Here is a 55,524-nt window from a genome sequence, read left to right as displayed (position 1 = left end):
CGTCGAAGGGCTCCTCCCCGCGCTCGACGATGGCGGCGAGGTAGGCGGCGGCGCACTTGGAGGCGGAGTTGGAGCCCTGGCCGGTGATCGGGTCGTTGGCGACGACCACGTCCGCGACGCCGAGGACCAGGCCGCCGGAGGGCAGCTTGCCGATCGGGTTGCGTACGGTCGGGGCGTAGCGGCCGGCCAGCGTGCCGTTGGCGTCGGTCAGCTCGGCCTCGGTGCAGCGTGCGTACTCCCAGGGCAGGAACGTCTTCATCAGTTCCAGCGTCGTGGCCAGGTGCTCGCCCGGGTCCTTGACGGACTGGAAGGCGTCCAGCGGGCCGCCGGGGATGCCCTCCCAGAAGAGGATGTCGGCGCGGCCTGAGGTGGTGAGGGTCGGCATGACGAACAGTTCGCCGACGCCGGGTACGAGGTTGCAGCGGACCGCATCGAACTCGGGGTGCTCGGGGCGCGGGCCCATGCCGTGGACGTAGGCGACGGCCAGCGCACGCTGCGGGGCGTCGTAGGGCGAACGGGAGGCGTCCCGGCCGAACATGGACACCAGCTCGCCCTTGCCGGCCGAGACCAGCGTCAGGTCGTAGCGGCTCGCGAAGAAGTCCAGGTCGGAGACGGCCGCGCCGTGGATGACGAGCTGGCCGCCGCGCTGCGCGAAGGTCTCCATCCAGCCGGCCATCTTCACCCGCTGGTCGACGGACTGGGCGTAGCCGTCGAGCGTGCCGACCCAGTCGATGGCGCGCTGCGAGCCGTCGGGCCCCTCGTGGCTGCCGGGCGCGGCGACGGAGACGCCGAGGCCCTCGATGCGCGGGGCCTGGTTCTCCCAGAAGTTGATCTGGAGGTCGCGCTCGTGCTGAAGGGCGGTGTCGAACATGCACTGCGTCGACATGACCCGGCCGGAGCGGATCTCGTCGGCGGTGCGGTTGGACATGAGGGTGACCTCGTAGCCCTGGGACTGGAGGCCGAGGGCGAGTTGGAGACCGGACTGGCCGGCTCCGACGATGAGTATCTTCCGCATGACGGTGCTCTTCTCTGCTGCTGCTGTTCAGGGGAGGGGTGTCGGGGGGACGCGGCGCGGCGGCCTACTCGGGGCTGGTCTCCAGCGCGTGGCCGACCAGCGCCAGCAGCGACTGGACCACGGTGGTCCGCTCCCGCGCATCCATGATCACGACGGGTACGTGCGCCGGCACGGTCAGCGCCTCGCGGACATCGTCCTCGGCGTACGACTCGGTGCCCTCGAAGTGGTTGACGGCCACGACGTACGGCAGACCGCAGCTCTCGAAGTAGTCCAGCGCCGGGAAGCAGTCCTCCAGCCGCCGGGTGTCGGCCATCACGATCGCACCGATCGCCCCGCGCACCAGGTCGTCCCACATGAACCAGAAACGCTGCTGTCCGGGCGTGCCGAACAGATAGAGCACCAGGTCCTGGTCGAGGGTGATCCGCCCGAAGTCCATCGCGACCGTGGTCGTGGTCTTCTCCGGGGTCGACGTCAGATCGTCGGTGTCCTCGCTGGCCTGCGTCATCACCGCCTCGGTCTGCAGCGGGGTGATCTCCGAGACCGAGCCGACGAAGGTGGTCTTGCCGACGCCGAAGCCGCCGGCCACCACGATCTTGGTGGCGATCGGCGCCCGCGTACGGTCGGTCTGCCAGCTCTGCAGCCCCGCATCGGCGGCCGGTGCCGCAGCGTCGGACCGGCCCGCCGAACCGGCGGTCATCGTCGGCCCGGCCGCTCTTGTGTCAGAGCCTGTGAAGTCCACCGAGCACCCTTTCGAGCAGCGCGCGGTCGGGCCGGCCGGTGCCGTGCCCGGTGCCGTAGACGCGGATCTTTCCCTGGTCGGCGAGATCGCTGAGCAGGACGCGGACCACGCCCAGCGGCATCTTGAGCAGCGCGGAGATCTCGGCGACGGAGCGCATCCGGCGGCACAGCTCGACGATCGCCCGCATCTCCGGCATCACCCGCTCGCCCCAGCCGCCGGAGGTCAGCTCGCGGCGCTCCTCGGGGGCCTCCAGCGCGGCCACGAACGTCTCGACGAGCAGCACATGGCCAAAGCGCGTCCGGCCGCCGGTGAGCGAGTACGGCCGCACCCGCGCGGGTTTCCTGTTTCCGCCGCGTATCGGGAGTTTGGGGGTATTACTCACTGGGCGCTCTCCATCGACTGACGCAGTTCGGTGCGGAGTTCGGGGGTCAGGACATGGCCGGCCCGGCCGACGAAGAGCGCCATGTGGTAGGCGATGACGCTCATGTCGCAGTCGGGGGTGGCATGCACGCCGAGCAGCGAACCGTCGCTGATCGACATGACGAAGAGGCTGCCCTCCTCCATCGCGACCATCGTCTGCTTGACGTCGCCGCCGTCCATCAGCTTCGCCGCACCGTTGGTGAGGCTGCCGAGCCCGGACACGATGGTGGCCAGGTCGGCGCTGGACCCCTTGGGGCCCTCGGTGCCGGGCCGGTCCTCGTCCGCCAGGGCCGGGTCGGAGGAGAGCAGCAGCAGCCCGTCGGAGGAGACCACCGCCACCGAGCGGATGCCCGGCACCTCATCGACCAGATTGGTCAACAGCCAGTGCAGATTTCTCGCTTGGCTGCTCAGTCCGCGTCCGTAACTGGTGGGCGCTTGCGCATTCAATCGCGTGCCTCCTCGACAACGTGGCTCTGTCCCGGGGCCCCCGCTCCGTCGGTGTCCGTCTGTGGGATGGTCTGCTCCGCTGTACGTTCCGCGATCTCGGCCTCGACCTCAAGGCGGCCGTCTCGCGCCCCCTGCTGGAAGCCGCCCAGCCGGCGCCGCAGCGCGTCGGCGCCGGCCGCCTTGCTCTTGCGCGGTGCGGCGGGCGCCTGCTGCTGCGCCACGACCTTGGGTGTGCGCTTGGGCAGGCCGGTGGCGGTCCGCCGCTTCCCGAGGGGCGGGGCGGCGGCGGTGTCGTCGGCGGTCTCCTCGGCCGGGCTCGTGTGCTCGTCCGGGCCGATGGCGTACGGGCCGTCGGCGGCGGGCGGGGCGGCGGGCGCGGCCGGCTCGGGCTCCGGGGCCCGTGCCTCGTCCGCGGGCCGGGCGTGCTCGGCGGCGTCGACCGTCGCCGGCCCGGCCGCGTCGACGGCCCGCTCGGCGGCGGCCACCAGCGGATCGGCCTCCGCTTCGGTGCGCTGCGGGTCGGCCTGCGCTTCGGTGCTCTGCGGGCCCGCCGCTTGCGCCGCCGGCGCCGCCGGATCGGTCCGCGCCACCCGCGTCGGCAGGGCGTTGGAGTTCGCCTCGGCTACCGAGCCGGGCAGGCTCGGGGTGTGCGCCAGGTCCTGCGGCACGGTCGAGGGCAGCGGCCCGTTCGGCGCCGGGCGGGTGGGCAGGATCGACTTGGGCAGGACGACGACGGCGGTGACCCCGCCCTGCTTCTGGTCGCGCAGCTGGACCCGTACGCCGTGCCGGGCGGCCAGCCGCACCACGACATACAGACCGAGGCCCATCGCCTCGTCGATGGACTCGGAGATCGAGGCCGCCTCGACGTCGGCGAGCCGCTCGTTGAGCTCCGCCATCCGGGCGGCGGTCATCCCTATGCCCTCGTCCTGGACCGAGAGCATGACCTCGCCGCTCTCCAGGAGCCAGCCCGACAGCTCGACATGGGCGTCCGGCGGCGAGAAGGCGGTGGCGTTCTCCAGGAGTTCGGCGACCAGGTGGCTGAGGTCGTCCGCGGCGAACCCGGCGACCTGGGAGTGCGGCGGCAGCGACTGGATGCGCACCCGCTCGTACCGCTCGATCTCGCTGATGGCGGCGCGCAGCACGTCCAGCAGCGGTACGGGACCGGGGTGGCTGTTGCCGTGCTGTTCGGCGCCCGCCAGGACGATGAGGTTCTCGCTGTTGCGGCGCATCCGCGCGGCGAAGTGGTCCAGCTTGAAGAGGGTGTCCAGCCGCTCCGGGTCCTGCTCGCTCTCCTCCAGCGACTCGATGACGCCGAGCTGACGCTCCACCAGTCCCAGGGTGCGCAGCGAGAGGCTGACGAACCGCCCGTGCACGCCGGACCTCAGGGCGGCCAGCCGCTCGTTGAGGTCGGCGATCTCCTGCTTGAGGGCTGCGGCCTGGTCCTGGAGTACCTCGCGCTCGGCGACCAGCCGCTGGCGTCCGCCGACCAGCCGCTTGCGCTCGCCCGCCAGTTCCTCGTTCTTCTTGGCCAGCTCGCTGACCTGGGCGTGCAGCGCGTTGACGGACCGTACGGCGGCGGCGAATTCGTCGTCGCGGCCCGTGTACGTGAGGGGTTCCTCGTGGGCGGGGTCGTCGGCGAGGCGCTTGGCCCCGAGCCGCAGCACGGCCAGCGGCTGGGTCATGGTGCGCGCGGCCCAGACACCGGCGCCGACGGCCACCAGCAGGCAGAGCCCTTCCAGCCCGATACGGATCTCCAGCGCCGTCACATCGTCGTCGCGGAGCGCGCCGAGCCGCTCGATGTCGGCGGTGGCCATCGCGGACTCGACGCCGCGCATCAGCCCGATCCGGGTGGTGAGCGTGGCCTGCACCCGTTGACGGCTGAGCCGGAGATCGGCGGCGTCCAGGCGGGGCTGGTCGGTGAGCCGGGTCAGATAGCGCTCGGCGGTGGTGACATCGCCGCCGGTGACGGTGCGGTCGTAGTGCCCGCGGGCACCGTCGCTCGCCGCCTGCGCGAAGTCGCCCATCGCGCTCTGCTCACGCAGATGCGCCACCTGGGCGGCGGCGGTCAGCCGGGGCTGCGATCCGCCCGCGCCCAGTGCGGCGAGCAGCAGGCCGCGGGTGCCGGCGGCCTGGTCGCCGGCGCGGCCGAGGGCGGGCAGCGCGCGGGTGTCGGCGTCCGCGGCGTCCGCACGGGCGGGCAGCCCGCGGGCGATGTCGTCGCTGATCGCGCCGAGCGCCTGGACGACCTCGGTGTACGCGGCGTAGGTCTCCTCCGGCGTGCCGGGTCCGGTCAGCGCCTGATGGCGGGTCTGCTGCAGCCCGCCCAGGAGCTTGTCGGCGGCGGCGAAGACCTTGGTGTCCCCGGAGGCGCCGTTGGCCTCCTGGCGCAGGTCCTTGATCTGGCGGTCCACCCGGTCGCGCTGGGACGCCGGATCCGGGTTCCCGGTGTCACTGCGGACGCCGGTGCGGTTGACGCCGGCGGCGCCGCGCCCGGTGGCCACGTACGCGGTCATGGCATCGCGCTCGTCGGCCAGCGAGTGCGCGACCGCGATGGCGCGCGCGTTCAACTTCGCCAGGTCGACCAGCTGCTGGGAGGTCTGCGCGTTGTCGGCCGCGGTGGCGACGGCGGGGGCACCGGCCCCCAGAACGGCGGCGGCCACCACCGCCACGGCCCCGACAAGCCGGTTACGTACCCGCGCGGGACGCCGTCCCGTACGGTCCACACCGCTGCCCGTCGCACCCGGACCCGAGCCCGTGCCCGGTCCCGAGACCGAACCGGCCGGTGATCCCGGCTTCCCTGCGCCGCCCCGAAGCCGCTTCATCCGCACCGCTGCTCGCATTCTTGTCTCGCCTGCGCACGCCGTGTGGCGACGCCGACCCGGCTCGCTCTCCGCCCGCGGACGAACCTGCGCGAAAACCGCAGCAGCGCACACTTCCGTGAAGGGAAAACAGCCCGGCTCTGCGCGTCGCGACGAACGTCCTGGCCCGCCCCGATGATCCGGGCAACGACCATTCCACCGGCGCCGCGCAGTGGCTCGGCAACACCTGCCCGGCCACCTGAAGGAGTGAACATCACTCGGAGTTTGGCCATCAACTTCCGTGCCCCGGCGGTTGCGGCTGCAACCCGGGGCAATCCTGAGACGGGTTTGGAGATGCGACCCGGTCCTGCAAAGATGCCCGCCCGCATCCGCCGGGCCCCGCGGTCCGCGCCCTCCGTACGGCGCTGACCTGCCCGTACGCCGTCGCACCCGCGACCGCCCGGTCACCGCGCCGAATCGGTGGCCTCCGGCAGACTTTCCCGTATGCGCATCGAACTCGCCACCGAGCCCGGCGATCCCCAACACCCAAACGAGGACTACGCGTCGGTCGCCCTCCCGGCCACTGGCCAGGGCGGAGTCCTGGTCCTGCTGGACGGGGTGACGCCGCCGGAGCGGGATGACGGCTGCGTCCATTCGGTGCCGTGGTTCACCGCACGGCTCGGGGGTGCAATGCTCGAACTGTCGGGTTCACACCGGGATATGACGCTCACTGAGGCGCTCGCCGCGGCCATCTCCCGGACGGCCGATGTTCACCGGGCCTCCTGTGACCTTTCTCACGTCCGCACTCCGCAGGCAACTGTGGTCGCCGCGCGGTGGTCCGGGCACACCGTCGAGCACCTGGTGCTGTCCGATTCCGTACTGCTCCTGGAGCACCCGGACGGATCGGTACATCCGGTGCTGGACTCCCGGCTGGACGAACTGCCCCCGGCCGTCCGCGACCGGCGGGACGCCGTACGGGCGCTGCCCCGCGGCTCGGCCGAACGCGCCGCCGCGGGCCGGGAGTACGGCCGGGCCGTCGAGGCGCTGCGCAACGCCGAGGGCGGCTTCTTCACCGCGGCCGCCGATCCGGCCGTGGCCGCACGCGCGGTGACGGGCAGCACGCCACGCGCCGATGTCCGCTCGCTGACCGCGCTGAGCGACGGGGCGGGCCGCTGGGTCGAGGTCTTCCGCAAGGGCTCCTGGGACCGGTGCGCGGCACTGGTCGCCGCGCAGGGGCCGCAGGCGCTGATCGACCAGGTGCGGGCGGCGGAGACGGCGGACCCGGCGGGCGCGGCATATCCGCGGGGGAAGGCGCAGGATGACGCCTCGGTGATTTTTGTGGCGCCGTGACAAAAAGCGGCGCCATGGCCAAAAGTGACGCAGTGACCGAAAACGGCGCGGTGACAAAAGGGGGGCACCGGCGGGGGCGCCCGAATGGCTAGCCTTCGTCCCCTTCCTGTTCCGCGTTGAGGCGGTTCAGAAGGCGGGCCAGTTCGGCGACCTCGGCGCGGTCCCAGGAGGCGAGGCGGCGGGCGTAACGGGCGCGGCGGGCGGTGCGGACGCGGGTGAAGCGCTCGCGGCCCTCGTCGGTGATCCGCACCAGGACGGCCCGGCCGTCGGCGGGGTCCGGCTCGCGGGCGACGAGACCCAGTTTCTCCAGGGCGTGCAGCTGGCGGCTCATGGTGGCCTTGCCGACGCCGAAGAAGGCGGCGAGTTCGGTGGCGCGCTGGGCGCCCGCGTCGGCCAGCCGGACGAGCAGTCCGTAGGCGGCCGGCTCCAGATCGGGGTGGACCTCGCGCGCCAGTTCCCCGGAGGAGGCGCGGGCGCGGCGGAGAAATACCGCCAACTCGCGTTCCAAGGACAGGAATACGTGGTCCACACCAGTTTGTTCGCCGTCCGCCGTCATTCCGTCGGCTCCGGTGTTGTGCACGTCAGCGCCCTTTCCCGCTTTCCCGGTCCTGAAAGTTTCCTTCACCGGCGGCCGAAGCCGCAGCTGGGCCAGTATTTCGCAGGATTAGACCAACGGCAGCCCCGTCCCCCTCTTTTGTCCCGCCGGTCTACGCGCGTATCGTCATTTACGGCATGACCACACCCCCCCTGATATCCGTGTCATGCCGTCAGGTCCGCCTTGGCCAACCCCCTCAGAGCACCCCCTCAGAGCACCCCTCAGGTCCCCGGACCGTCCCCCCTCAGGTCACTCACCGAGATCCTCGAGATCTACGGAGGCACGTATGTCCGTGCTCAGATCCGGCTCCCCCCACCGCTCCTCCTCCCCCCGCCCCTCCTTCCCACCCCGCCGCACTCGCTCCCTGGCGACCACGGCCGGGATCCTCGCCGCGGCCGGCTCCCTCCTTCTCGGCCTGTCCGGTACCGCGGATGCCACGACGCCCACCCCGCAGCGCGCGGCGGAGCCCACCCATCCCGGCCAGGACTGGGCCGGCTCCCAGATCGCCAAGCACGAGGGGACCGCGGCGGGTATCGCACCGCCGCCCTCCGCCCTGGCGGCGTCCGTCGAGGGCGTGGACGTCAGCAGCCACAACGGCAGTGTCGCCTGGGCGACCCTCTGGAGCAGCGGCGTCCGGTTCGCCTACGTCAAGGCGACCGAGTCGACGAGCTACACCAACCCGTCCTTCGCGCAGCAGTACAACGGCTCCTACAACTCGGGGATGATCCGCGGCGCGTACCACTTCGCCACGCCGAACACCTCCAGCGGCGCCGCCCAGGCCAACTACTTCGTCGACCACGGCGGCGGCTGGTCCAAGGACGGCAAGACCCTGCCCGGGGCGCTCGACATGGAGTACAACCCCTACGGGTCGACCTGTTACGGCCTGAGCGCGGCCGGGCTGGTGAACTGGATGAAGGACTGGTTCGCGACGTACAAGGCGCGCACCGGCCGGGACGCCGTCATCTACACCTCCACCAGCTGGTGGCAGCAGTGCACCGGCAACTCCCCGGCCTTCGGCAGCGTCAACCCGCTGTGGGTGCCGCGCTACGGCTCCTCGGTCGGCGAACTCCCGGCCGGCTGGGGTTTCCACACCATCTGGCAGTACACCTCCAGCGGTGCGACGGTCGGTGACCACAACCGGTTCAACGGCGCGATGGACCGGCTCCAGGCCCTCGCCAACGGCTGAGCGCCCCCTGGCGGCCGGCCCGTCCCCGGTGGGAGGGACGGGCCGGCTTCCGCCGTCATGACGTCGCGGTCATGCCGCCGCCGTCATGCCGCCGCCGTCATACCGCCGGCCTCATGCCGCGACCGGAACCTGCGGCGCGGCGCCGTTGGACGCCGGGGTCAGCGCCAGCTCCAGGACCTGGCGGACATCCGAGACCGGATGCACCTCGAGGTCCTCGAGGATCTCGGCCGGTACGTCGTCCAGGTCCGGCTCATTGCGCTTGGGAATGACCACGGTGGTGATCCCCGCCCGGTGCGCGGCGAGCAGCTTCTGCTTGACGCCGCCGATCGGCAGCACCCGGCCGGTCAGTGAGACCTCACCCGTCATCGCCACATCCGGCCGGACCTGGCGGCCCGACAGCAGCGAGGCCAGGGCCGTCGTCATCGTCACGCCCGCGCTCGGCCCGTCCTTGGGGACGGCACCGGCCGGTACGTGCAGATGCACCCCGCGCTCCTTCAGGTCGCCGACCGGCAGCTCCAGCTCCGCGCCGTGCGAGCGCAGGAACGACAGCGCGATGTGCGCCGACTCCTTCATCACCTCGCCGAGCTGGCCGGTCAGCTGGAGCCCGGACGCACCGGTCTCCGGATCGGCGAGCGACGCCTCGACATAGAGGACGTCACCGCCCGCGCCGGTGACCGCGAGGCCGGTGACCACACCGGGCACCGCCGTACGCCGCTCGGCCGGGTCCTGCGCCGACTCGGGGGTGTGGTGCGGCCGCCCGATCAGCGGACGCAGCTGGTCCTCCCCGACGGTGAACGGCAACTCCCGCTCACCCAGTTCGTGCTGGGCGGCGACCTTGCGCAGCAGTCTGGCGACCGCCCGCTCCAGATTCCGTACGCCCGCTTCCCGGGTGTATTCGCCCGCCAGCTTGCGCAGCGCGCCCTGTTCCAGGGTCACCTCGCCGGGCTCCAGGCCCGCCCGCTCCAGCTGACGCGGCAGCAGATGGTCCCGGGCGATGACGACCTTCTCGTCCTCGGTGTAGCCGTCGAGCCGGACCAGCTCCATCCGGTCGAGCAGCGGCTCGGGGATGGCTTCCAGGACGTTGGCGGTGGCCAGGAAGACCACATCGCTGAGGTCCAGTTCGACCTCCAGGTAGTGGTCGCGGAAGGTGTGGTTCTGCGCCGGGTCCAGGACCTCCAGGAGGGCGGCGGCCGGGTCGCCCCGGAAGTCGGAGCCCACCTTGTCGATCTCGTCGAGGAGGATGACCGGGTTCATCGAGCCGGCTTCCTTGATCGCCCGGACGATACGCCCCGGCAGCGCGCCGACGTAGGTGCGGCGGTGGCCGCGGATCTCCGCCTCGTCACGGATGCCGCCGAGCGCGACCCGGACGAACTTGCGGCCCATGGCCCGCGCGACGGACTCGCCGAGCGAGGTCTTGCCGACACCGGGCGGGCCGACCAGCGCCAGCACGGCGCCCCCGCCCGCCCGTCGCCCACCACCCGTGCCGGAATCTCCCCCGGACTCCGTCCGGGGGGACCCCCGTCGCGTTGCCCCCTTCGATGGCCCGCCGACCAGCCCCAGGCCGCGCTCCGACCGGCGCTTGCGCACCGCCAGATACTCGGTGATCCGTTCCTTGACGTCCTCGAGGCCCGAATGGTCGGCGTCCAGGACCCCCTTGGCGCCGGCGATGTCGTAGGCGTCCTCGGTCCGTTCGTTCCACGGCAGTTCCAGGACGGTGTCCAGCCAGGTGCGGATCCATGAGCCCTCGGGGCTCTGGTCGCTCGCCCGCTCCAGCTTGTCGACCTCCTTGAGGGCGGCCTTGCGGACGTCGTCGGGCAGATCGGCGGCCTCCACCCGGGCGCGGTAGTCATCGCCCTCGTCCTCGGGGTCGCCGTTGAGCTCGGCGAGCTCCTTGCGCACCGCTTCCATCTGCCGGCGCAGCAGGAACTCCCGCTGCTGCTTGTCGACGCCCTCTTGAACGTCCTTGGCGATGGACTCGGCGACGTCCTGCTCGGCGAGATGCCCGCGCAGGATGTCGGTGGCGGCCTTGAGCCGGGCGACCGGGTCGACCGTCTCCAGCAGCTGCACCTTCTGTTCGGCGGTCAGAAACGGCAGGTATCCGGAGTTGTCGGCGAGCGTCGAGACGTCCTCGATGCCCTGCACACGGTCCACGACCTGCCAGGCGCCGCGCTTCTTCAGCCAGCTGGTGGCCAGTGCCTTGTATTCGGTGACGAGTTCACCGACCGTCCCGGGCAGAGGGGAGGGCACCTCTTCCACGACGGTGGTCCCCTCCACCCACAGCGCGGCACCGGGTCCGGTCGTGCCGGAACCGATCCGCACCCGGCCGAGCCCCCGGATCAGCGCCCCGGGGTCACCGTCGGACAGCCGCCCGACCTGCTCGATGCGGCCGAGTGTGCCGATCCCCGCGTACGTGCCGTCAACCCGGGGCACAAGCAGCACCTTCGGCTTGTTACCCGATGTGGCGGCGGCCTGTGCGGCCTCCACCGCCGCCCGGACCTCCGCGTCAGACAGGTCCAGGGGCACCACCATGCCGGGCAGTACGACCTCGTCATCGAGGGGCAGCACGGGCAGAGTGAGCGATGTGGACGTCGATGCCATGATCTCCCCTTCGGCAATCAAGTTGAGCTTTACTCACTCAATGCGGAGGGGGTGGGAGATGTTCCCCGGCGTCCGTTCGCTGTCAGCGATCAGCGATCAGCCGTCCGCCCGCTGCCAGTGCGCGGGACGGCTCAGGGTCTTCGGCAGCCTGGTGGCGGCGTCGCCCCTGGCCGCGTTGAGCTGGGCCTGAGTCAGAAAGATGCTGCCGGTGAGGTCGGCGCCGGTGAGGTCGGCGTCCCGCAGGTCGGCGCCGATCAGGTCGGCACCGCGCAGATCGGCGCCCTTGAGATCGGCGGCGATCAGATAGGCCCCGCGGAGATTGGCGCCCCGCAGATCGGCCCCCTTGAGCCGGGCCCCGATGAGGTCGGCGCCCCGCCGGTCCTTCTTGCCGCCCGGGACCTCGGCCCGTACGAGCTCACTCGCGCGCAGCAGCAGGGCGTTGACCTCGCCCCGGTGCGCGGGCACATCCAGCGCGATCAGCTCCTGGGCGGTGCCGCGGGTGAGGCGCTCGGTGGTGTTCAGGGCGCGGCGCAGATCGGCGTGGGCCGGCCTGGCGGCGGGCAGGGCCAGCGCCTCGGCCAGGTACCACAGGAGCTCGTGCAGCTGCCGCATGACGGGGAACACATCGAACATCTCCCGCGCGGTCCCCGGCGCCTGCCGCCAGTCCTGGCCGCCGAAGGTGACCTGGGAGACCTTCTGTCCGGCCCCGAAGCAGTCGAAGACGGTGCACCCGTTGAAGCCGCGCTGCCGCAGATCGGTGTGTATCCCGCACCGGAAATCCGTCTGCAGATTCGGGCAGGGCCGCCCGGCCTCCTTGTCGAGCGCGAAATCGGCCGAGGCCGCGAACGGCAGCGCGACACAGCACAGCCCGAAGCAGCTGCCGCAGTCGGACTGCAGGGCGAGCGCGGCGGTGTCGGGACGGGGGTGTTGGTGGTCGTGGGACAAGGCGGGTCGGCTCCTGGTGAGGGGGCGGGCGCGGGGCATCCGAGGGCCGGGCGCGGCGTTCGGGGTGGCCATTGTCCCAGGAGGGGCGAGGGGCTGCGGGGCCGAATCCGGCCCCTGACACGGCCCTGCGGCGCACCACGCCCCCGCCGTTGTCAGTGCCCGGTCCTAGCATCTGGATCATGAGCATGATCGGAGAGTACGCACGGGTCACGGCCGCCGAACTCGACCGGGCGACCGGTGATCCGGAGTGGGCGCTGAAGCTGGTCGGCGAGCGGATGGACGCGGAGGCCCAGGCGGAGAGCGGGCCCGGCGAGGCGCGGTGCCTGGATGTCGACAAGGCCTGGGACGCCCTGGGGTTTCTGCTGCGCCGTACGGGATTCCCGGTGGACGTCGTCCACGGCGAGGAGGCCATAGCGGGCGCGGAGGACTGGGGGTACGGCCCGCCCCGCTACCTCACCCCCGAGCGGGTGCGGGCCGCCGCCGAGGCCATGGCGCAGACGTCCGGCGAAAGCCTGACGTCCGGCGTCGCGCCGGCCGAGCTCGCCGAGGCGGAGGTCTACCCGGCCATCGTCTGGGAGCGCGGCGAGACCCTGGAGTATGTGAGCGGGCACTACGACCGGCTGCGGCTGTTCTTCCGTGCGGCGGCGGACGGCGGGGAGGGGATGCTGATCTGGCTGGGCTGAGCCACCGGGCGGCCGTACCGCCACGGGGCGTGCACGAGGGCGCGGCGGGGCGGCGAGCGGCGGGGCAGGGCGGGGGCGCGGCAGCTACAACTGCCGCTGGAAGAAGCGGAGCGGGGACCGCAGCGGGGTTTCCCGGAGGCTTCCGCCGGCTCCCGGCGCACCGCACGGCGCGTCCGCCCGCGCCCGGGTGCGGGCGTCCCGCCACCGGCGCAGCAGGGGCCCGCTCGCCAGACCCAGGCTGAGCGAGAGCAGATGGCCCCAGTCGGTCATCGGGTCGGCGTAGGCGAGCAGGCTGCTGACCGTCAGATAGCCGACGCCGGCCAGCAACGGCCAGCGGGACCAGGCCGGCAGCAGCCCGGCGAGGGCTCCGATGCAGGTCATCACGCCGAAGCTGATGCCGTAGTCGAGGCGTTGGAGGGAGCTGTCCGGCAAGTGTCCGGCGGCGACCGACAGTCCGACGGGAAGTTCGGTCGCGAGAGTGGCCAGCGCATGGCCGCCGAAGAAGACGGCGGCGGTGCGCAGTGCGCCGATCCGTCGTTCCAGGGCGGTGAGGACGAAGAGGAAGGCGATGGCGTAGCCGGACGTCAGACCGCCCGCGACCCACAGGGCGGAGGCGACGAGCACCAGGAGCGGGGCCTGCGCCAGGTGGACGACGTCGGTGCTGGAGCCGCGCAGCAGCTCGGAGACCAGGGCGGGGTCGGCGTGTTCGGCGAAGAGCGAGGTGGCGGTGAGGAGCGCGGCGTAGCCGAAGGTGAAGGGGGTGCCGGTGGGGGTGGGCAGCAGCCGCCGGAGCCGCGGCCGCGGCAACGGCACCCGCGGGCGGGCGGACGGCCCGCTCGCGGGAGCCGTGGCAGCCGGCGGGACGCCCCGCTGGCGGGGAATTCCCGCGAGGGCGCCGGCGCGCCCGGTATCGGCCGACGCGCCGCCGGCGGTGCCCGCCCGGCTCTCCACCCAGCTCACTGTCCGCGGCCCCTTCCGTCGGTGTCCCCGTCGGTGTCCGTCCGATGCCGTCGGTGGTCCACGCGGGCCCCCGGCCGCGCTCCCTCCGCCTTGCACAACGTCCGCGACCACCCTGCACGCTCAACCCATGAGTGAGCTGTGTACGTGAGATGCCTCACATGACTCAACCTTCATGAGATATGCCACGTCCGGGCCGGACGATCCGCCCTGATGGCTGGACCCGTGCGTCCACAGTTGACCAAGATGGCCCGCATGGCTCCCGTTCCTCCTCCGCACCAGACGGCCGGCGCCCCGTTCGATCAGGAGGCACCGCGCACCCTCGACCGCCGCGAGGGCCCCTACGGCGAGGTGGTGCTGCGGCAGCGGGGCGGAACCCCCGGGCTCACCGGGACCCGCGAGGCGCCCGCGGTCTACGAGATCATCGCCAACGGCTGCTTCCTGATGGACACTTCCGACGGCCGCTCCGAGCGGCTGCTGATGGACGCCGCCCTGGACGAGCTCCCGGCCACCCGCCGGCGGCCCGCCGTCCTGATCGGCGGCCTGGGCGTCGGCTTCTCGCTGGCGCGGGCGGCGGCCGAGCCGCGCTGGGGCCGGATCGCCGTCGTCGAGCGGGAGCCGGCGGTGATCGACTGGCACCGCAGCGGCCCCCTGTCGGCCCTCTCGGCGGACGCGCTGACCGACCCCCGTACCGAGATCCTGCACACCGACCTCGTCGGGTACCTCCACGAGGACGGAGCCCCCTTCGACGCCCTCTGCCTGGACATCGACAACGGCCCCGACTGGACCGTCACCGACGGCAATTGCGGCCTCTACTCCCCCGCCGGCCTCACCGCCTGCCGGGACCGGCTGACGCCGGGCGGAGTGCTCGCCGTATGGTCCGCGCAGCCGTCGTCCGTGTTCGAGGAAGCCCTGCGGAATGCCGGTTTCGATGGGGTGCGTACGGAAGAAATCCCCGTTGTCCGAGGTGTCCCCGACGTGGTGCATCTTGCGCGCAAGGGCGCGTAGCCGACAGTCACAGCATGGCTTTACGCTGCTGCCCAGCAAGACGCGACCACGCAGGGGCAATGCAGGGGCGGGCGATGGACCAGACTCAGACAACCCAGGGCGGCACCGCCGCGGCCACGCCAGGCGCCCAGCGCCGGGTGCTGGTCGTGGAGGACGACCCGACGATCGTCGATGCCATCGCGGCCCGGCTCCGTGCCGAGGGCTTCCAGGTGCAGACGGCCACCGACGGCCCGGCCGCGGTGGACATCGCCGAGGCATGGCAGCCCGATCTGCTGGTGCTCGATGTGATGCTGCCGGGCTTCGACGGCCTGGAGGTGTGCCGCCGGGTCCAGGCCCAGCGGCCGGTGCCGGTGATGATGCTCACCGCCCGGGACGACGAGACCGACATGCTGGTCGGCCTCGGGGTCGGCGCCGACGACTACATGACCAAGCCGTTCTCGATGCGGGAGCTGGCGGCGCGGGTGCATGTCCTGCTGCGGCGGGTGGAGCGGGCCGCGCTGGCCGCCCATACGCCGCGCAGCGGGATCCTGCGGCTGGGCGAGCTGGAGATCGACCATGCGCAGCGGCGGGTACGGGTGCGCGGCACGGACGTCCATCTGACGCCGACCGAGTTCGATCTGCTGGTCTGCCTGGCGAACACCCCGCGTGCTGTGCTCTCCCGGGAGCAGCTGCTGGCCGAGGTGTGGGACTGGGCGGACGCCTCCGGGACCCGTACGGTCGACAGTCACATCAAGGCCCTGCGCCGCAAGATCGGCGCGGAGCGCATCCGTACGGTCCACGGCGTCGGCTACGCCCTGGAGACCCCGGCCGCATGATGCGGCGCCGGCAGGGACAGACATCCGCCCGGGGCCTGTGGGAGCGGGTCTGGGAGGGGCTGCGGCCGCTGGATCCGTACCGCTCCGTCAAGGCGGCGCTCGGTGCGCTGGTCATCGTCTCGGTGATCATCACGACGCTGCTGGTGTTCGTGGCGATCGCCTCGGCGACCGAGCTGCGGGTGATCACGGTCTTCTCGATCATCGCCTCCCTGCTGATCACCCAGTTCGTGGCGAACAGCCTGACGGCGCCGCTCGGCGAGATGACGGATGTCACCCGGGCGATGGCGCACGGTGACTACTCGCGCCGGGTGCGCTCCGAGCGCCGGGACGAGTTCGGGGACCTCGCGGAGGCGTTCAACCGGATGGCGGCCGACCTGGAGGCGGTGGACACCCACCGCAAGGAGCTGGTCGCCAATGTGTCGCACGAGCTGCGGACGCCCATCGCGGCGCTGCGGGCGGTGCTGGAGAACGTGGTCGACGGGGTCTGCGAGCCGGATCCGGAGACGATGCGTACGGCGCTCAAGCAGACCGAGCGGCTGGGGCGGCTGGTCGAGCATCTGCTGGACCTGTCGCGGCTGGACAACGGCGTGGTCCCGCTGCACGCCCGGCGCTTCGAGGTGTGGCCGTATCTGTCCGGGGTGCTCAAGGAGGCCAATATGAGCCGGGGCGCCTCGACGCTGTCCGGGCTCGCCGGAACCGGCACGCACACCCGTACGGACGTCCATCTCCACCTGGATGTCTCGCCGCCGGAGCTGACCGCGTACGCCGACGCCGAGCGGCTGCACCAGGTCGTCGCCAATCTCATCGACAACGCGATCAAGCACAGCCCGCGGCACGGCCGGGTCACGGTGCACGCACGGCGCGGCGAGGGACCGGAGAGCCTGGAGCTGGAGGTGCAGGACGAGGGCCCCGGGATCCCCGCGTCCGAGCGCTACCGGGTCTTCGAGCGGTTCAACCGCGGCGGCCCGGCGCCGTCCGGCCCGGGGTCCGACGGCGGTACGGGGCTGGGCCTGGCGATCGCGCGGTGGGCGGTGGATCTGCACGGCGGACGGATCGGAGTGGCCGAATCCCCACGTGGCTGCCGGATCCGCGTCACCCTTCCGGGGCTGGAGTCGGCTCGGAGCTGACGGCCTTCGGCGGCCGCTGACGTAGGGTCGGTGGTGGACGCAGTCATTCCGGTGGGTGCGACGGCCATCAGGTGTACCCGCACGCGGGCAAACCTCGTGTGTTTCCCGCCAAGTCATGCCCTGAAACCCGTCGGGGAATGTGACGTACACGACGAGTGGCCCTCCCGGACTGCATCAATGGTCACAAGAGGCGTAGCCTTTATTCCCGCTGTCCACCACCTTAGGAAGCGGAAGAGGGCGGTTGCCGCCGTGTCGCTACAGTCCCCCAACAGTGCGAGCATCTCGAGTGACCAAGAGGGGCAGGGCAAGAACCCTGCTGCCGCTTTCGGTCCGAACGAGTGGCTCGTCGACGAGATCTACCAGCAGTACCTCCAGGACCCGAACTCGGTAGACCGAGCCTGGTGGGACTTCTTCGCCGATTACAAGCCGGGCGGCGCGACCGCGCCGAGCCAGCCGGCGGAGGGCTCTCCCCCCGCTGCGGCCGCCCCGGCCCCGTCGGTCCAGGCCGCGCCGGCGGCTCCTGCCGAGAAGCCGGCCACCCCGGCCCCGGCGACGCCCGCCGCCAAGGCCCCCGCGGCACCCGCCGCCGCCCCGGCCAAGCCGGCCACGAAGCCCGCCGCGAAGCCCGCGGCGAAGCCCGCCGCCGAGGCGGGCCAGGCCCCCGGCGGTCCCGAGTTCGTCACCCTGCGCGGCCCGTCCGCCGCCGTTGCGAAGAACATGAACGCCTCCCTGGAGCTGCCGACGGCCACGTCCGTCCGCGCCGTCCCGGTGAAGCTGCTGTTCGACAACCGCATCGTCATCAACAACCACCTCAAGCGCGCCCGGGGCGGGAAGGTCTCCTTCACGCATCTGATCGGGTACGCGATGGTGCAGGCCCTCAAGGCCATGCCGTCGATGAACTACTCCTTCGCCCAGAAGGACGGCAAGCCGACGCTGGTCAAGCCCGAGCACGTCAACCTCGGTCTGGCCATCGACCTGGTGAAGCCGAACGGCGACCGCCAGCTGGTCGTCGCGGCCATCAAGAAGGCCGAGACGCTCTCCTTCTTCGAGTTCTGGCAGGCCTACGAGGACATCGTCCGCCGGGCCCGCGACAACAAGCTGACGATGGAGGACTTCACCGGAGTCACCGCGTCGCTGACGAACCCGGGCGGCATCGGCACCGTCCACTCCGTGCCCCGTCTGATGCCCGGTCAGGGCCTCATCCTCGGCGTCGGCGCGATGGACTACCCCGCCGAGTTCCAGGGCACCTCCCAGGATGCCCTGAACAAGATGGGCATCTCCAAGGTCATGACGATGACCAGCACGTACGACCACCGGGTGATCCAGGGCGCCGCCTCCGGCGAGTTCCTGCGCATCATGAGCCAGCTGCTGCTCGGTGAGAACGATTTCTTCGACGACATCTTCAAGTCGCTGCGGATCCCCTACGAGCCGGTCCGCTGGCTGCGCGACATCGACGTCTCCCACGACGACGACGTCACCAAGGCCGCCCGGGTCTTCGACCTGATCCACTCCTACCGGGTCCGCGGCCACGTCATGGCCGACACCGACCCGCTGGAGTACCACCAGCGCAAGCACCCCGACCTCGACATCATCGAGCACGGCCTCACCCTGTGGGACCTGGAGCGCGAGTTCGCGGTCGGCGGCTTCTCCGGCAAGTCCATGATGAAGCTGCGCGACATCCTGGGCGTCCTGCGGGACTCGTACTGCCGCACCACCGGCATCGAGTTCATGCACATCCAGGACCCCAAGCAGCGCAAGTGGATCCAGGACCGCGTCGAGCGCACCCACAAGTCGCCCGAGCGCGACGAGCAGCTGCGCATCCTGCGCCGGCTGAACTCCGCCGAGGCGTTCGAGACGTTCCTGCAGACGAAGTACGTCGGCCAGAAGCGCTTCTCGCTGGAGGGCGGCGAGTCCGTCATCCCGCTGCTGGACGCGGTCATCGACTCCGCGGCCGAGTCGCGGCTCGACGAGGTCGTCATCGGCATGGCCCACCGCGGCCGCCTCAACGTCCTGGCGAACATCGTCGGCAAGTCGTACGCGCAGATCTTCCGCGAGTTCGAGGGCAACCTCGACCCGAAGTCGATGCACGGCTCCGGCGACGTGAAGTACCACCTGGGCGCCGAGGGCACGTTCACCGGCCTGGACGGCGAGCAGATCACCGTCTCACTGGCCGCGAACCCCTCCCACCTGGAGGCCGTCGACCCGATCGTCGAGGGCATCTCGCGCGCCAAGCAGGACATCATCAACAAGGGCGGCACGGACTTCACCGTCCTGCCGATCCAGCTGCACGGTGACGCGGCGTTCGCCGGCCAGGGCGTGGTCGCCGAGACGCTGAACATGTCGCAGCTGCGCGGCTACCGCACCGGCGGCACGGTGCACGTCGTCATCAACAACCAGGTCGGCTTCACCGCCGCCCCGGAGTCGTCGCGCTCGTCCATGTACGCCACCGACGTGGCCCGCATGATCGAGGCGCCGATCTTCCACGTGAACGGCGACGACCCCGAGGCCGTCGTCCGCGTTGCCCGTCTGGCCTTCGAGTTCCGCCAGGCGTTCAACAAGGACGTCGTCATCGACCTGATCTGCTACCGCCGCCGCGGCCACAACGAGTCGGACAACCCGGCCTTCACCCAGCCGCTGATGTACGACCTGATCGACAAGAAGCGCTCGGTGCGCAAGCTCTACACCGAATCGCTGATCGGCCGTGGCGACATCACCCTCGAAGAGGCGGAGCAGGCGCTCCAGGACTTCCAGGGCCAGCTGGAGAAGGTCTTCACCGAGGTCCGCGACGCCACGACGGCCCCGGCCGTCCCCGAGGTGCCGCAGCCCAAGGCCGAGTTCCCGGTCTTCGTGGACACCGCGATCTCCCAGGAGGTCGTCAAGCGGATCGCCGAGTCCCAGGTCAACATCCCCGAGCGGGTCACCGTCCACCCCCGCCTGCTGCCCCAGCTGCAGCGCCGCGCGGCCCAGGTGGAGGACGACACGATCGACTGGGGCATGGGCGAGACCCTGGCCATCGGTTCGCTGCTGATGGAGGGCACCCCGGTCCGGCTCGCCGGCCAGGACTCCCGCCGCGGCACGTTCGGCCAGCGCCACGCGGTGCTCATCGACCGCGAGACCGGCGAGGACTTCACCCCGCTGCTCTACCTCTCCGAGGACCAGGCCCGCTACAACGTCTACGACTCGCTGCTGAGCGAGTACGCGGCGATGGGCTTCGAGTACGGCTACTCCCTGGCCCGCCCCGAGGCGCTGGTCATGTGGGAGGCGCAGTTCGGTGACTTCGTCAACGGCGCGCAGACCATCGTGGATGAGTTCATCTCCTCCGCCGAGCAGAAGTGGGGCCAGACCTCCGGCGTCACCCTGCTGCTGCCGCACGGTTACGAGGGCCAGGGCCCGGACCACTCCTCGGCCCGGATCGAGCGCTTCCTCCAGCTGTGCGCGCAGAACAACATGACGGTCGCGATGCCGACGCTCCCGTCGAACTACTTCCACCTGCTGCGCTGGCAGGTCCACAACCCGCACCACAAGCCGCTGATCGTCTTCACCCCGAAGTCGATGCTGCGTCTGAAGGCCGCGGCGTCGAAGACGGAAGAGTTCACCACGGGCGGCTTCCGTCCCGTCATCGGCGACTCCGTGGTCAAGCCCGAGGACGTCCGCAAGGTCGTCTTCACCTCCGGCAAGGTCTACTACGACCTGGAGGCGGAGCGTGAGAAGCGCGGTGCGTACGACACCGCGATCGTGCGTCTCGAGCGGCTCTACCCGCTGCCCGGCAAGGAGCTCCAGGCGGAGATCGCCAAGTTCCCGAACGCCGAGAAGTACCTGTGGGCCCAGGAAGAGCCGGCGAACCAGGGTGCCTGGCCGTTCCTCGGCCTCAACCTGATCGACCACCTGGACCTGGCCGTCGGCGCGGATGTCCCGCACGGTGAGCGCCTGCGCCGCATCTCGCGGCCGCACGGCTCCTCCCCGGCGGTCGGCTCCGCCAAGCGGCACCAGGCCGAGCAGGCGCAGCTGTTGGCGGAGGTCTTCGACGCGTAAGCGACGAGGCCGTCCGTAGCACGCGAAGGGCCCGTTCCCACCACGGTGGGGGCGGGCCCTTCGGGCTGTCCTTCAGGCTGTCGGCGCGCAGCGCCGTCTTCCGGGGGCGGAGGTCGGGCGACGGGCGGGACTATACGGGCTGCGGTTCGAAGTCCCAGTAGGGGCGGCGGCGGCGCCGGGCGGAGAGGGTGTGCGGATGCTCGGCGCCCAGCGTCTCGCTCAGCTGCCCGATGGCCTCCTGCTCCAGCTTCGCCGCCTCCTGGCCACGGCGCAGCGCCCGCAGGTCCTCGGCGAGCGCCGTCTTGGCGGAGAGGGTCATCGGATGGGTGTCACCCAGCATGATCTTGGCCCGCTCCAGGGTGTCGCGGCCCAGCTCCACCGCGCCGTCCTCGTCGTCGACGCGGTTACGCGCCGCGGTGGCGTTCAGCGCACAGCCCAGCGTCCAGGGGTGGTCGGCGCCCATCACCTCCGTCATCCCGCTCAGCGCCCGCTCGGCGATCTCCAGCGACTCCGCCAGGTCCCCGAACTCGCCGCGCACCAGACCGGTGTTGCCCAGCGTGCCGACGGTGTACGGGTGGCTGTCGCCGGCCAGCGCGCGGTACCGCTCGGCGACCTCCTCGGCCAGGTCACGGGCGTGCCCGAGGTCGCCGTGCTCGCGCAGGAAGGTGGCGTAGTCGGCGCGCACCATCAGCGTCTCGGGGTGGCGGGGGCCCTGCACCTGGCGGGCGCGCTCGACGAGGTCGGCCATCAGCTCACCGGCCCGCGCGGTCTCGCCGGAGCGGCGCAGGCACAGCGCCAGATCGTGTTCGGAGCGCAGGGTCTGCGGGGTGTGCGGGCCCATCACCTGCAGATGCAGCCGGGCGTTGAGCTCCTGGCTGGAGGTGGCGTCGCGGTAGCGGCCGAGCAGCCGCAGCATCCTGGCGTAGGCGTTGCCGGCGTTGAGGGTGAGGTGATGCCGGGCGCGCAGCTCGCGCTCCCGGAAGGCGAGCACCTCGCGGTGCGTGACCAGCGCCTCTTCGTAGCGGCCGAGCAGCGCGAAGACGCAGCCGAGGTTGTGGCGTGAGGACAGGGTGCGCGGGGCCTCGGGGCCGAGCAGGGCGGCGTAGGCCCGCCAGACGGCGTCGAAGAGCCGGTGGGCCTCCTCGTACGAGCCGAGCGCCATCAGGGTGCCCGCCAGGCCGTCCTGGGCGCGCAGCAGATCGGCGTCGGAGGCGTCGCGCTCGGCGGAGAGCTGGTCGACGACGGCGCTGCCGACCGCCTCGGCCTCGCGGTAGCGGCCGAGCCGGCGCAGCATGTTGGCGTGCTGGTGGGTGAGCACGAGCATGGTGCGCTGGGTGGGGTCGATACGGGTGCGCCAGCGGGACATGAACTGTTCGCACAGCCGCAGGCCCATCCGGTGTTCGCCGCGTACCCGCAGATATTCGATGCAGTTGAGCAGCAGCCCCTGGACGGCCGGGTCGGGGCTGTCGAGGACGCCGGCCGACTCCAGATGCGGGATGAGCTCGGCGTAGCGCTCCCAGTAGCGGGTGTCGGAGGGGTTCTGCGGATCGGCGGTGACCAGCACCCGGCAGGCCGTCGCGGACATCTGGTCCCGCTCGTCCTCGGTCATGTCGCCGCGCAGGAAGCGGTGGTAGAGCCGGTGCATCTGGGCGATGTCGACGGCCGGGTCGGAGTCCTGGGAGACCTGGTAGTCCAGGCGTACGGCGGTGGACTCGGTCAGCCGGCGCAGCGCGGTGTTCCAGCTGATCGGCTCGGCGGCGAGGTCCGCGAGGTGTTCGGGGAGGTCGCCGCGGCGGGCCTTGGCGAGCATGGGCACGGGGATGGCGTCGGGGGCGAAGAACGCGAAGAGTTTGAGGAGTTCGACGGCCGCCGGGCTGCGTTCGCGCAGCGTGTTGAGGGTTATGGCCCAGCTGGTCTGGAAGGCCATCGGGTAGTCCGAGGAGATCCGGATGCCGACGAGACTGGGCTCGCCGCGGCGGATCAGCTCGATGTAGTCCCGGGGCGGCATGGGGTTGGCGTCGAGCCAGGCGGCGGTCTGGGCGAGCAGCAGCGGCAGGTCCTGGACGGCGTCGGCCAGGAGGTTGGCCTCGATGGGGGTCAGCCGGGAGGCGCGGCGCCGGGCGTAGGCGACGGACTCGACGCGGGTGAAGGGCAGCACCTCGATCTCCTGGGCGCTGCCGGACCCGGACCAGTCCCGGGTGAGGGTGGTGATCAGGACATGGCCGCGGCCGTCGGGGACGAGGTCCTCGATCTGCTCCATGTCGTCGGCGCTGTCGAAGATCAGCAGCCAGCGGCGGTAGGGGCGGCCGATGCGCAGCGCTTCGTGGACGGCGCGGATACGGTCGCCGAGCTCCTGGCCGACCGGCAGGCCGAGGCGGCCCGCGAGCTCGGCGAGCTGTTCGCGGGCGGCGCCGCGGTTGGTGGCGCTGATCCACCAGACCACGTCGTAGTCGTTGCCGAAGCGGTGCGCGTACTCGGCGGCGATCTGGCTCTTGCCGACGCCGGAGGTGCCGTAGAGGGCGATCCGGGTCTCCAGCGGCGGGGCCGAGCCCACGCCGGAGCCCGCCAGCTTGTCGTGCAGTTCCTCCAGCACGTCGTCGCGGCCGGTGAAGCGGTTGTTGCGGCGTGGGATGTTCCACACCTCGGGAGGGTTGTTGGGGAAGCGGGGCGCGCCGGGTGCGTTCTCGTCCACGGCGCGGCCGGTGCCCTTGATGCCGAGCCGGTGCAGCACCCGGCGCTGGGCCTCGCGGGAGTCCAGGTCGCGCAGGTCGGCGGGCCGCAGCAGGGCCGCGGTGGCGGGCAGGCTCTGGGTCCCGACGCTGACGGCCGCGAAGCGGTCGGCGTGCGGCGGCACCGCTTCCCGTAGCGCGGCCGTCCATTCCTCCTGGGTCTTGGGGCCCAGCCGGAAGTACCAGTCGTCGAGGACGATCAGCAGCCGGCCCTCGGCCTCGAGCAGTCCCGACAGCTCCTCGGCCAGTGCGGTGTCCGCCTGCGGGTCCCAGCGCAGCATGGTCGTGCCGTGGCCGAGCTGTTCCAGCTGGTGGGAGATCCATGCGGCCCATGGCCGGGCGAAGCCCGCATAGCTGATGGTGATGTGCTCGATGGAGCCGGTAGGACCAGAAGAAGCGGACTGACCGACCATGCGACCGTCTCCCTGAGATGCGGTGTGCGCGCGTGCAGAGGCTGATTCTTGGGACACGCCTGGCTGATTTGCACGATAGCCCACGCGCCCCCCTGTCCGGCGACAGTGCGTCAGGTCATGTCGGTGGAGGGTGAGTTGAGGACACCGCCGCGTCCAGGCGGGCCGCGATGTGCCGGATGAGGCGTTCCAGGTCGGCGCAGTACACGGACGGGTTGGCGAATGCGCTGGGGTCCGCGCGGTAGCGGTGCGCGTAATTCCCGCCGCCGCACACCGCCATCAGGGAGCAGCGGCGGCACTGGGCGCCGAGCCCGTCCCGGCCGCGCTGGCGGGCGGCGATGCCGGGGTGCGCCAGGGCCTGGTCGAACGTGTGCCGGAAGACGTCGAGGCCGGTGGCGGCGGCGCCCTCGTAGGTGGATTTGAGGGAGTCCACCTGCTCGATGGCGCCGTCCGTGTCGACCACCAGCGCGACGACCGGTGAGAGGCCGACCGCCTCGCTGGAGCTGGGGCGGCCCAGGAGCAGGCCGAGGATCTCGGTGAAGATCCGCACCCGGGGCCCGGGGCCGCCCTCCCACCAGAGGTCGAAGACGGTGCACAGCCAGTCGCCGTAGGGCGAGCCGAGCGAGGCGGGGGTCTCCCCGGCCGAAGGCTGGGGGAAGCTCGCGGGGCCCAGGGAGGCGGGCCGGGGGCCCTCCCTGGGGGCACTCGCCCGGCTGCCGCCGGGGGTACCCCCACGCGGACGGAGCCTGGGGGAGGCGGCGGGGGGAGGGCTGGACCAGTTGGCGTGCGGGAGGAGGAAGTCGAGCATCGGCGGGTCCAGGGCGCGCAGCGAGCCGTAGACCTCGGCGGGGTCGGCGGTGACGTCGAGGGTGCACAGGATGCCGGCGAAGACGTCGGGTCGGTCCCGCAGGAGACGTACGGCGCGGGCGGCCGCGGGCCAGGAGGGACGGCCGGCGTGATCGAGGCGGCGGCGGTTGAGGCCGGGGGTGCCGCCGTCGAGGCTGAGGCCGACCCGGAATCCGGCGGCGCCCAGGGTGTCGATCACCTGCGGGGTGAGCAGGGTGCCGTTGGTCTGGACGCCGATGGCGGCCGTGCAGTCACCGGGGAGCGCGGCGCGGATGGCGGCGGCCTGTTCGAGGAGCGGGCCGGGGCCGGTCAGCAGCGGTTCGCCGCCGTGCAGATCGATGCGCACCTCGCGCAGCCGGTGGGTGCGGGCGTGTTCGGCGATGCGCAGGGCGGTGCGGTGCATGGTGTCCGCCGGGACGAGCGGCGGGCGGTCGCGCCAGCTGCGGTCCGGGCCGGTGTAGATGTAGCAGTAGGTGCAGGCGAGGTTGCAGCGAGAGTGGATCTTGATGACGAACTGCCGGAACGGTACGGCACCTGTCCGGCCGCTCTGTCCGCCCACGGCGCCGCCCCCCGCCCTCGCCGACTCCGGGGTCCGGGATCGTCAACTCCCGCCCGCTGCTAGGTACATGGCTCCACCATCGGCCCCAGAACCGAACTCATTCAACAACTGGCCGGTTCCCGAGCCCGATTGCCCAAAAACACACGCTCCCGGCCGCCGTCCGGCGCCGTCATTCATCGGGGCCGCGCGGACTGTCCTCGTAGTAGGCCACCGCCTCGGCCTCGGACGGCCAGTTGCGCAGCAGCAGCGCCGCTACTTCTCCCAGCACCGTATGACCCGTCCCCGCGGCCAGCGCGCTCACGTCCACACCCGTGAAATCCGGCAGCGGCTCGGCCGACGGGGCCCATGGGGCGGCCACAGCCGGTTCGGTGCGGTCAGTCCTCGCCACACTGCTCTCCTCTGGGCCGGCTGGACGGGTGTGTTCCCTCACTCCCGGCCACGGAAACACGTTCGACAACGGAGGGACAGGCACTCGGCCAGGGCGCGCGGGGGCGGTCAGCCGGCGGTTTCGAGGGCGCGCATACGGGCACGGGTGCGCTGTGCCTCGGCGCCGGTGTCCTCGGCCGCCCGCTGCCACTGCTCCCAGCTCTCGCGGTAGGCGTGCAGCGCGGACTGGGGACCGGCGGCGTCCTCCAGGACCTCGCCGCGGCGGTGGTGGGCGCGGGCGGCCAGCACGGCGCTGCCGGCCTCCAGGGCGGCGGTGGCGGCGCGGCGGTAGCAGGCGGCGGCCCGGTCGTGCCGCTCCCGGGAGCCGAAGCGGCGGTCCAGGAGCAGCTGGACATCGCCCACCTCGAGCCATGCCTCGGCCGCCACGGACGGCACGTCGGTGCCGCGGGCGGCCAGTTCCAGGATCCAGTCGGCCTCGTGCAGATCGGCGAGCGAGGGCTGGCGTTCGTGGCGCAGCCGCAGGGCGCGGCCGAAGAGCAGACGGCGGTGGCCCAGGCCGGGGTCCTGCGGCGCGACCCGGGCCAGCGCCTCACGCAGGACGTGCACCGCCTCGTTGGCCAGCCGCTTGCCCGTCTCGGAGGGAACGGTGCTCCCGCCGGGGGGCTCCAGCCGGGCTCTGAGCAGCAGCGCCGCGCCGCGTTCGGCGAGCAGCGCGCTGTGTTCGGGCGAGTCCGGGATGGTGAGCCGCAGCGCGGCGGCCAGCGCGGCGATGGCTTCGTCGAGGTCGGCCAAGGAGCCCGTACGGGTGTGGGCCGCGCTCCGGGCGGCCGCGATCCGGCGCAGGCTGTCGGCCTCCAGGGCCGGGTCGGCGAGCTCCCGGGCCATCGCGCGGGCGCGCTCCAGGGTGGGCAGTACGGACGGCAGTCCCGCGCCGCCGGTCAGCGAGCGGGCCGCCGCCAGCTCCAGCAGCGTCTCGCAGACCAGCCGGTCGGCGGCGCTGCCGCGGCGGCGCAGCAGGACGATGGCGGTGTCGAGGTCGTCCGCGGCGCGCACCGCGAGCGCGTGGGCCGGCTGCGGCCGGGTGGCGATTGGGGTCTCCCCTGCCAATGGGGGTCCCCCCTGCTCGAGCCGAGTCGAGAGCTCGGGGGAGGAGTTGAGAGCTTGGGGAAGGGCCTGGTCGAGGAGGACGCCGCCGCGGGCGGCGTAGACCTCGCCGGGAACCTCGCGGCCGCTGGGCCACCGGTCGAGGAGCATGGTGAGGGAGCGTTCCGCCTCGTCGAGGGGATCGGCATCCGGAGGACCGGGGTCCGGTGGGCCGGAGCCCGGTGGGCCGGAGCCCGGCGTGGCGTCGGCCGCAGGGCCGGGGCCCGGCGCGGGCAGGGCCGCCAGGCGGCGCAGTATCTCGGTGCGCAGCACCATGCTCTCCAGGACACGGGGGTCGAGCAGGCTCATCAGCCCGCAGGCGGTGTGCAGTTGGCGGGCGGCGTCCTCCAGGGCGGCGCGCTCCTCGGCCGGGGCACCCGCGGCGCGGCGCTCCCGGGCGCGGGCGTGCCGGACCCGGCCGAGCACGATCAGCGCCCGGGTCCGCTCGTTCTCGGCGCCGCCGTCGGCCGCCGTGGCGTCCGCCGCCGCCCGGACCGCCCGCTCGGCCTCCTCCAGGGCGTCGGGCTGACGCCAGGTGGCCCAGGCGTGCAGCAGGGCGCGGGCGAGGTCGGTGCCCGCGACCGGCAGCCGGGCGGTGGCGGCCCGCAGCAGCCGGACGGCCTCGATCAGATCGCGGACGGCCCGGTCGTGCTCGTAGCGCTCCAGGAGGGCGGCGCCCTCGGCGGCCGGGCCGTCGGATGCGTAGGGCCGCTGGTCGGGCGGGCGCAGGGCCGGTTCGAAGCGCCGCAGGACCCGCTCGGAGACTCGGGCGAACGGCTCCGGGACGGCGCGCCGGCCGGTCTCCGGCTCGCGGCCGCTGCCGGAGAGCATGGCGACCGCGACGGCCGGGAAGTTGCGGGCGCTGCGGCCGAAGGTGCGCTCCACGTAGAGCGAGCAGTGTTTGAGGACCAGGGCCGCCTCGCCCGCGCTCAGCCGCCCCAGCAGCTCATCGCGGACGCCGGGCAGGAAGTCGTACCAGGGGCCGCCCGCCGCGGCCCCCGACGGCCTCCCCCCAGCTCTTGAGGAGCCGGGAGGTACCCCCATGTCCGGCAGGAGTTGGGTCACCAGTCCGCTGAGCAGCACCTCGGCGAGCTCCGCCGGGCCGGTCTGCGGAAGCATCGCGCGCTGCACGAGCTGGATGACGGGGAGGGCGAGCGGTACGGCGGAGAGATGGACGGCGAGCAGCCGGGCCGCGGGGGACGCCTGCTGGTCGAACTCCCGGACCATGTCGGACGGTTCGGCACGCGGGGACGGCTGCACGGGCGCGGGCTCGGCGCCGTGGTCGGCCCGTACGACGGTGGCCGCACCGGGCAGCGAGAGACCGGCGTCGGCGGCGGCCAGCCGGGCCCAGGTGCCGAGGGCGGAGGGGGTCGGGGACAGGACCGGTACGGCGCGTTCGCGGGCCGGGCCAAAGGTGCCCGGGGGTGCGGCACGACGGCGGCGGCGCCGGGCGGGCCGGAAGCCGAGGGCCTGGTAGGGGCCCTGGCGGCGGACGAGGGTGCCGGCGACGGCGGGCAGCAGGGTGCGCGCCCACATGCGCTGCGGCAGCGGCTGGACGACGGCGAGCGGGGCGTCGGCGGCCCAGCGGTAGAGCAGCCGCTGCATCCGGCCGTCCCGCCACAGGGGTCCGGCGCAGTCGCTGATGACGAGGGTGAGGTGGTGGCCGGTGGGGTCGTGCAGCTGGTCGGCGGGGCGCAGCGGGCGGCCGGGGCCGGGGGCCGCGGCGACGCCGACGTCCGCTCCGTGCGGGTGGAGGTAGTGCACCGTGACATCGCGGAAGGCGCCGACCCGTTCACAGACCTGGCGCAGGTCGTGCAGCATCTGCTCCCAGACGGCCATCGAGGACGAGCCGTCCATCAGGAGCCGCAGCGCGGCCGTGCGGCGGTGCGTCCCGCGCAGTACGGGGATGACCATTTCGGCGTGTGCGGAGAGTTCGGCGGTGGCGTCGTCGTCGAGCTCCCGGCGGACCGGGGTGACCGGCGGGTGGTAGCGCTGGATCGGCCGCATGGCGCGCTGCAGCGGTAAGAGTCCCGGGAAGGCGGAGGCGATCGGGACGGCGACCTCGCCGAGGCGGTGGTGGTCGGGGTCGGTGAGCCGGTCGTCGTGGGCGGGCAGCAGCGCGGCGTCCCGGCGGGGGCTCGCGGGGGCCGGGTCCGCGGGAGCCGGCGCACCGGGGTCCGCCGGGTCCGGCCCGGGTACCCCCTGTGCCGTCGCGCCCGCCCCCACGGAGAAAGTGGCCGGATCCGTGCGGTCCGGGCGGGGCGGTGCGGCCGCGGCGCGCGTCCCGTCCGGAGTGATCCACTGCGCGAGCCAGAGGGCGTCGGCCATGCCGCGGGCGTCGGCCGGCACTCCCGCCGCCGTCAGCCGCCCGACGAGTTCGTCGAGTCCGTCGAGTCCGTCGAGGGGACCTGGGCCAGGCTCCCCGAGAGGCACCGCGCTCACCTCGTCCGATCAAGAGGTCGCATCAGCTCGGCCGTCAGCCGCCGTCGGGTCTCCTCCTCGTCCTCGTCCGTCCATCCGGCCCGCTGGGTGAGGTGGATGGCGTTGAACAGCTGGTCGACGGCGCGCACATCGCCGGGCTCGCGGTCCAGGAAGCGATCGATGACCGCTTCGTGGCGCTCGGCCGCGCCCTCGCCGAAGTGGGCCCGCACCATGGACGCCAGCCGCTCCTTGTCCGGGAGCGGGATGTGGAGGTGGATGCAGCGGCGCAGCAGGGGCGCCGGGAAGTCCCGCTCGCCGTTGCTGGTGAGGACGATGAACGGGAAGGCCCGGCAGCGCACCCGGCCGTCGCGCACCGTCACCAGGGTGCCGTCGTCGCTGAGCACCGGGACCTCGGAGGCGGAGCCGGCCAGCCGCTCCAGCTCCGGAATCCGGAACTCCCCTTCCTCCAGGACGTTCAGGAGGTCGTTGGGCAGGTCGATGTCGCTCTTGTCCAGCTCGTCGACGAGCAGCACCCGGGGCCGGGCGGCGGGCAGCAGTGCGGTGCCGAGCGGGCCGAGGCGGATGTAGCGGCCGATGCCGCCGCCCGGCTCGTCCGGGGGCTCAGCCGACGCCTCCTGGCCGGTTCGGCTCTGTTGCGGTGCCGCGCGGGCGATCTGGAGGTCCTGGAGGCGGCCGATCGCGTCATAGGCGTACAGGCCGTCGCGGAGCGTGCTGCGGCTGACGACCGGCCAGCTGAGCACCCGGCCCAGGCCCAGTTCGTAGGCGACCGCATGCGCCAGAGTGCTCTTGCCGCTGCCCGGCGCGCCGGTCACCAGCAGGGGCCTGCGCAGATAGAGGGCGGCGTTGACCAGCTCGCGCTCGGTCTCGCCGGGGCGGTGGTGACGGGCCTCGGCGGGCCGTACGCCGAGCCGGCGCTCGGAGGCGGGGTCGAGGGCGGCGGGCGGCGGCACCAGCGGCCCGCCGTCGAAATCGCGCCAGGGCGGGGGCGGCGGAAGGTGCTCAATTCCGTCGTGCGGTGCCCCCGCGCCACGGTAGATGAGCCAGTCGCTCACGTCGGAACTCCTCGTCGCCGGCCAGGCATCGGGCAGGAGCGACGGTCATGGAGGGCCACCAGGGAGACGTCGGCATTCGCCCCCGGCGCTCCCCCGCGTCCGCCACGCCCCATCACGAATAATCTCTGTCTCGCTTATTTCCCACGACGCTATGACAGTACCCAGCCGTACGGAAGGTCACGGGGCGGTTTCCGGTCTCCGATGTTGTCACGACGGGCGCCAAGTGCCGTCCACAGGGCGTGACTTGCGGCTGCGGCGCGCCCCGCTGCGGGGACGGGCGCCGGGCGCGTGCGGGGCGACACGGGCGGCTGCGGGGCGCACGGCAGGGCGTACGGAACGGCTCGCGGCGCGGTCCGTCGGGGGGCTCACCGGGGCGAGACCTGCGGCCGGTCCGCGAACAGCCGCGGCAGCGGGTCCAGCGGGTCGTCGTAGAGGAGCACCAGATCGCGCGCCCAGTGGGTGCCGCTCTCCGCGGGCTCGGCGGCCTTGGCGCGCAGCTCGCGGACCAGCTCGGGCAGCCGGGCCACCCCGCCCGGCCCCTGGAGGAGCTCACGTACCCCGCGGTGGAACTCCTCGCAGGCGGCGTCGCAGGCGCGCTCGCCATGGCCGGTGGACGGCCACAGCGCGGCCGGGTAGCCGCTGTCCAGGGCGATGCCGACGGCCTCCCGCCCGAAGCCGTCGGCGACGGTGTGGCACAGCGCGGGCAGGGTGCCCTCGTCCGCGCTCTCCAGGAGCCGCAGCAACGATTCGGCGGAGCCGGGAGCCGCGCCGGAAGGTGCGTCGGGCGGGAGGCGCAGCGCGCGCAGTTCTCGGGCGGCGGTGATGCCCTGCCAGCGGCGCAGCCAGGCCGGGTCGACCTCGTCGCGGCGCGCCTGGTCGCGCAGCACCACGGGGCGCCGGGGGCCCACCGGCCAGCCCTTGGCGGTGCGCCGGGTGGAGGCCGCGACCTCCCACTGGCCGGCCGGGGTGTGCCAGCGGCCCTCGGGGACGGCGACCTCCAGACGGACCCGGGCACCCTCTCCCGCCTCGTCGTCGGCGCGCAGCAGCCGCGCGCCGAGCCGCCGCAGCACCTCGTCCCGGGCCTGCTCGAAGGGCACGCCGCCGTCGGACTCCCGGACGTCGACGCGCAGCCACTGGCCGCGCCCGTAGCCCTCGCTGACCGACCAGTTGAACAGCTCGCGCCCGGCCTCGTCGTAGAAGAAGAGCGGCTCGAACTCGACGAGCACGGAGCACGGCCGGAGCCGTACCGGACCGATTCTGCGGCGGTCCTGCGGCCGCAGCACCACCGCCTTGGCCTGTACGAACTCCGCGAGCCTGGCCGCCTCTTGGCGTACCGCGGCGGCCTCGTCCCCGGGGACGTCGCGGGCCTCGTCGGCGGTCAGCTGCGCCACGATCCGCAGGTAGTGCACCACGGACCGCAGTTCGGCGTACGGGTCGCTGCCCTGGTAGAGCGCGCCGTGGCCGTCCCGCCAGGTGCGCAGTGTCCAGGCGCCGGGTCCGTCGGCGCGGTCCAGGGCGGCGCCTACCGCCTCCTCGACGACCAGCGGGTCACGTGGCGCGGGCAGCCGGGCGAGCAGGTCGAGCGCCTGGAGGCGTTCCTGCACGCCCCACAGGCGGCCGCGCCCGGCCATGATGGCGTGCTGCGCGTCGAACCAGGTGGCCCCGCCGCCGAGGCCCAGGTCCTGGCCTCGCCAGTGCCAGCGGTCGTGCAGGCCCATCAGCGCGTGGTACGGATCGGCGCCGAGGCCCGTGGCGCCGGCCACCAGGTGTTCGGGGCCGAGCCCGCGCAGCGCGGTGACCGGCACCGCGAGGCCGAGGTGGTCGTGCCGGTGGCTGCCCTTGACGATGCCGACCACCTCGCCACGGTCGCATTCCACCAGTGGCCCCCCGGACGCACCGGGCGTGACCTTGACGTCGCTGCCGAACTGCAGGCCGCGGGCGTCCCGCGCGCCGAACCGCACGGCGATGAAGGGCTCGACGGGCCCGCCGGCCGCGCCGCCGTCCCGGCGGCCGTGACGGTCCCGGCCGGATTCACGTAGTACGCGTTCGCGCGCCGCCCGAGGGGGCGCCGTCGGCTCGTCGTGACCCCGGAAGATGTACGCGTCCTCCAGGAGGATCGCCGACTGATCGCTGAGCCAGGCGCAGGGGTGCTCGACGGCCGGGTCGAGCAGGCGGACCAGCGCGAGATCGACGCGCGCGGCGGCCGGCCCGGCCTCCGGGGCGGGCCGGCTGAGGTCGTAGACCAGCCGAGCGGCGAGCACCCGGCCGCCGACCACGACGCCAAGGACGCCGTCCGGGCCGAGCTCGCGGCGCCGCCCGTCATGCGGGGCGGGCACATGGGCACAGGTCAGCACCCAGCCGGGGGCGATCAGCACCCCGCTCCCCCACAGCGCGGTCTCCTTGCCTCCGGGCGCGGCACACAGCCCTACGGTCGTGCGCCCGGCGTGTTCGAGCAGCTGCGCGTATCCGGCCCGGTCGCCACGGGCGTGGGCCGGGCCGTCCGGGGACGCCATCAGCGGCCCGAATCATCCGGCTCCCGGCGGTCGGCCGGCCCGTCGGGGTGTCCGTGCGCCGCGGCGCCGTCCGCGCGCCGCCAGGTCAGCGTGATGGAGAGGTTGGCCTTCGCCTCGCCGTCCGCGAGCAGGGCGACGGCCTTGCCCGGCTTGGCCGAGACCTCCACACCGAAGGTCACGCTGGTCTCGTGCGGCGCGACCCGTGCGGTGGCCTCGCGGACGCTGGCGGCGACGCCGCCGACCACCTCGCGCAGGCCCTCGACCCGGGCGCCGAGCGCGTCCCAGGCGCCGACATCCTCGAATCCGCCGTCCCCGTCGTACTCGCCGCCCCAGTCGTCGAGGCCGGGGGCGTCCAGCCTGGAGACTCGGGCCCAGACCCCCGTACCGTCGGGCAGCTCGATGTACTGCGCGCGATCTTGCATCACGGCCTCCTGCTCCCCCTAGGCGGCAATTCCCCATTGCCGCAGGACCGTTGACAGACGATCAGGCTAGCCCGCGGGCGGCTGTGGCGCGAGAGGTCCGTGGGCCTGCCTATCCTGACCGGGAATGTCCCATGACCCCTGGTGGAGAGCGCGTGTATTTCACTGACCGTGGCATCGAGGAACTGGAGAACCGGCGCGGCGAGGAGGAGGTGACCCTCGCCTGGGTGGCCGATCAGCTGCGTACGTTCGTCGATCTGAACCCGGACTTCGAGGTTCCCGTGGAGCGGCTGGCCACCTGGCTGGCGCGGCTCGAGGACGAGGACGACGACGAGTAGCGGCGGGCACCGGGGCGGCGCTTGACTTCCCCCTTCCGCGATATATCGTGTCTAGCGAAGACACGATATGTTGCGTTGCACGGCTACCCGTGTGCGCGCCTACCCAGGGGAGGCCCGGTATGTCAGCCCGGACCGAGTGGTCGATCTCCGCGCCACGCAAGCTGGAATTCACCGATCCGGTAGCAGTACTGAACGTGCGCATGGCCGGCGGCACGGTGAATGTCGTCGGCACCTCGGACGGCGGCCCGGCCCGCCTGGAGGTCAGCGAGATCGACGGCGCACCGCTGGAGGTCTCGTACACCCGCGGCACCCTCTCCATCGGGTACCAGGACCTCCCCTGGAAGGGCTTCTTGAAGTTCCTCGACCGCAAGGGCTGGAAGCACCGGGCCGTGGTCTCGGTGACCGTGCCGGCCGCCACCCGCGTCGAGGTCGGGGTGGTCGACGCGAGCGCGGTGGTCTCCGGGATCTCGGGGCGTACGGACCTGCGCGGCGTCTGCGGTGACAGCACCCTCGTCGGACTGGCCGGCGCGGTCCGGGCGGAGACCGTATCGGGCAGTGTCGAGACCCAGGGCGTCACCGGTGACCTGCGGTTCCACTCCGTATCGGGCGATCTGACGGTGATCGACGGCGGGGGCGGCGGGGTGCGCGCCGAATCCGTCAGCGGGGACATGACCCTGGACCTGGACCTCCTGGCGAAGGACGCCGGAATCCAGCTGACGACGGTCTCCGGCGAGATCGCCATCCGGCTGCCCGACCCGGCCGACGCCCGGGTGGAGGCCAACACCACGACAGGATCGGTCGCCAACGCCTTCGACGACCTGCGGGTCAGCGGCTGGGGCCCCCGGCAGATCACCGGCACGCTGGGCGCGGGCACCGGCAAGCTCAGGGCCACGACCGTCTCGGGCGGGCTGGCGCTGCTGCGGCGGCCGGCGTTCGAGGAGCGCGAGCACGCGGCGGGGGCCGGCTCCGGGCCCCGCTCCGGCTCGGCCTCGGGCTCGGCCGCCGGCCCGGGGGCCGCCCCCACACCCCCTCCCGCCGCCCCCTCCGACGCCGAGAAGAAGGTGCTCTGAGCATGCCTCCCGTCTTCGCCCATGGCCGCCTCCGTCTCTACCTCCTCAAGCTGCTGGACGAGGCCCCGCGGCACGGCTACGAGATCATCCGGCTCCTGGAGGAGCGCTTCCAGGGCCTGTACGCCCCCTCGGCGGGCACGGTCTACCCGCGGCTGGCCAAGCTGGAGGCCGAGGGCCTGGTCACCCACACGACCGAAGGCGGCCGCAAGGTCTACTCCCTCACCGACGCCGGACGCGCCGAACTGGCCGACAGGGGCGGCGAACTGGCCGATCTGGAGCTGGAGATCCGGGAGTCGGTCGCGGCGCTCGCCTCGGACATCCGGGAGGACGTGAGCGGTTCGGCGCGGGATCTGCGCCGCGAGATGCGCGAGGCCGCGCAGCAGGCCCGCGCGGGCGCGAGCAGGTCCCGGACGAAGGGCGCCGCGGACGGCGCCGCCGGGCGGCCGTTCCCCGACCCCTCCGACTACTTCGACGGCGCGTTCGGCGACAAGGAGTCCTGGCGGCAGGCCAAGGAGGAAATCCGGCGCGCCAAGGAGGAGTGGAAGGAACAGGCCCGCCGGGCCAAGGAGGAGAGCCGCCGGGCCAAACAGGACGCCCAGCGGGCCCGTAAGCAGGCCCGGGACGCGCAGGTGTTCGCCCGCGAGGAGGTCCAGCGGGTCATCAAGCGCGTCCAGGAGCAGACCCAGGACCACGTACGGTCCGGGGACTGGTCGGGGGCGGTGCGCGAGGCGCTGTCGGAGGTCTCGCGGGAGGTCGGCCGCTTCACCACCGGGCCGTCCGGCCGGTCCGGTGAGCCCAGTGCGTCCGGTGCGTCCGGTGCGTCCGGCCGGTCCGGCGACGGGCACGGCGCCGGGGCGGCCGGGCCCCACGTGCGCGTCGAACGCGTCGATCTGGCCAAGGAGGACTCCGAGGCCGAGGCTCCCCCGGCGCCGGAGTGGGCGGGCGAACCGGCGAGCGGCGACCCGGCCCGCGACTTCGACCGGCTGCTGGACCGCTTCCGCGACGACCTCCGGGACGCCGCCCGCGACCACGGCATCACGCCCGGCCAGCTCAGGGAATCCCGCCGCCGGCTGTCCGCCACCGCCGCCCATATCGGTGCGCTGCTGCGCGATCCGGGGCGGTCTGCGCAGACGGACGGCCCGGAGGGAGAGGGGGCGGCCGAAACCCCCTCCCACCCCGACCCTCGGTAGTTACCCAGAGTTACTTATCTCGGCCTGGATTCACGGCGCGTAATCGGGGAATTCCTTTCATCGCATGGTTCACCGTGTTGAGGTGCACGGCCGGACCACCGCCAACTCCCCCTGTCCACACGCATCGTGAAGGCCAAGAGGTGCAGCGATGTCGGATTACCTTTCGGTCGCCCGCCGGATGTGGCACCAGATCGAGCCGCTGCATGCCACGCTCTACTTCGCCCCCGAGGCCCGCCAGGTGGCCTCGGACCTCGGCTTTGACGTCGCCTCACGGTGGCCCAGCTATTTCGCCTGGCGGACGGCTCCGCTGGGCACCGCCGGACCGGACCTGGTGGCGGCGACGTACTACAGCTTCAGCCCGCGGCTGATCGCCCGTCACGTCCCGGATATCTGGACCACCGCCGACCCCGCCAAGGTGCTGGACGCCCGGCTGCTGGCCATGGACCGCGCGCTGACCACGTTGATAGGCGACCGGCTGACCGGCGTTCAGCTCGCCGAGGCGGCCCGGCTGGCGCGCCAGGCCGCCGAGAACGCCGGGCCCGCGGGCCGTCCGCTGGCCGCCGCCAACCGCGATCTGCCCTGGCCCGACGCCCCCCACCTGGTCCTCTGGCAGGCCGCGACGGTACTGCGCGAACACCGCGGCGACGGCCATCTGGCGGCGCTGCTGACCGCCGGTCTCGATCCCTGCGAGGCACTGGTGTCGTTCGCCGCGATCGGCGCCGCGCCGGCCGCCGACTTCGTGGGGCGCGGCTGGAGTGCCCAGGAGTGGAGCGAGGCCCGGCACCGCCTCGTCGCCCGCGGCTGCATAGCCCCGGACGGCAGCGCCACCGAACGCGGCCGCAAGGAACGGGAGGCGATTGAACGGATGACGGACCGCCTGGCGGCCGGCCCCTGGCGCGCCCTGGGCCACTCCCGCGCCGAACGCCTCGCCCAGCTGCTCAAGCCCGTACTGGGCGCCGCCTTCGAGGCGGGCTATCTGCCCCGGCGCAGCACCTTGGGAATCGGCACGGTGAGCGTCGGCTATCCGTGACGGCGCACGGGCCCGCCCTGCGGGGCAGCCGGCCGGGCACCGCCGCCTCAGCTCCCCCCGGCCGCCTCCCCCACCGCGCGCTCCACATCGCCGTAGGTCACCCCGTGGTCGGCGAGGACGGACGCGGCCGGGCCGGGCCGGGCGGTCAGGGCCAGCAGCAGGTGCTCGCCGCCGATGCGCCGGTCGCCGCGGCCGAGCGCGATCCGCAGCGACCGCCCCAGGACGGACTTGGCCGCCGGGTCGAACCGAGGCGTGCCCCTGCGCCGCCCGCCCCGGCCGGCGGCGAGTGCGCCCGCCCCGTGCTCCCGCTCCACCCGCGCCACGATCTCCTCGACGTCGACGCCGAGCCCGGCCAGCGCCTTGACGTCGGCCGACGAGATACCGCCACGCCGGCGCACCGCCGACACGGCGTCCGCCACCGACTCCCGCCGCGCGCGGAGGCCGAGGGCGCCGAGCGCCGCGGCCGCGGTCGAATCCGTGTGGCCCGTACGGCCCGTACGGTCGTCACCGTCCAGCAGCGCGAGCAGCAGCTCCGCTTCACCCACCGTGCCGCTGCCCGCCCGGTCCGCCTGTGCCACGGCGCCCCGCACCGCGGCGCGCGCGTCCTTCGTGAACCTCTCGAACATCAACGCCTCCCGTGCTTCTTGTGGACCGCCTGCCTGCTGACGCCCAGCTCGGCGGCGATCTCCTGCCATGACCAGCCCTTCGCGCGGGCGCTGCGCACCTGTACGGCCTCGAGCTGCTCCAGCAGCCGCCGGAGCGCGGCCACGGCGCGCAGTCCGATCCTGGGGTCCCGATCGCCCGCCCGTTCGGCGAGATCCGTTGCTTTGGTCATGGTGTCAATTTATGTTGACACGCGGCACCCGTCAACCATCATTGACACATCCGGCGCGCGGCCACCCGCCCCTTCCCCTTGACCTCAAGTGCGCTTGAGGGGAAACGCTGCCCCCATGAACAACACGACCGACACCCTCACGACCGACTTCCCCGACATCCCGCGCCCCGACGCCGCGACCGTCCTCGTCAGCGCGTGGATCGTGGCGGACCCCGCGCGCCAACGCGCCGCGGCCGACGCGATACTCGGCGAGTGGGAGCAGCAGTCACGTCCGGAAGCGATGCTCTCGCTGAGCGTCTTCCTGAGCGTCGACGGCAGTCATCTCCTCAACTACGCGCAGTGGACGAGCGACGACGCCCACCGGGAATGGGCACTTACCCGGCGCCCCGGCGCCGTCGGCCGGATCGACGCGGCGGTCCCCGGCGTCCGGCGGCCGGGGCTGGTGCGGTACCGGCGCTACCGCAGTTACGTACCGCGGGAGCCGGCCGGCCGCCGGCCCACGCTCCTGGTGACGCCCGCCTTCGCCACCACCGGACCGGACGCCCAGCGCGCCCTCGCCGACACCGTCGTCGAGGAGCTGACCCGCGAGCAGGTGCCCGGCCTGCTCGGTGCCCACTTCCATCTGAGCCAGGACGGCGACCGGGTGCTCAACTATGCGGAGTGGACGGAGATTTCGGCGTGGCGGGAGTTCGCCGAGCGCGGGGCCTCGGCGCGGCTGCGGGCGGCGGTCGACGCCATGGACGGAGTGACGGCCGTCCCGGCGGTCCCCGATGCGCCCGACGTGGCGCGTTACGAGCTGTACAAAAGCCTGGTCAATGTCCCCACCCCGGACACCACGCCATCCCGAGGAGCCTGACCCCCATGTCCTATCCCGAACCCCGCTACCTGGGCGAGAACGGCGAGATCTCCGCGGTGCACCGCCCGGCGGACACCCCGCCCGACCTGGTCAGGGGCGCCAACCGCACCCACTACCTGGCGACCCACGCCGCCACCGGCGGCGAATTCGGCCTCTACCGCCTGGACATGGGACCCAGGGCTCCGGGCCCCAGCACCCACTTCCACCGGACCATCTCGGAGTCGTTCTTCGTCCTCTCCGGCTCCGTGGAGCTCTACGACGGCGAGCGCTGGGCCACCCGCGGAGCGGGCGACTTCCTCTACGTCCCGGCCGGCGGGCTGCATGCGTTCAAGAACGATTCCGATGACCCCGCGTCGATGCTGATGCTCTTCTCGCCGGGCGCGCCGCGCGAGGAGTACTTCGAACAGGTCGCGGAGGTGGCGCAGCGCGGCGGTCAGGAGTTCGCGGAGTTCCTTGTCCGGCACGACAGTTACTTCGTGCCCGAGGAGGCGGGGGCCGAAGACCGGTGACCCGGTGCCCGGCGCGGCGCCGCCGGTCCGCGGCGCTCCCGGGCCGCGGTGCGGCTTCCGTCCTGGTGTTACGTCGTCGCGGTGGCCGCCGCCGCGGTCTGCTTCGCGCTGCCGGCCGTGCTCGACACCGGCCGCAAGAGGGCCCTGGCGCGCGAGGGCAAGGGCGGGGACCGTACTGTCAGCGCCCGCTGAGGCGCACCGACAACGAGATCACCGCCGCCACCCCGTCCGTCCGCACCACACAGCGGGCCCCGGTCCCGGCGCCGGTCACCCTCGCGGCATCGAACCGCTCCAGCCGCACCCCGGGCCCACCCGGGGCACTCAGCTCCGTGCGGCCCTCCACGGCGACCACGAGAGCGCCCGCCGGAGCCGGCCCGCTCCCCCGCACCATCTCCACCTCGGCCCGCGCCCGCCCCTCGCGCACCATCACATTGAGGTTGACGACGGGACCGTCCAGCAGGCGGCATTCGGTGGCGGCGGCGCCGGGGAAGGCGAACGGGAGGAAACGGTCCGGGAGTTGGCGGGGCGTGCCGTCCACGGTCAGCTCCAGGCCGCCGCCGTCGACGACGGTGAGGATCCGCCGGATGCCGGGCAGCGGCGAGTACGGCCCGTCCCGGGTCACGTCGGCCAGGCTCACGCGCCAGTCGAAGGTGTCCCAGCCGGCGCCGGGCGGATGGACGGCGATCTCGCGGGTCACCCCGCCGCCGTTGCTCCAGGGCATGGCGATACGCCCGTCCGCCCGCAGAATCCGTAGCGCCTCGCCCATACCGCCCCGCCCCTCCCGCCGGTCCCGGACCGACAGCCGTCCGTCAGACCGTCAGACCGTCAGACCTGAGACCTCAGACCTCAGACCGTCAGCACGACCTTGCCGAACAGATCGCCCTGCGCCATCTTCTCGAAGCCCTCGCGGGCCCGGTCCAGCGGCAGTGTGGAGTCGATGACCGGGCGGATGCCCTTGGCCGCGCAGAAGCTCAGGAGCGAGGCCAGCTCTTCCTTGGTGCCCATCGTGGAGCCGACGACCTTGAGCTCCAGGAAGAAGATCCGGTTGAGTTCGGTGCGCTCGGGGTGGAAGCCGCTGGTGGCGCCGGAGATGACGAGGCTGCCGCCGGGGCGCAGCGACTTGACGGAGTGCGACCAGGTGGCGGCGCCGACCGTCTCGATGACCGCGTCCACCCGCTGCGGCAGCCGCTCGCCGGTCGCGAACGCCGCCTCGGCGCCCAGTTCTTCGGCGCGCTTGCGCTTGGCCTCGTCGCGGCTGGTGGCGAAGACCCGCAGTCCGGCCGCGGCACCCAGCACGATGGCGGCGGTCGCCACGCCGCCGCCCGCGCCCTGGACCAGGACGCTGTCCCCGGGCCGTACGCCGGCGTTGGTGAAGAGCATCCGGTACGCGGTCAGCCAGGCGGTCGGCAGGCAGGCGGCGTCCTCGAAGGAGAGTTCCCTGGGCTTGGGCAGGACGTTCCAGGAGGGGACGGTGACCTGTTCGGCGAAGGTGCCCTGGTAGCGCTCGGTGAGGATGGAGCGGGGCTCGTCGGGGCCGACGCCGTGGCCGGTCTGGCCGATGACGGAGTGCAGGACGACGTCGTTGCCCTCCGCGTCGGTGCCGGCGGCGTCACAGCCGAGGATCATCGGCAGCGACTCCTCGGTGATGCCGACCCCGCGCAGCGACCACAGGTCATGGTGGTTGAGGGAGGCGGCCTTGACGTTGACGGTGGTCCAGCCGGGGCGGGCCTCGGGGGCGGGGCGCTCCCCCAGCTCGAGGCCGTTGAGGGGCTGGTCGCGGTCGATGCGCGCGGCGTAGGCAGCAAACATGATCCCAACGTAGGCCGCGGCCGGGCGCCGCGGTACCGCGTACGGGTGTGACACGCACCGCGCTCGCCCCTGTACCCAACGGGGCCGGGCCCGCACCCGTGATGAGTGCGGGCCCGGCCCGTCGTCGTACGAACTCCGCCAGGTCAGCGGCGGGCGACGCCCTCCGCACGGGCGGCGGCCGCGACGGCGGCGGTGACGGCCGGCGCCACACGCTCGTCGAACGGCGAGGGGATCACGCATTCGGCGCTGAGCTCATCGGCGACGACGGCGGCCAGCGCCTCGGCGGCGGCGAGCTTCATGCCCTCGGTGATCTGCGAGGCGCGCACCTGCATGGCGCCCGCGAAGATGCCGGGGAAGGCCAGCACGTTGTTGATCTGGTTCGGGAAGTCGCTGCGTCCGGTGGCCACCACGGCCGCGTACTTGTGCGCGACGTCCGGGTGGATCTCCGGGTTCGGGTTGGCCATCGCGAAGATCATCGAGTTCTTCGCCATCTTCGCCACCGCCTCCTCCGGGACCGTGCCGCCGGAGACCCCGATGAAGACGTCCGCCCCGTCCAGGGCGTCCTCCAGCGAGCCGGTCAGGTTCGCCTTGTTGGTGAAGCCGGCCACCTCGCGCTTGACGTCGGTGAGGTCGCCGCGGCCGGCCGAGACGATGCCCTTGCGGTCGCAGACCGCCACGTCGCCGATGCCCGCCTCGATGAGGATCTTGGCGATGGCGACACCGGCCGCACCGGCGCCCGAGATGACCGCGCGCAGCTGCCCCAGCGAGCGGTCGGTGAGCTTCGCGGCGTTGCGCAGCGCGGCCAGCGTGACGACGGCGGTGCCGTGCTGGTCGTCGTGGAAGACGGGGATGTCGAGGCGTTCCTTGAGCTTTGCCTCGATCTCGAAGCACCGCGGGGCGGAGATGTCCTCCAGGTTGACGCCGCCGAAGGACGGTGCCAGCCGGACGACGGTCTCCACGATCTCGTCGGTGTCCGTGGTGGCGAGCGCGATCGGAACCGCGTCCACGCCGCCGAACTGCTTGAAGAGGATGGCCTTGCCCTCCATCACGGGGAGGGAGGCCTCCGGGCCGATGTCGCCCAGACCCAGCACCGCGGTGCCGTCCGTGACGACGGCCACGACCTGGGACTTCCAGGTGTAGTCGTGCACGAGCTCGGGATGCTCGGCGATGGCGCTGCACACCTTGGCGACGCCCGGCGTGTACGCGAGGGACAGGTCGTCCTTGTCGCGGACGGGCACGGTCGCCTGGATGGCCATCTTGCCGCCGCGGTGGAGCGCGAAGGCCGGATCGAAGAAGGCTTCGTCCGTAGTTCCGCCCGAGCCCGCGTCCGCGCCCGTATTGCTGTCGCTGCGAGGATTGACGATCTCCGCTGCCACTTGTTCCAACCCCTTTATTTCTTCGTACATCAGTTGAGGGTGACCACTCCCTGGTTGAGGGGTGGGCGGGCACCGCGTCCGGTCCCTACGAGACGGATGGCCGCCGCGCGGGGGGAGGTACGGACGCCGGGCGCGCCGCACGCGCGCCCTGAGCCCCGGATGAGGGGTGTAACGAACCTTTCTACCCGACGGGCGCGGGCCCCGACGAGTCAGATTCATTACCCTCGGGTTCAAGGATCGGACATTGGCGGCGAAATATATAAAGACGTCGAAGTGCCATCCGTACGTGTCCGGATTCCGAGACGCCCCAGGCAGGACGGGGCGCGCCGCACACATCGCCCGTAACGGTTCACCCTTGTGCCATATGGGCCACACCCTGGGCTTGCTCGTCCGTTATCCGATTTTGACCTGCGAGGCAGTCCGGATACCGGAGTCCGGATGGCAGGATTCCGACGCAGCCGGGGTCGCGGCGCTCGATGGTGTGCGCCCGGCCCCTGCCCACCGGCCCGCCAGTCGGACACTTCATCCGCAGGAGGATCAGCATGACCGCAAGTACCACCCGTCGCCCGGCCGCCGGCAGGTCGCGTACGGCGGTGGCCGCGGTGGCCTCGGTCGTCGCCTCGATGCTGGTACTCAGCGCCTGCGGCGACCAGACCGACGCGGCCATCGCCCGGCGCGAAGCGCAGAAGAACCGCAATGTGCACGCACCGCTGTTCAAGATGCTGCCCAAGGAGGTCCAGGACAAGGGCTTCCTCCAGGTCGGCTCGGACATGACGTACAAGCCGGTGGAGTTCCGCACCAATGGCCAGATCGCGGGCATCGACCCGGATCTGGCGGCGGCGATGAGCAAGGAACTGGGCATCAAGCTCAACTTCAACAACGCCACCTTCGACACCCTCATGGGCGGTATGAAGTCCAAGCGCTACGACATCGCGATGTCGGCGATGACGGACACCAAGGACCGCCAGGAAGGCGTCGACAGCAGCACCGGCAAGAAGATCGGTACGGGCGTCGACTTCATCGACTACCTCAATGTCGGAGTCTCGCTCTATACGCAGAAGGGCAAGACCCAGGGCATCGACGGCTGGGACACGATGTGCGGCAAGAAGCTCGCCGTACAGCGCGGCACGGTCTCGCACGACCTGGCCAAGGACAAGTCCAAGGCGTGCCAGAAGGCCGGCTCGGAGCCCATCGCCATCGAGGCCTTCGACAATGACTCCGAGGCCCAGACCCGGCTGCGCACCGGCGGCGTGGACGCCGTCTCCAGCGACTATCCGGTCGCCGCGTACGCGGTGAACGTCTCCGGCCACGGCAAGGACTTCGAGATGGTCGGTGGCGCGCCGCTCAAGGCCGCCCCGTACGGCATCGCGGTCCCCAAGGGCCAGGCGAAGCTGCGGGACGCGCTCAAGGCCGCGGTGGAACGCGCGATCAAGAACGGCTCGTACGCCAAGGTCCTCAAGAAGTGGGACGTCAAGGACGCCGCGGTCAAGGAAGTGCAGCTCAACGGCGGTTCCTGAACCGCCGCACGCTCCGCCGCACCCCCTGCCCGCACCTCCCGCCACACGCTGAAAGGCAACACCCGTGTCAGTTGACGTCGACAAGTCGGCCCAGCCGCCGGCGGACGCCCCGCCGCCCCAGCCCGAGCCCATCAAGGCCATTCCGGTCCGTCATTACGGGCGCTGGGTCGCGGCCCTCGTCGTCATCGCGCTGCTCGCCGCCCTCGGCCGCGCCTTCGCCACCGGTGACGTGAACTGGAATGCCATCCCCCAGTACATGTTCAACGCGGACATCCTCAAGGGTCTGCGCAACACCCTGCTGATCACCGTGCTGTCGATGATCATCGGCATTGTGCTGGGCGTGATCCTGGCCGTGATGCGCCAGTCCAAGAACCCGGTGACCTCCACCGTCTCGTGGTTCTACATCTGGTTCTTCCGCGGCACGCCCGTCTATGTCCAGCTGTTCCTGTGGTTCAACCTCGGCCTGGTCTTCCAGTACATCGACATCATGCCGATCTACAAGGACGAGTGGTCGGACTTCATGACCCCGTTCCTGTGCGCGCTGCTGGGCCTCGGGCTCAACGAGGCGGCGTACATGGCGGAGATCTGCCGGGCCGGCCTGACCGCCGTCGACGAGGGCCAGACCGAGGCGGCGCACGCGCTGGGCATGAGCCACGGCAAGACGCTGCGCCGGATCATCGTGCCGCAGGCGATGCGAGTGATCGTGCCGCCGACCGGCAACGAGGTCATCAACATGCTGAAGACCTCCTCCCTGGTCGTCGCCGTCCAGTACTACGATTTGCTGCAGGCCGCGCAGAACGTCGGACGTGACTCCGGGGTCGTCGTCGAGATGCTGATCCTCGCCGCCGCCTGGTACCTGATCGCCACGACCGTGCTGAGCATCGGGCAGTACTACCTCGAGCGCTACTACGCCCGCGGCTCCAGCCGCCAGCTTCCGCCCACTCCGCTCCAGCGCCTCCGGGCGAAGCTGGCCGGCGGCCTCAACCGCGCCGGAGGTGCCGCATGACCACCAGCAAGCTCACCGAGAAGACCGCCGGCGAGTCCGGCGGCCCGATGGTCAAGGCCGAGGGCGTGCACAAGTCCTTCGGCGCGGCCCACATCCTCAAGGGCATCGACCTGGAGGTCGCGCCGCGGGAGGTCTTCTGCCTGATCGGCCCGTCCGGTTCCGGCAAGTCGACGTTCCTGCGCTGCATCAACCACCTGGAGAAGGTCAATGCCGGCCGGCTCTCCGTCGACGGCGAACTGGTCGGCTACCGCGAGCACAACGGCAAGCTGTACGAGCTGCGCGACCGCGAGGTCGCCGCGCGCCGCCGCGATATCGGCATGGTCTTCCAGCGCTTCAACCTCTTCCCGCACATGACCGCGGTGGAGAACATCATGGAAGCGCCGGTCCAGGTCAAGGGCGAGTCCAGGGCGAACGCCCGGGAGCGCGCCCTGAAGCTGCTGGACCGCGTGGGCCTGGCCGACAAGGCCGGCAACTACCCCTCGCAGCTCTCCGGCGGCCAGCAGCAGCGGGTGGCGATCGCCCGCGCCCTGGCCATGGAGCCCAAGCTGATGCTCTTCGACGAGCCGACCTCGGCCCTCGACCCGGAGCTGGTCGGCGATGTCCTGGACGTCATGAAGGACCTGGCGGCCGACGGCATGACGATGATCGTCGTCACCCATGAGATGGGCTTCGCCCGCGAGGTCGGCGACTCGCTGGTCTTCATGGACAACGGCGTGGTGGTGGAATCCGGCCACCCGCGCGAGGTCCTGGGCAACCCGCAGCACGAGCGGACCAAGGCGTTCCTGTCGAAGGTGCTCTGACGCGTCCCGCTGCGCGGCGCCGGCCGCCGCGCAGCGGTGCGTCCGGGTCCTACTTCAGGCCCAGCACCAGCGCATCCGTGGGCGACGCCCACACCGCCCGCGCCTCCGCGAAGCCCGCGGCACGCAGGGCCCCGGCGTGCCACTGCACGGACGGTGTGTCCCCGTCCGCGTGCTCGCCGTAGATCTCGAAGCGCTCGGCGGTCGGCCCGGCCAGCCGCGGGTCGGCGGCGGCCAGCTGCCACCACTGGGCCCAGTCGACCGCTCCGGCCTCCTTGGCCCGGTTCATCCGCGCATGCCGGAAGGCCCGCTCGGCGTCGTTGATCCGCGGGGTGGTCCCGTCCGGCATGTGGTCGGCGTTCATGAACACCCCGCCGTCCCGCACCAGGGTGCCGAGCTGCCCGTACAGCTCTTGCAGGGGCTCGGTGTGCAGCCAGTGCAGCGCCGTGGCCGTCAGCACCGCGTCGTAGGAGTCGTGCGGCAGTTTCGCCGTCCACCGCGGGTCCTTGAGATCGGCCCGTACGAAGCGGACCCGGTGCTCGCCCGCGAAGTACCCTTCCGCGATGGCCAGCAGCGCGGGATCCAGGTCCACCCCCACACTTTCGGCATCCGGGAACCGCTTCAGCAGCCGGTCGGAGATACTGCCCGTACCGCAGGCGAGGTCCAGCACCCGGGGGGCGGGTCCCACCAGTGCCTCCACCATGTCGAGCATGACCCGGAACCGCTCCTCGCGGTCGGGCAGGTACCACTCCTGCTGCCGGTCCCAACTCGTCTGCCAGGCCTGCCAGTCGGCCCCGGTCATGGTCTCGGTCATCGCAACCCTTCCAGCCCGTACTACCCTGGTAATAGCCACACGGCAGCACCGCCTATTACGAACGGCGCGCAACCGCACCTTATTCCCACCTCGTAAGGACTACAAGTGGAACTGGCCTATTACTCGGACTTCGCCGTGCGACTGGTCAACACGGAGCAGCCCGAGCGCGGTGGCGACACCCTCACCACGGTCGAGGCGGTACGCGAACTCTTCGGCCCCGCCCAGCAGAGCGCCCGGCGCGCGACGGACAGCGACGTGACCCGGCTGCGCGCGGTCCGCGCCCGGCTGCGCGCCGTCTTCGAGGCCGCCGACACCGGCGACGAGGTACTGGCCGTGGACCTGCTCAACGCGCTCATGATGGAGTTCCCGGTCAGCCCGCAGATCTCCGGCCACGAATACCGCGACGACAACGGCCGTCCCGACTGGCACATGCACATCGCCGACCACGCCGCCAACGCCACCGCGAGCTACACCGCCACCGCCTGCATGGGCCTGGCGTTCCACCTCACCGATCTCGGCGTCGACCGGCTGGGCATCTGCGAGGCGCGGCCGTGCCGCAACGCCTACCTCGACACCTCGACCAACCGCTCCCGGCGCTACTGCTCCGACCGCTGCGCCACGCGCGCCAACGTCGCCGCCTACCGCGCCCGCAAGCGCCTGGAGAGCGAACGGTCCGCCCGCACCGGCCGCACCGCCGAGAAGGCCCAGGAGAGCACCGCACGCGGCGACCGCTGAATCCCGCGCGGCGACCGCAGCCGCACCCAGGCGCGGGCGATGACCAGTTCATCCGGAACCGCCCCGAATTCCCGGCTGTCGTTGGCGACATACGGATTATCGCCCTGCACCCACCACCCGCCGTCCCTGCGCTCCACGGCCCGCTTGACGATCAGCAGATCCTGCCGGAACGGATGCCGCAGCACCACCACGTCACCGGGCCGCACCACCGCGCCGTACTGCACCACCAACTGGTCCCCCGGCAGCAGCGTCGGCACCATCGACGGGTTGTAGACCTCGGCGAGCCCGAACGCCCGCAGCGGCCCGCCGCCCCCGCCACCCGTCTCCCCGGCGCCGCCTTGGGGGGACCCCCCGTGTTCTTCAGCCGATGAGCGAGGCTCCCGCTCCCGCTCCGGCCCGCGCTCATGCACCCGCTCCGGCATCCCGTACCTCCCGGTCCAGCCCCGGTCAGACCCGCTCACCGGTCCATCCTCCATCAGTCCCACCCTGGCACTGGACTTTTGCCCTAAGACCCCCGGGCCACCCGCGAAAAGCCTTCCCGCACCGAGTAATCTCGCACCTGAGAAGACGATCACGAGGAAGGACTGCACATGCTCTCCCGCCTGTTCGCCCCCAAGGTCAAGGTCAGCGCCCACTGCGACCTGCCCTGCGGTGTTTACGACCCGGCTCAGGCCCGTATCGAGGCCGAGTCGGTCAAGGCCGTCCAGGAGAAGTACCAGGCAAACGAGGACGCGGACTTCCGCACCCGCGCCGTCCTGATCAAGGAGCAGCGCGCCGAGCTGGCCAAGCACCACGTCTCGGTGCTGTGGAGCGACTACTTCAAGCCCCCGCACTTCGAGAAGTACCCGCAGCTGCACCAGCTGGTCAACGACACCCTCAAGGCCCTCAGCGCCGCCAAGGGCTCCAACGACCCGAAGACCGGCGAGAAGGCCCTGGAGCTCATCGCCGAGATCGACCGGATCTTCTGGGAGACGAAGAAGGCCTGACCCAGGTCTTCCGCCCGGCCTGCCCGCACCCGGTCCGGCACCGCCCGTCCTCGGTGACGGTGGTGTCGGACGGGTGCGGTCTTCGTTTCGGGAGCCCGGTGCGGTGACGGCGCTCCGGGCGGTGTCACACCAGGGCCGGACCGGCGATGCGGGCCACCCGTGGCAGGGCGAGCCGGGCGTAGTCGCTGCCGGAGATGACCAGCGAGCGGTCGAGACGGGCGGCGTTGAAGTAGAGCTGTGGCTGGGCGAGGACGTCCGGGTCCGCGACCGGTTCGAGGTCGGGATCGAAGCTGAAGGGGAGCACGGTACCGGGGATGGCGCGGGCCAGTCGCTCGGCGGTGGCCGCGTCACAGAATCCGACATAGCGGGCGGCGAACACCGCGCGGACCGCTTCGAGGTCCACCCGCCGGTCACCGGGCACGACCGCGAGGACGTAACGAGTGGTCCGCCGGTCGAGTTTGACCCTCAGGATGAGGCATTTCGCCGCCTGGGACAGCGGGTGTCCGCGGAGCGCGCTGACGGTCTCGGTGGTGCCTTCGGGCTCGTGGTCGATGAGCCGGTAGGCGGTGGCGGCGGTGTCGAGCAGGGCGATCAGGCGCTGGTAGGTGTCGTGATGCGGCATGCGGTGCTCTCTTTCACGGCGTTGCGGTGGGTGCGTTCGATGGACTGGCCCCAGTAGGTCCCCGCGACCATCAGCGCCGCGCCAAGGGCGCTCAGGACGGTGAGCCGTTCGCCGCCGAGGCCGATGCCGGCCGCGACCGCCCAGACCGGTTCGGTGCCCAGCAGAAGGCTGGCCCGGCTGGCCGAGGTGCGCTGGACGGCCCAGGTCTGGGCGAGGAACGCGAACACGCTGCAGAACAGGGCGAGATAGATCAGCTGGGTCCACGCCGCGGCACCGGCGTGGACCAGGACCGGCAGACCGCTCACGGCGGGCACCAGGAACAGCGCCGAGCCGACGACCGTCTGTACGGCCGTCAGATGCAGCGGCCGCAGCGCGCGGCCCGCGGTGAGCCGTCCGACGAGCGCGACGTGCACCGCCCGTACCACTGCGGCGGCGAGCATCAGCAGGTCGCCGGCCCCTGGAGTGCGCAGGCCGCTGCCGGACACGAGCAGCGCGACAGCCAGGGCGCACACGCCTGCGGCGGCGAAGAACCGTGGCGGCGGCCCGCCGCGGCGGCCGGTGCGGTCCAGCAGCGGGGTGAGCACGATGGTCAGGCTGATGATCAAGCCGGCGTTGGCGGCACTGGTGTGCGCGACGCCGTAGGTCTCCAGAACGAGGACGGCCGCCTGGGTGACCCCCAGGAGCGACCCGGTCCGGATCTCCGCACGGGTGGTGCGGCCCGCCCCTCGGCGGCCGGCGATGACGGCGATGACGGCGGCACAGGCAAGGGCGGAGAGGACGTAGCGGAGGAACAGGACGACCAGGACCGGGAGGACGGAGGTCGCTGTCTTCGCCGCCAGATAGCTGGAACCCCAGACGATCGCGACGAGCAGAAGTACCAGGTCGGTACGGCGGGAATCGGGCACGGCCCTCACGGTGCCCCAGCATGATCTTGAAGCCAAGTACCAGTTTCTCAAACGACCTTTTAGCTTGCCTACACTACGCACCTACACTCGGGGCATGGACGAGCGGCAGTTGCGGGTTCTGCGTGAGCTGGGCGAGCTGGGCAGTGTCACCGCGGTCGCCGAGGCGCTGCTGGTGACACCCTCGGCGATCTCCCAGCAGCTGCGGCTGCTGCAGCGCTCGGTCCCCGTACCGCTCACCGAACGCGACGGACGACGGCTGGTGCTCACCGCTGCCGGGCAGGCCCTGGCCGGCGCGGCGATCGAGGTGGAGACCGCCCTGGCCCGCGCGCGGCACGCGGTGGACGCGTTCGTCGGCACACCGGACGGCAAGGTGTCGGTGGCCGCCTTCCACAGCGCGGCCGCAACGTTCTACCCGCTCCTGCTCCGCGCCCTCGCCGCGCCGGGATGTCCGCGGCTCACGCTCGCCGGCGAGGACGTCGCGCAGGATCACTTCCCGCGGCTGACCCGGGATTACGACCTCGTCCTGGCGCACCGTCTCGACCACGCTCCGCCGTGGCCGCACACCGTGACCGTCACCCCGCTGCTGCACGAACCGCTCGACGTCGCCATGGCGGCCGGTCACCCGCTGGCGGGCACACGCTGCCTGACGCCCCGCGATGTCGCCGACCAGCCCTGGATCACCGTCCACGACGGCTTCCCGCTGATGGCCACCATCGAGGCCATCGCCACCGCCGCGAACCGCCGGCTCGACATCAGGCACCGCATCAACGAATTCTCCGTGGTCGCCGAGGCCGTCGCCGCCGGCGGCGGACTCGCCCTGATGCCCCGCTGGACCACACGCCCCCACCCCGCGGTGGTCCTCAAGCCGCTCAGCGGCGTACCCGCCCGCCGGCACATCGACGTGCTCCAGCGCCCCGAGCGCACCGCGCGCAGAGCCGTCCGCACGGTCCTCACCGAGCTGCGGAACGCTGCCGCGACCATCCAGGGGCCGGCCGGCGGGACGCCGCCCTCCTAGCCGGCGCGGACGGCCGTGCGCAGCCCGGTCAGGAACTCCCGGACGGCACCCCGGCCCGTGTCCCGGTCCCGGCCTCCGTCCCGGCGTCCTTCAGCGACAGTGAGACCTGTTCCCGCACCCGGTCGACGTCGATGATCTTCGCCGTGACCTCCTGGCCCACCTCGAGGACGTCGCCGGGGTGATCGATGTGCCGCCAGGAGATCTCCGGGATGCGGATCAGCCCGTCGAGGCCACCGAGGTCCACGAACGCGCCGAAGGGGGCGATACGGGAGACCACGCCGGTACGGATCTCACCGCGGCGCAGGGTACGGAGCGCGGCCCAGCGGGCGTCCTCCGGTGCCGGTTCGGGCCGCCAACGGGCCCTGAGGACGCCGTCGCTGTCGGGGAGGACCGCGGTCAGCAGCCGTTGCCCGCCCCGCAGGACGGTCAGTCCGGCGCGCGGAGCGAGGGCGGCGCGCACCGTGTCGAGGGTGGCGGCGGTGAGGCGGTGCCGGCGGGGGGCGGTGCCGGCGGGGTGCTCCTCCAGGGTGAGGGCGCCGCCGGAGGTCAGGAGCCAGGCCAGGCGGGACCAGAAGGTGTCGTCGGCGGGGCGTTGCGGGTCGGGCGCTCCAGCGGCGGGTTCGTCGCGGCCGGGTGGGCGGTGCGGGGTGGTGCGGTGGACGTGGGGCGGCGGCACGGGGGCGGTCCTTCCTTGCGGGCCGGGAAGACGGGGTGCGCGGGACTCCTCGGGGGCGCACCGCCTACGTCGCGGCTACCGGCAGCGGGCCGTCATGCCGCACGAGCCAGTCGCGGTAGGCCTCGCTGGCCCAGGCGATCTCCATATAGGAGGAGGTCAGGTCGGCGAAGAGGGCGTCGGCGGGGGCGGCCGGGGTGCCGTCGGGGCGGCAGGCCATGAAGAGGCGGACGGCCAGCGGGTCGCCGTGCAGCGGGCGGACGGCCATGCCGGGGCGGGAGCGGGCGGTGGGCTGGCAGGGGGTGACCACCTCGCCGGCCGTGACCAGGTCGACGGCGGTGAGGTAATCGCCGTGCACCACCCGGGGGTTGACCCCGGCGGCGGTCCAGATGCGGCGCAGGCCCGCCCATTCGCCGTCGACCGACGGGTCGACCATCCACTGGTCGTCGGCCAGGTCCCGCACATGGACGACGGTGCGGGCGGCCGCGGGATGGGTGTCGGACAGGGCGATGAACTGCGGTTCGCGGGCGATCAGTTCATGCTCGACCAGGCCGTCGGGAACCCGTAGCGGCGCGCCCTCGACCTCGTGCACGAACGCGACGTCGAGCTGGCCCATCGCGACCATGTGCAGCAGGGCATTGGCGGAGACATCGGTCCTTATCGTCGTGTCCGTCTCCGGGAGGCGGACGCGCAGGCGGCGCAGCCAGCCGGCGACGGCGCGGCTGTTGGTGCTGCCGATGTGCAGTCGCGCACCCCGTTCGCGTACCGACGCGTTCGCGATTTCGTCGACCAGTGCGCGCATTTCGGCCACTATCGGGCGGGCCCGGCACAGCACGGAATGCCCCAGTGGCGTGGGGCGGCTGCCGGTCGGTTCGCGGAAGAACAGCTGGCCGCCGAGGGCCTTCTCGATACGTCGTAGCTGTGTCGTCAAGGAAGGCTGGGTCATCCCCAACTGCCGGGCCGCCTTGCGTACGCTGCCGGAGTCGGCGATGGCGCACAACGCGCGAAGATGCCTTACCTCGAGCTCCACGTGCGGAGCATAAAACGTCGGGAACGGTCACACCAGCCTCTCAAACCTACCCGAACTCGCTCTTTTTTCGGGGGTATTGCCTGGTGCTATCGCCACTTAGCATCTCCGCTGCACGGGTGAACTCCGTCCAGACTCAACGGCACCAAGAAATCCGCAGGGCCCCGGTCGCCGCCCCACACGGCGACCGCGGCCCTCGGAAATTAAGGAGCCCCCCACATGAGATCTCCCAAGACGGCGCTGTCGGCAGCGCTCGGCCTGGGCCTCGCCGCCGCACTCGCGGCCGCCGCTCCGGTCTCGGCAGTTTCCCCCTCGCACGCCTCCTCCCACCAGAGCACGCGGGCCTCCATCGCCGCGTACACCGGCTCGGCTGCCGAGAAGGCCGACACCAAGGCGTTCTTCCAGGCCGTCATGAAGTCGGCCAAGGCGAAGATGAAGGCGCACCCGGGTATGAAGTCGGTCACCGTGACCTACGACGCCAGCGCGGCCCCGACGTTCAAGAGCCAGATATCCGAGAGCGCGTCCATATGGAACGGCGCCGTGCAGAACGTGAAGCTGCAGGAAGGCAGCGGCGGCGACTTCCAGTACCGCGAGGGCGACGACCCGCGCGGCTCGTACGCCAGCACCGACGGTCACGGGAAGGGCTTTGTCTTCCTGGACTACAAGCAGAACCAGGAGTACAACTCCACCCGCGTCGCGGCGCACGAGACCGGCCATGTGCTCGGTCTGCCGGACCACTACGAGGGCCCGTGCAGCGAGCTGATGTCCGGTGGCGGGCCCGGCACGTCCTGCCAGAACACCCAGCCGGACCAGAACGAGCGCGCGCAGGTGGACCAGCTCTGGGCCAACGGCCTGACCGGCTGAGCCACCCCCTGACCAGCTGCGACAGCGGCTGAGGCCACGACTGCGGCGTGGCTGTTCGAGGGCCGGTACCTGGCGGCCGGCCCTCGGACTTCTGGCGGCGCCGGGAACGCGGGCAGCGCCGGCGGCAATGGCGGCGCCGGCAAGCGTGCGCGTTCCTCCCACGCGTTCGCGAGCGGTGGGGCTCCACTTCCCGGGCCCCACCGCTTTTCTCCGTGCCGGCACCGCGGTCACGGCAACGGGCGGGTCCAGGCCTCCCGTTGCGGCGCGGCGCCGCCGGCCGGCCGCGGCCAGGCATCCATCGGCCGCCAGCCCCAGGACCGGAACGCGGCCTTGGCCGGTGCGTTGTCCGCCGCGATCAGGGCCAGGGCCAGCGCGGCATTGCTGCGCATCAGCAGCGTCTCCTGGAGACGGGTGGCGACCCGGGCGCGCCGGTACGCGGCCAGCACCATCAGCCCCGCGATCAGGAACAGCCGCCCCGCCGCGGCCGGTTCGCTCAGCTCCTGGGGCGGCTCACCGAGGCCGGCGTACTCCCGGCACCAGTCGCCCTCACGGTCGGCGGAGTAGCCGTAGCAGCAGCCGGCCAGCACCGGATCGCTGCCGATGACCATCTCGAAGCCGGGGCGCTGGACATCGTGTCCGGCGAACCGCCGCAGGAATTCCTCCCGGTCCAGGGCCTCGCCGACGGGCGGATCGTGGTACGCCGCGACATACAGATCGGCGACCGACTCCCGCTGGGTCTCCGCCTGCCACCTGGTCAGACGCCGCAGGAACACCTCTGCCACGGTCCCTCCCCCGTTCCGCCGATCACGCCGGATACGCGGAGGGTACCCGCAAATCATGGGAAAGTACCGGGTCAGCCCCACAGTGCCCGCGCGCAGGCCACCCCCGCGAACGCGGCACCCAGCCCGGCCACCACGCTCGCCGCCGCATTGGCCGCGGCGTAGCCCCGCGCCCCGTCCGCCGCCAGCCGGAGCGTCTCGTAGGAGAAGGTCGAGTACGTCGTCAGGGCGCCGCACAGCCCGGTGCCGAGGAGGAGCTGGGCGTGCGAGGAGGCGGCGCCGGCCGTGGCCGCGCCGGTCAGCAGGCCCAGGATCAGCGAACCGATGACATTGACGGCGAACGTCCCCCATGGGAAGACGCTGTCGTGCCGGGCCTGTACGAAGCGGTCGGTGAGAAAGCGCAGCGGCGCCCCGACCGCCGCGCCGGCCAGCACCAGCAGCCAGTTCACCCGCGCCCGCCCGCCGCCGTGCCGCCATCGCCGTCGCCGTCGCCGCTGCCCGCGCCGTCCGCGCCGACCGGGTCATCGGGCGCGAACACCTCGCACCGGTCGACGGTCACCAGGCCCTGGCCCGCCACCAGTTCGGCCAGCTGCGCAAGGAAGCCCCGTACCCGCTCCTCCGTGTCGACGGCCACGACCGCGACCGGCAGGTCCTCGCTCAGGGACAGCAGCCGCTGGGTGTGGATGACGGACGAGGCGCCATAGCCCTCGATGCCGCGGAAGACGCTCGCGCCGGCCAGCCCGGCCGCGTGCGCACGGTGCACGATCTCCGCGTACAGCGGCTTGTGGTGCCATACCTGGTGTTCGCCGACGATCACCGTGAGGCGGAGCGCCGGACCGCTGAGCCGTGTCATACCGACCGCCGCCTTCGTCCGAGGAGTGCGAGAAATCCGCGGGTCAGGACCACCGCGCCCGATACGGCCGCCAGCGCGGCGAGGAGAGTGGCCGCCAGATAGGCCGTCCCCAGCGCCGCCCGCCGGGCGTCCACCAGGCGCTGGATGTCCACCACGTAGGTCGAGAACGTGGTGAAGCCGCCGAGGATGCCGGTGCCCAGGAACGGGCGCACCAGCCGGTGCGGCGACCACAGCTCGGTGATCAGCACCATCAGGACGCCCATCAGCGCGCAGCCGACGACATTGACGGCCAGGGTCGTCCAGGGGAAGGCGCCGGCGGCCGTCGGCCAGATCAGCGAGGCGCCGTAGCGCGCCGCGGCACCGATCCCGCCGCCCGCCGCCACCGCGCCGATCACCGGCCACTGGCCCTGCCAGGGCGCCGCCCGGCGGGCTCGCATGTCCATGTGTCTCCCGAGATCATCGGCGTCCTCAGGCTAACCCTCGCCGTTTGACAACGCGAAACATGGGATGTTCCCATCACCGGTGGAATATGGGTGGAGTCGACGGACCCGCCGATGGACGTACGAGAGGGAGGCACGGCGCCCCATGCCGCTGCGCAGCACCGCCCGCACCAGCCTGGTGGACCTGGTCATCGAGCAGATGGAACGGCTGATCGCCGAGGGCGAGTGGCAGGTCGGTGCCAAGATCCCCGCCGAGCCCGTCC

The 55,524-nt window shown here is 72.3% G+C and carries 53 protein-coding genes (2 of these 53 running past the window's edge); 22 read left to right on the top strand and 31 right to left on the bottom strand.

Features of this window, described 5'->3' with window-relative positions:
* From ACZ4S3_RS09680 to ACZ4S3_RS09660, 5 genes are all read right to left on the bottom strand, one after another.
* Positions 1 to 1,015 carry the 5' portion of a styrene monooxygenase/indole monooxygenase family protein gene (locus ACZ4S3_RS09680; protein WP_467929145.1) on the bottom strand. The gene continues 239 nt to the left of window position 1, outside the view, so 1,015 of the gene's 1,254 nt are visible here — the first part of the coding sequence; its start codon is at positions 1,013 to 1,015; its stop codon lies beyond the left edge, outside the window.
* 64 nt (positions 1,016 to 1,079) lie between these two features.
* Positions 1,080 to 1,712 (bottom strand): GTP-binding protein, encoded by a 633-nt coding sequence (locus ACZ4S3_RS09675; RefSeq protein WP_467929141.1) that lies wholly within the window; start codon positions 1,710 to 1,712, stop codon positions 1,080 to 1,082.
* Positions 1,713 to 1,734: 22 nt separating this feature from the next.
* Positions 1,735 to 2,136: a DUF742 domain-containing protein gene (locus ACZ4S3_RS09670; RefSeq protein ID WP_467929136.1), complete on the bottom strand. Its 402-nt coding sequence runs from the start codon at positions 2,134 to 2,136 to the stop codon at positions 1,735 to 1,737.
* The gene (locus tag ACZ4S3_RS09665) at positions 2,133 to 2,621 is read right to left on the bottom strand and encodes a roadblock/LC7 domain-containing protein (protein WP_467929132.1); all 489 of its coding nucleotides are present in this window, start codon (positions 2,619 to 2,621) and stop codon (positions 2,133 to 2,135) included. The genes ACZ4S3_RS09670 and ACZ4S3_RS09665 overlap by 4 nt, the downstream gene beginning before the upstream one ends.
* Complete coding sequence (locus tag ACZ4S3_RS09660; RefSeq protein ID WP_467929128.1) at positions 2,618 to 5,461, bottom strand: sensor histidine kinase; 2,844 nt, start codon at positions 5,459 to 5,461, stop codon at positions 2,618 to 2,620. The genes ACZ4S3_RS09665 and ACZ4S3_RS09660 overlap by 4 nt, the downstream gene beginning before the upstream one ends.
* A gap of 462 nt (positions 5,462 to 5,923) precedes the next feature.
* On the opposite strand from ACZ4S3_RS09660, the gene ACZ4S3_RS09655 reads away from it, so the two are divergent.
* Positions 5,924 to 6,769 (top strand): hypothetical protein, encoded by an 846-nt coding sequence (locus ACZ4S3_RS09655; protein ID WP_467929124.1) that lies wholly within the window; start codon positions 5,924 to 5,926, stop codon positions 6,767 to 6,769.
* A gap of 88 nt (positions 6,770 to 6,857) precedes the next feature.
* Here ACZ4S3_RS09655 and ACZ4S3_RS09650 read toward each other — a convergent pair whose 3' ends face one another.
* Positions 6,858 to 7,325 (bottom strand): MarR family winged helix-turn-helix transcriptional regulator, encoded by a 468-nt coding sequence (locus tag ACZ4S3_RS09650; RefSeq protein ID WP_467929730.1) that lies wholly within the window; start codon positions 7,323 to 7,325, stop codon positions 6,858 to 6,860.
* A 325-nt stretch (positions 7,326 to 7,650) separates the two neighbouring features.
* Here ACZ4S3_RS09650 and ACZ4S3_RS09645 point away from each other — a divergent pair, with 325 nt between their 5' ends.
* Entirely contained in the window at positions 7,651 to 8,550 is a 900-nt protein-coding gene (locus ACZ4S3_RS09645; RefSeq protein ID WP_467929121.1) for a lysozyme, read from the top strand.
* Positions 8,551 to 8,661: 111 nt separating this feature from the next.
* Here ACZ4S3_RS09645 and lon read toward each other — a convergent pair whose 3' ends face one another.
* Both lon and ACZ4S3_RS09635 read right to left on the bottom strand, forming a co-directional pair.
* The gene (lon, locus tag ACZ4S3_RS09640; protein WP_467929117.1) at positions 8,662 to 11,148 is read right to left on the bottom strand and encodes an endopeptidase La; all 2,487 of its coding nucleotides are present in this window, start codon (positions 11,146 to 11,148) and stop codon (positions 8,662 to 8,664) included.
* Between the two features lie 96 nt (positions 11,149 to 11,244).
* A complete protein-coding gene (locus ACZ4S3_RS09635) occupies positions 11,245 to 12,132 on the bottom strand; it encodes a pentapeptide repeat-containing protein (RefSeq protein WP_467929728.1) in 888 nt (295 codons plus the stop codon).
* A 140-nt stretch (positions 12,133 to 12,272) separates the two neighbouring features.
* On the opposite strand from ACZ4S3_RS09635, the gene ACZ4S3_RS09630 reads away from it, so the two are divergent.
* Entirely contained in the window at positions 12,273 to 12,776 is a 504-nt protein-coding gene (locus tag ACZ4S3_RS09630) for a YfbM family protein (RefSeq protein WP_467929114.1), read from the top strand.
* An 84-nt stretch (positions 12,777 to 12,860) separates the two neighbouring features.
* Here ACZ4S3_RS09630 and ACZ4S3_RS09625 read toward each other — a convergent pair whose 3' ends face one another.
* The gene (locus ACZ4S3_RS09625) at positions 12,861 to 13,727 is read right to left on the bottom strand and encodes a rhomboid-like protein (protein WP_467929109.1); all 867 of its coding nucleotides are present in this window, start codon (positions 13,725 to 13,727) and stop codon (positions 12,861 to 12,863) included.
* 261 nt (positions 13,728 to 13,988) lie between these two features.
* On the opposite strand from ACZ4S3_RS09625, the gene ACZ4S3_RS09620 reads away from it, so the two are divergent.
* The 4 genes from ACZ4S3_RS09620 to ACZ4S3_RS09605 all read left to right on the top strand — a co-directional run bounded on the left by ACZ4S3_RS09620 (position 13,989) and on the right by ACZ4S3_RS09605 (position 20,715).
* The gene (locus ACZ4S3_RS09620; RefSeq protein WP_467929105.1) at positions 13,989 to 14,741 is read left to right on the top strand and encodes a spermidine synthase family protein; all 753 of its coding nucleotides are present in this window, start codon (positions 13,989 to 13,991) and stop codon (positions 14,739 to 14,741) included.
* 74 nt (positions 14,742 to 14,815) lie between these two features.
* Positions 14,816 to 15,556, top strand: a complete 741-nt coding sequence (locus tag ACZ4S3_RS09615; RefSeq protein WP_467929102.1) for a response regulator transcription factor — start codon at positions 14,816 to 14,818, stop codon at positions 15,554 to 15,556.
* On the top strand, positions 15,553 to 16,683 hold the full coding sequence (locus ACZ4S3_RS09610) for a sensor histidine kinase (protein WP_467929097.1): 1,131 nt from the start codon (positions 15,553 to 15,555) through the stop codon (positions 16,681 to 16,683). Before ACZ4S3_RS09615 ends, ACZ4S3_RS09610 begins: the two co-directional genes overlap by 4 nt.
* 249 nt (positions 16,684 to 16,932) lie before the next feature.
* The gene (locus ACZ4S3_RS09605) at positions 16,933 to 20,715 is read left to right on the top strand and encodes a multifunctional oxoglutarate decarboxylase/oxoglutarate dehydrogenase thiamine pyrophosphate-binding subunit/dihydrolipoyllysine-residue succinyltransferase subunit (RefSeq protein WP_467929092.1); all 3,783 of its coding nucleotides are present in this window, start codon (positions 16,933 to 16,935) and stop codon (positions 20,713 to 20,715) included.
* Positions 20,716 to 20,845: 130 nt separating this feature from the next.
* On the opposite strand, the gene fxsT is transcribed toward ACZ4S3_RS09605, so the two are convergent.
* From fxsT to ACZ4S3_RS09570, 7 genes are all read right to left on the bottom strand, one after another.
* Positions 20,846 to 23,857, bottom strand: coding sequence for an FxSxx-COOH system tetratricopeptide repeat protein (gene fxsT / locus ACZ4S3_RS09600; protein WP_467929089.1), 3,012 nt, complete (start codon positions 23,855 to 23,857; stop codon positions 20,846 to 20,848).
* 115 nt (positions 23,858 to 23,972) lie between these two features.
* Entirely contained in the window at positions 23,973 to 25,259 is a 1,287-nt protein-coding gene (locus tag ACZ4S3_RS09595; protein ID WP_467929086.1) for a radical SAM protein, read from the bottom strand.
* 169 nt (positions 25,260 to 25,428) lie between these two features.
* The gene (locus tag ACZ4S3_RS09590; protein ID WP_467929082.1) at positions 25,429 to 25,647 is read right to left on the bottom strand and encodes a YxD-tail cyclophane-containing RiPP peptide; all 219 of its coding nucleotides are present in this window, start codon (positions 25,645 to 25,647) and stop codon (positions 25,429 to 25,431) included.
* 107 nt (positions 25,648 to 25,754) lie between these two features.
* Positions 25,755 to 29,222, bottom strand: coding sequence for an SAV_2336 N-terminal domain-related protein (locus tag ACZ4S3_RS09585; protein ID WP_467929077.1), 3,468 nt, complete (start codon positions 29,220 to 29,222; stop codon positions 25,755 to 25,757).
* Between the two features lie 5 nt (positions 29,223 to 29,227).
* Positions 29,228 to 30,283 (bottom strand): AAA family ATPase, encoded by a 1,056-nt coding sequence (locus ACZ4S3_RS09580; RefSeq protein ID WP_467929074.1) that lies wholly within the window; start codon positions 30,281 to 30,283, stop codon positions 29,228 to 29,230.
* Between the two features lie 365 nt (positions 30,284 to 30,648).
* A complete protein-coding gene (locus ACZ4S3_RS09575) occupies positions 30,649 to 32,796 on the bottom strand; it encodes a VMAP-C domain-containing protein (protein WP_467929071.1) in 2,148 nt (715 codons plus the stop codon).
* A complete protein-coding gene (locus tag ACZ4S3_RS09570) occupies positions 32,796 to 33,218 on the bottom strand; it encodes a CU044_2847 family protein (RefSeq protein ID WP_467929067.1) in 423 nt (140 codons plus the stop codon). Before ACZ4S3_RS09570 ends, ACZ4S3_RS09575 begins: the two co-directional genes overlap by 1 nt.
* Positions 33,219 to 33,370: 152 nt before the next feature.
* Here ACZ4S3_RS09570 and ACZ4S3_RS09565 point away from each other — a divergent pair, with 152 nt between their 5' ends.
* The 4 genes from ACZ4S3_RS09565 (at position 33,371) to ACZ4S3_RS09550 (ending at position 36,843) form a co-directional block, all read left to right on the top strand.
* A complete protein-coding gene (locus ACZ4S3_RS09565; protein ID WP_467929064.1) occupies positions 33,371 to 33,553 on the top strand; it encodes a DUF6104 family protein in 183 nt (60 codons plus the stop codon).
* 119 nt (positions 33,554 to 33,672) lie between these two features.
* A complete protein-coding gene (locus ACZ4S3_RS09560; RefSeq protein ID WP_467929062.1) occupies positions 33,673 to 34,623 on the top strand; it encodes a DUF4097 family beta strand repeat-containing protein in 951 nt (316 codons plus the stop codon).
* A gap of 2 nt (positions 34,624 to 34,625) precedes the next feature.
* Entirely contained in the window at positions 34,626 to 35,813 is a 1,188-nt protein-coding gene (locus ACZ4S3_RS09555) for a PadR family transcriptional regulator (protein WP_467929057.1), read from the top strand.
* Positions 35,814 to 35,961: 148 nt separating this feature from the next.
* Positions 35,962 to 36,843 (top strand): SCO6745 family protein, encoded by an 882-nt coding sequence (locus tag ACZ4S3_RS09550; protein ID WP_467929053.1) that lies wholly within the window; start codon positions 35,962 to 35,964, stop codon positions 36,841 to 36,843.
* A 47-nt stretch (positions 36,844 to 36,890) separates the two neighbouring features.
* Here ACZ4S3_RS09550 and ACZ4S3_RS09545 read toward each other — a convergent pair whose 3' ends face one another.
* Complete coding sequence (locus ACZ4S3_RS09545) at positions 36,891 to 37,469, bottom strand: Clp protease N-terminal domain-containing protein (protein ID WP_467929051.1); 579 nt, start codon at positions 37,467 to 37,469, stop codon at positions 36,891 to 36,893.
* Positions 37,469 to 37,678, bottom strand: coding sequence for a helix-turn-helix domain-containing protein (locus ACZ4S3_RS09540; RefSeq protein WP_355857933.1), 210 nt, complete (start codon positions 37,676 to 37,678; stop codon positions 37,469 to 37,471). Before ACZ4S3_RS09540 ends, ACZ4S3_RS09545 begins: the two co-directional genes overlap by 1 nt.
* A gap of 115 nt (positions 37,679 to 37,793) precedes the next feature.
* Between ACZ4S3_RS09540 and ACZ4S3_RS09535 the strand changes: the two genes are divergently transcribed.
* Genes ACZ4S3_RS09535 through ACZ4S3_RS09525 form a run of 3 tightly spaced genes read left to right on the top strand, consistent with a single transcriptional unit; the run spans position 37,794 to position 39,235 of the window.
* The gene (locus ACZ4S3_RS09535; protein ID WP_467929048.1) at positions 37,794 to 38,534 is read left to right on the top strand and encodes an antibiotic biosynthesis monooxygenase; all 741 of its coding nucleotides are present in this window, start codon (positions 37,794 to 37,796) and stop codon (positions 38,532 to 38,534) included.
* Positions 38,535 to 38,539: 5 nt separating this feature from the next.
* On the top strand, positions 38,540 to 39,043 hold the full coding sequence (locus tag ACZ4S3_RS09530) for a cupin domain-containing protein (RefSeq protein WP_467929044.1): 504 nt from the start codon (positions 38,540 to 38,542) through the stop codon (positions 39,041 to 39,043).
* 48 nt (positions 39,044 to 39,091) lie between these two features.
* Complete coding sequence (locus ACZ4S3_RS09525) at positions 39,092 to 39,235, top strand: hypothetical protein (protein ID WP_467929040.1); 144 nt, start codon at positions 39,092 to 39,094, stop codon at positions 39,233 to 39,235.
* On the opposite strand, the gene ACZ4S3_RS09520 is transcribed toward ACZ4S3_RS09525, so the two are convergent.
* The 3 genes from ACZ4S3_RS09520 to ACZ4S3_RS09510 form a co-directional block, all read right to left on the bottom strand.
* Entirely contained in the window at positions 39,222 to 39,809 is a 588-nt protein-coding gene (locus ACZ4S3_RS09520) for a HutD/Ves family protein (protein ID WP_467929036.1), read from the bottom strand. The two genes, ACZ4S3_RS09525 and ACZ4S3_RS09520, sit on opposite strands and share 14 nt — an antisense overlap.
* A gap of 80 nt (positions 39,810 to 39,889) precedes the next feature.
* Positions 39,890 to 40,852, bottom strand: a complete 963-nt coding sequence (locus ACZ4S3_RS09515) for a zinc-binding dehydrogenase (RefSeq protein WP_467929031.1) — start codon at positions 40,850 to 40,852, stop codon at positions 39,890 to 39,892.
* A gap of 143 nt (positions 40,853 to 40,995) precedes the next feature.
* The gene (locus ACZ4S3_RS09510) at positions 40,996 to 42,228 is read right to left on the bottom strand and encodes an NAD(P)-dependent malic enzyme (RefSeq protein WP_467929725.1); all 1,233 of its coding nucleotides are present in this window, start codon (positions 42,226 to 42,228) and stop codon (positions 40,996 to 40,998) included.
* Between the two features lie 542 nt (positions 42,229 to 42,770).
* Here ACZ4S3_RS09510 and ACZ4S3_RS09505 point away from each other — a divergent pair.
* The 3 genes from ACZ4S3_RS09505 (at position 42,771) to ACZ4S3_RS09495 (ending at position 45,551) form a co-directional block, all read left to right on the top strand.
* Positions 42,771 to 43,745: an ABC transporter substrate-binding protein gene (locus ACZ4S3_RS09505; protein WP_467929029.1), complete on the top strand. Its 975-nt coding sequence runs from the start codon at positions 42,771 to 42,773 to the stop codon at positions 43,743 to 43,745.
* A 64-nt stretch (positions 43,746 to 43,809) separates the two neighbouring features.
* Positions 43,810 to 44,751, top strand: a complete 942-nt coding sequence (locus ACZ4S3_RS09500) for an amino acid ABC transporter permease (RefSeq protein ID WP_467929025.1) — start codon at positions 43,810 to 43,812, stop codon at positions 44,749 to 44,751.
* A gap of 47 nt (positions 44,752 to 44,798) precedes the next feature.
* Positions 44,799 to 45,551, top strand: a complete 753-nt coding sequence (locus tag ACZ4S3_RS09495; RefSeq protein WP_467929723.1) for an amino acid ABC transporter ATP-binding protein — start codon at positions 44,799 to 44,801, stop codon at positions 45,549 to 45,551.
* A 49-nt stretch (positions 45,552 to 45,600) separates the two neighbouring features.
* Here the strand turns inward: ACZ4S3_RS09495 and ACZ4S3_RS09490 are convergent, their stop codons facing one another.
* Positions 45,601 to 46,362 (bottom strand): class I SAM-dependent methyltransferase, encoded by a 762-nt coding sequence (locus ACZ4S3_RS09490; RefSeq protein WP_467929020.1) that lies wholly within the window; start codon positions 46,360 to 46,362, stop codon positions 45,601 to 45,603.
* A gap of 105 nt (positions 46,363 to 46,467) precedes the next feature.
* Here ACZ4S3_RS09490 and ACZ4S3_RS09485 point away from each other — a divergent pair, with 105 nt between their 5' ends.
* A complete protein-coding gene (locus tag ACZ4S3_RS09485) occupies positions 46,468 to 47,097 on the top strand; it encodes a CGNR zinc finger domain-containing protein (protein ID WP_467929015.1) in 630 nt (209 codons plus the stop codon).
* On the opposite strand, the gene sodX is transcribed toward ACZ4S3_RS09485, so the two are convergent.
* On the bottom strand, positions 47,001 to 47,519 hold the full coding sequence (gene sodX / locus ACZ4S3_RS09480; RefSeq protein ID WP_467929721.1) for a nickel-type superoxide dismutase maturation protease: 519 nt from the start codon (positions 47,517 to 47,519) through the stop codon (positions 47,001 to 47,003). The two genes, ACZ4S3_RS09485 and sodX, sit on opposite strands and share 97 nt — an antisense overlap.
* A gap of 168 nt (positions 47,520 to 47,687) precedes the next feature.
* Between sodX and sodN the strand changes: the two genes are divergently transcribed.
* A complete protein-coding gene (gene sodN / locus ACZ4S3_RS09475) occupies positions 47,688 to 48,083 on the top strand; it encodes a superoxide dismutase, Ni (RefSeq protein ID WP_129244482.1) in 396 nt (131 codons plus the stop codon).
* Positions 48,084 to 48,207: 124 nt separating this feature from the next.
* Here the strand turns inward: sodN and ACZ4S3_RS09470 are convergent, their stop codons facing one another.
* Both ACZ4S3_RS09470 and ACZ4S3_RS09465 read right to left on the bottom strand, forming a co-directional pair.
* Complete coding sequence (locus tag ACZ4S3_RS09470; RefSeq protein WP_467929009.1) at positions 48,208 to 48,705, bottom strand: YbaK/EbsC family protein; 498 nt, start codon at positions 48,703 to 48,705, stop codon at positions 48,208 to 48,210.
* Positions 48,675 to 49,610, bottom strand: a complete 936-nt coding sequence (locus ACZ4S3_RS09465) for a DMT family transporter (RefSeq protein WP_467929007.1) — start codon at positions 49,608 to 49,610, stop codon at positions 48,675 to 48,677. The genes ACZ4S3_RS09470 and ACZ4S3_RS09465 overlap by 31 nt, the downstream gene beginning before the upstream one ends.
* 94 nt (positions 49,611 to 49,704) lie before the next feature.
* Between ACZ4S3_RS09465 and ACZ4S3_RS09460 the strand changes: the two genes are divergently transcribed.
* The gene (locus tag ACZ4S3_RS09460; protein ID WP_467929005.1) at positions 49,705 to 50,625 is read left to right on the top strand and encodes a LysR family transcriptional regulator; all 921 of its coding nucleotides are present in this window, start codon (positions 49,705 to 49,707) and stop codon (positions 50,623 to 50,625) included.
* 28 nt (positions 50,626 to 50,653) lie between these two features.
* Here ACZ4S3_RS09460 and ACZ4S3_RS09455 read toward each other — a convergent pair whose 3' ends face one another.
* Both ACZ4S3_RS09455 and ACZ4S3_RS09450 read right to left on the bottom strand, forming a co-directional pair.
* Positions 50,654 to 51,301, bottom strand: coding sequence for a S1 RNA-binding domain-containing protein (locus ACZ4S3_RS09455; protein WP_467929001.1), 648 nt, complete (start codon positions 51,299 to 51,301; stop codon positions 50,654 to 50,656).
* 64 nt (positions 51,302 to 51,365) lie between these two features.
* A complete protein-coding gene (locus ACZ4S3_RS09450; RefSeq protein ID WP_467928997.1) occupies positions 51,366 to 52,328 on the bottom strand; it encodes a LysR family transcriptional regulator in 963 nt (320 codons plus the stop codon).
* Positions 52,329 to 52,544: 216 nt separating this feature from the next.
* Between ACZ4S3_RS09450 and snpA the strand changes: the two genes are divergently transcribed.
* Positions 52,545 to 53,189 (top strand): snapalysin, encoded by a 645-nt coding sequence (gene snpA / locus ACZ4S3_RS09445; RefSeq protein WP_467928992.1) that lies wholly within the window; start codon positions 52,545 to 52,547, stop codon positions 53,187 to 53,189.
* 227 nt (positions 53,190 to 53,416) lie between these two features.
* On the opposite strand, the gene ACZ4S3_RS09440 is transcribed toward snpA, so the two are convergent.
* From ACZ4S3_RS09440 to ACZ4S3_RS09425, 4 genes are all read right to left on the bottom strand, one after another.
* A complete protein-coding gene (locus ACZ4S3_RS09440; protein ID WP_467928990.1) occupies positions 53,417 to 53,971 on the bottom strand; it encodes a GNAT family N-acetyltransferase in 555 nt (184 codons plus the stop codon).
* 71 nt (positions 53,972 to 54,042) lie between these two features.
* Positions 54,043 to 54,417, bottom strand: coding sequence for a fluoride efflux transporter CrcB (crcB, locus tag ACZ4S3_RS09435; protein ID WP_467928985.1), 375 nt, complete (start codon positions 54,415 to 54,417; stop codon positions 54,043 to 54,045).
* Complete coding sequence (locus ACZ4S3_RS09430) at positions 54,414 to 54,821, bottom strand: DUF190 domain-containing protein (protein ID WP_467928981.1); 408 nt, start codon at positions 54,819 to 54,821, stop codon at positions 54,414 to 54,416. The genes crcB and ACZ4S3_RS09430 overlap by 4 nt, the downstream gene beginning before the upstream one ends.
* Positions 54,818 to 55,264 (bottom strand): FluC/FEX family fluoride channel, encoded by a 447-nt coding sequence (locus ACZ4S3_RS09425; RefSeq protein WP_467928979.1) that lies wholly within the window; start codon positions 55,262 to 55,264, stop codon positions 54,818 to 54,820. The genes ACZ4S3_RS09430 and ACZ4S3_RS09425 overlap by 4 nt, the downstream gene beginning before the upstream one ends.
* A 142-nt stretch (positions 55,265 to 55,406) precedes the next feature.
* Between ACZ4S3_RS09425 and ACZ4S3_RS09420 the strand changes: the two genes are divergently transcribed.
* A protein-coding gene (locus tag ACZ4S3_RS09420; protein ID WP_467928975.1) for a FadR/GntR family transcriptional regulator crosses the window boundary here: on the top strand, positions 55,407 to 55,524 show its 5' end (the start). It continues 605 nt past the right edge of the window; 118 of the gene's 723 nt are visible here — the first part of the coding sequence; its start codon is at positions 55,407 to 55,409; its stop codon lies beyond the right edge, outside the window.

It is taken from the genome of Streptomyces sp. NPDC028368 (genome assembly GCF_055565615.1).
This window is presented reverse-complemented; position numbering and strand designations above follow the sequence as displayed.

Excerpts from the sequence above, each read along its gene's own strand:
- ACZ4S3_RS09675 (WP_467929141.1), bottom strand. The coding sequence starts at position 1,712 with ATGACCGCCGGTTCGGCGGGCCGGTCCGACGCTGCGGCACCGGCCGCC.
- ACZ4S3_RS09660 (WP_467929128.1), bottom strand. The coding sequence starts at position 5,461 with ATGCGAGCAGCGGTGCGGATGAAGCGGCTTCGGGGCGGCGCAGGGAAG.
- ACZ4S3_RS09655 (WP_467929124.1), top strand. The coding sequence starts at position 5,924 with ATGCGCATCGAACTCGCCACCGAGCCCGGCGATCCCCAACACCCAAAC.
- ACZ4S3_RS09650 (WP_467929730.1), bottom strand. The coding sequence starts at position 7,325 with ATGACGGCGGACGGCGAACAAACTGGTGTGGACCACGTATTCCTGTCC.
- ACZ4S3_RS09645 (WP_467929121.1), top strand. The coding sequence starts at position 7,651 with ATGTCCGTGCTCAGATCCGGCTCCCCCCACCGCTCCTCCTCCCCCCGC.
- lon (WP_467929117.1), bottom strand. The coding sequence starts at position 11,148 with ATGGCATCGACGTCCACATCGCTCACTCTGCCCGTGCTGCCCCTCGAT.
- ACZ4S3_RS09635 (WP_467929728.1), bottom strand. The coding sequence starts at position 12,132 with ATGCCCCGCGCCCGCCCCCTCACCAGGAGCCGACCCGCCTTGTCCCAC.
- ACZ4S3_RS09630 (WP_467929114.1), top strand. The coding sequence starts at position 12,273 with ATGAGCATGATCGGAGAGTACGCACGGGTCACGGCCGCCGAACTCGAC.
- ACZ4S3_RS09620 (WP_467929105.1), top strand. The coding sequence starts at position 13,989 with ATGGCTCCCGTTCCTCCTCCGCACCAGACGGCCGGCGCCCCGTTCGAT.
- ACZ4S3_RS09615 (WP_467929102.1), top strand. The coding sequence starts at position 14,816 with ATGGACCAGACTCAGACAACCCAGGGCGGCACCGCCGCGGCCACGCCA.
- ACZ4S3_RS09610 (WP_467929097.1), top strand. The coding sequence starts at position 15,553 with ATGATGCGGCGCCGGCAGGGACAGACATCCGCCCGGGGCCTGTGGGAG.
- fxsT (WP_467929089.1), bottom strand. The coding sequence starts at position 23,857 with ATGGTCGGTCAGTCCGCTTCTTCTGGTCCTACCGGCTCCATCGAGCAC.
- ACZ4S3_RS09575 (WP_467929071.1), bottom strand. The coding sequence starts at position 32,796 with ATGGCGTCCCCGGACGGCCCGGCCCACGCCCGTGGCGACCGGGCCGGA.
- ACZ4S3_RS09570 (WP_467929067.1), bottom strand. The coding sequence starts at position 33,218 with ATGCAAGATCGCGCGCAGTACATCGAGCTGCCCGACGGTACGGGGGTC.
- ACZ4S3_RS09560 (WP_467929062.1), top strand. The coding sequence starts at position 33,673 with ATGTCAGCCCGGACCGAGTGGTCGATCTCCGCGCCACGCAAGCTGGAA.
- ACZ4S3_RS09555 (WP_467929057.1), top strand. The coding sequence starts at position 34,626 with ATGCCTCCCGTCTTCGCCCATGGCCGCCTCCGTCTCTACCTCCTCAAG.
- ACZ4S3_RS09550 (WP_467929053.1), top strand. The coding sequence starts at position 35,962 with ATGTCGGATTACCTTTCGGTCGCCCGCCGGATGTGGCACCAGATCGAG.
- ACZ4S3_RS09545 (WP_467929051.1), bottom strand. The coding sequence starts at position 37,469 with ATGTTCGAGAGGTTCACGAAGGACGCGCGCGCCGCGGTGCGGGGCGCC.
- ACZ4S3_RS09540 (WP_355857933.1), bottom strand. The coding sequence starts at position 37,678 with ATGACCAAAGCAACGGATCTCGCCGAACGGGCGGGCGATCGGGACCCC.
- ACZ4S3_RS09535 (WP_467929048.1), top strand. The coding sequence starts at position 37,794 with ATGAACAACACGACCGACACCCTCACGACCGACTTCCCCGACATCCCG.
- ACZ4S3_RS09530 (WP_467929044.1), top strand. The coding sequence starts at position 38,540 with ATGTCCTATCCCGAACCCCGCTACCTGGGCGAGAACGGCGAGATCTCC.
- ACZ4S3_RS09520 (WP_467929036.1), bottom strand. The coding sequence starts at position 39,809 with ATGGGCGAGGCGCTACGGATTCTGCGGGCGGACGGGCGTATCGCCATG.
- ACZ4S3_RS09515 (WP_467929031.1), bottom strand. The coding sequence starts at position 40,852 with ATGTTTGCTGCCTACGCCGCGCGCATCGACCGCGACCAGCCCCTCAAC.
- ACZ4S3_RS09505 (WP_467929029.1), top strand. The coding sequence starts at position 42,771 with ATGACCGCAAGTACCACCCGTCGCCCGGCCGCCGGCAGGTCGCGTACG.
- ACZ4S3_RS09495 (WP_467929723.1), top strand. The coding sequence starts at position 44,799 with ATGGTCAAGGCCGAGGGCGTGCACAAGTCCTTCGGCGCGGCCCACATC.
- ACZ4S3_RS09490 (WP_467929020.1), bottom strand. The coding sequence starts at position 46,362 with ATGACCGAGACCATGACCGGGGCCGACTGGCAGGCCTGGCAGACGAGT.
- sodX (WP_467929721.1), bottom strand. The coding sequence starts at position 47,519 with ATGCCGGAGCGGGTGCATGAGCGCGGGCCGGAGCGGGAGCGGGAGCCT.
- sodN (WP_129244482.1), top strand. The coding sequence starts at position 47,688 with ATGCTCTCCCGCCTGTTCGCCCCCAAGGTCAAGGTCAGCGCCCACTGC.
- ACZ4S3_RS09470 (WP_467929009.1), bottom strand. The coding sequence starts at position 48,705 with ATGCCGCATCACGACACCTACCAGCGCCTGATCGCCCTGCTCGACACC.
- ACZ4S3_RS09460 (WP_467929005.1), top strand. The coding sequence starts at position 49,705 with ATGGACGAGCGGCAGTTGCGGGTTCTGCGTGAGCTGGGCGAGCTGGGC.
- snpA (WP_467928992.1), top strand. The coding sequence starts at position 52,545 with ATGAGATCTCCCAAGACGGCGCTGTCGGCAGCGCTCGGCCTGGGCCTC.
- ACZ4S3_RS09430 (WP_467928981.1), bottom strand. The coding sequence starts at position 54,821 with ATGACACGGCTCAGCGGTCCGGCGCTCCGCCTCACGGTGATCGTCGGC.
- ACZ4S3_RS09425 (WP_467928979.1), bottom strand. The coding sequence starts at position 55,264 with ATGGACATGCGAGCCCGCCGGGCGGCGCCCTGGCAGGGCCAGTGGCCG.